At 57.1% G+C, this 56267-nt stretch carries 57 protein-coding genes and 3 pseudogenes (1 of these 60 running past the window's edge); 24 read left to right on the plus strand and 36 right to left on the minus strand.

The genetic code is table 11. The features are described 5' to 3' along the window. Positions 1-65 precede the first annotated feature (65 nt). Positions 66-218, minus strand: a pseudogene (locus GPK94_RS11975) (Maff2 family protein); the annotation flags it as partial. Positions 219-436: 218 nt separating this feature from the next. After that, positions 437-682: pseudogene (locus GPK94_RS11980) on the minus strand (hypothetical protein); the annotation flags it as partial. 959 nt (positions 683-1641) lie between these two features. On the opposite strand from GPK94_RS11980, the gene GPK94_RS11985 reads away from it, so the two are divergent. Beyond that, on the plus strand, positions 1642-2664 hold the full coding sequence (locus GPK94_RS11985) for a hypothetical protein (protein ID WP_055221986.1): 1023 nt from the start codon (positions 1642-1644) through the stop codon (positions 2662-2664). Positions 2665-2862: 198 nt separating this feature from the next. Here GPK94_RS11985 and GPK94_RS11990 read toward each other — a convergent pair whose 3' ends face one another. From GPK94_RS11990 to GPK94_RS12020, 7 genes are all read right to left on the minus strand, one after another. Then, positions 2863-4503, minus strand: a complete 1641-nt coding sequence (locus GPK94_RS11990) for a recombinase family protein (protein ID WP_055221983.1) — start codon at positions 4501-4503, stop codon at positions 2863-2865. Between the two features lie 72 nt (positions 4504-4575). Continuing rightward, positions 4576-4743, minus strand: a complete 168-nt coding sequence (locus GPK94_RS11995) for a hypothetical protein (RefSeq protein ID WP_171027916.1) — start codon at positions 4741-4743, stop codon at positions 4576-4578. 267 nt (positions 4744-5010) lie between these two features. Further along, on the minus strand, positions 5011-6369 hold the full coding sequence (locus GPK94_RS12000) for a virulence-associated E family protein (RefSeq protein WP_055221981.1): 1359 nt from the start codon (positions 6367-6369) through the stop codon (positions 5011-5013). Next, positions 6329-7033 carry a CHC2 zinc finger domain-containing protein gene (locus GPK94_RS12005; protein ID WP_055266766.1) on the minus strand — a complete coding sequence of 235 codons (705 nt, stop codon included), beginning with the start codon at positions 7031-7033 and terminating at the stop codon, positions 6329-6331. The genes GPK94_RS12000 and GPK94_RS12005 overlap by 41 nt, the downstream gene beginning before the upstream one ends. Then, positions 7030-8274, minus strand: coding sequence for a serine/arginine repetitive matrix protein 2 (locus GPK94_RS12010; protein ID WP_117760454.1), 1245 nt, complete (start codon positions 8272-8274; stop codon positions 7030-7032). The genes GPK94_RS12005 and GPK94_RS12010 overlap by 4 nt, the downstream gene beginning before the upstream one ends. 474 nt (positions 8275-8748) lie before the next feature. Next, the gene (locus GPK94_RS12015) at positions 8749-9054 is read right to left on the minus strand and encodes a hypothetical protein (RefSeq protein ID WP_055222220.1); all 306 of its coding nucleotides are present in this window, start codon (positions 9052-9054) and stop codon (positions 8749-8751) included. Continuing rightward, positions 9038-9331, minus strand: coding sequence for a hypothetical protein (locus GPK94_RS12020; RefSeq protein ID WP_055222221.1), 294 nt, complete (start codon positions 9329-9331; stop codon positions 9038-9040). Before GPK94_RS12020 ends, GPK94_RS12015 begins: the two co-directional genes overlap by 17 nt. Before the next feature lie 361 nt (positions 9332-9692). Between GPK94_RS12020 and GPK94_RS12025 the strand changes: the two genes are divergently transcribed. Then, positions 9693-10541, plus strand: coding sequence for a helix-turn-helix transcriptional regulator (locus tag GPK94_RS12025; protein WP_055266762.1), 849 nt, complete (start codon positions 9693-9695; stop codon positions 10539-10541). Between the two features lie 80 nt (positions 10542-10621). Here the strand turns inward: GPK94_RS12025 and GPK94_RS16135 are convergent, their stop codons facing one another. The 14 genes and pseudogenes from GPK94_RS16135 to rplM all read right to left on the minus strand — a co-directional run bounded on the left by GPK94_RS16135 (position 10622) and on the right by rplM (position 19004). Beyond that, positions 10622-10924, minus strand: a complete 303-nt coding sequence (locus GPK94_RS16135; RefSeq protein WP_055219875.1) for a hypothetical protein — start codon at positions 10922-10924, stop codon at positions 10622-10624. Positions 10925-10936: 12 nt separating this feature from the next. Continuing rightward, positions 10937-11119 (minus strand): hypothetical protein, encoded by a 183-nt coding sequence (locus GPK94_RS12035; RefSeq protein WP_055219873.1) that lies wholly within the window; start codon positions 11117-11119, stop codon positions 10937-10939. Positions 11120-11133: 14 nt separating this feature from the next. Beyond that, positions 11134-11511 (minus strand): TnpV protein, encoded by a 378-nt coding sequence (locus GPK94_RS12040; RefSeq protein WP_055219871.1) that lies wholly within the window; start codon positions 11509-11511, stop codon positions 11134-11136. A gap of 97 nt (positions 11512-11608) precedes the next feature. Next, positions 11609-13204, minus strand: a pseudogene (locus GPK94_RS12045) (type IV secretory system conjugative DNA transfer family protein); the annotation flags it as partial. Next, positions 13201-13701 carry a PcfB family protein gene (locus tag GPK94_RS12050; protein ID WP_015527910.1) on the minus strand — a complete coding sequence of 167 codons (501 nt, stop codon included), beginning with the start codon at positions 13699-13701 and terminating at the stop codon, positions 13201-13203. The pseudogene GPK94_RS12045 and the gene GPK94_RS12050, both read right to left, overlap by 4 nt. A 101-nt stretch (positions 13702-13802) precedes the next feature. Next, a complete protein-coding gene (locus tag GPK94_RS12055) occupies positions 13803-14114 on the minus strand; it encodes a DUF5720 family protein (RefSeq protein ID WP_015527911.1) in 312 nt (103 codons plus the stop codon). Continuing rightward, positions 14107-14469: a hypothetical protein gene (locus GPK94_RS12060; protein WP_015527912.1), complete on the minus strand. Its 363-nt coding sequence runs from the start codon at positions 14467-14469 to the stop codon at positions 14107-14109. Before GPK94_RS12060 ends, GPK94_RS12055 begins: the two co-directional genes overlap by 8 nt. Positions 14470-14517: 48 nt before the next feature. Then, positions 14518-15396, minus strand: a complete 879-nt coding sequence (locus GPK94_RS12065) for a DUF6017 domain-containing protein (RefSeq protein ID WP_064786260.1) — start codon at positions 15394-15396, stop codon at positions 14518-14520. Between the two features lie 69 nt (positions 15397-15465). After that, entirely contained in the window at positions 15466-15651 is a 186-nt protein-coding gene (locus tag GPK94_RS16140) for a hypothetical protein (RefSeq protein ID WP_055224629.1), read from the minus strand. A gap of 32 nt (positions 15652-15683) precedes the next feature. Further along, on the minus strand, positions 15684-15962 hold the full coding sequence (locus tag GPK94_RS12070) for a DUF5720 family protein (protein ID WP_215655928.1): 279 nt from the start codon (positions 15960-15962) through the stop codon (positions 15684-15686). Positions 15963-15974: 12 nt separating this feature from the next. Then, complete coding sequence (locus GPK94_RS12075; protein ID WP_097770161.1) at positions 15975-16904, minus strand: ParB/RepB/Spo0J family partition protein; 930 nt, start codon at positions 16902-16904, stop codon at positions 15975-15977. Then, positions 16861-17682: a ParA family protein gene (locus tag GPK94_RS12080; RefSeq protein ID WP_097770162.1), complete on the minus strand. Its 822-nt coding sequence runs from the start codon at positions 17680-17682 to the stop codon at positions 16861-16863. The genes GPK94_RS12075 and GPK94_RS12080 overlap by 44 nt, the downstream gene beginning before the upstream one ends. Positions 17683-18150: 468 nt before the next feature. Then, positions 18151-18555 (minus strand): 30S ribosomal protein S9, encoded by a 405-nt coding sequence (gene rpsI, locus GPK94_RS12085; RefSeq protein WP_101691503.1) that lies wholly within the window; start codon positions 18553-18555, stop codon positions 18151-18153. Positions 18556-18572: 17 nt separating this feature from the next. Next, positions 18573-19004 (minus strand): 50S ribosomal protein L13, encoded by a 432-nt coding sequence (rplM, locus tag GPK94_RS12090; protein ID WP_101691502.1) that lies wholly within the window; start codon positions 19002-19004, stop codon positions 18573-18575. 270 nt (positions 19005-19274) lie between these two features. Between rplM and GPK94_RS12095 the strand changes: the two genes are divergently transcribed. The 4 genes from GPK94_RS12095 to lepB are packed head-to-tail and all read left to right on the plus strand — an operon-like array spanning position 19275 to position 23983. Next, a complete protein-coding gene (locus GPK94_RS12095) occupies positions 19275-20024 on the plus strand; it encodes an ATP-binding protein (protein WP_215655929.1) in 750 nt (249 codons plus the stop codon). 1 nt (position 20025) lies between these two features. Further along, the gene (locus GPK94_RS12100; RefSeq protein WP_215655930.1) at positions 20026-21120 is read left to right on the plus strand and encodes a DNA repair exonuclease; all 1095 of its coding nucleotides are present in this window, start codon (positions 20026-20028) and stop codon (positions 21118-21120) included. Further along, the gene (locus tag GPK94_RS12105; protein WP_215655931.1) at positions 21117-23378 is read left to right on the plus strand and encodes an AAA family ATPase; all 2262 of its coding nucleotides are present in this window, start codon (positions 21117-21119) and stop codon (positions 23376-23378) included. The genes GPK94_RS12100 and GPK94_RS12105 overlap by 4 nt, the downstream gene beginning before the upstream one ends. After that, positions 23375-23983 (plus strand): signal peptidase I, encoded by a 609-nt coding sequence (gene lepB, locus GPK94_RS12110; RefSeq protein WP_252192625.1) that lies wholly within the window; start codon positions 23375-23377, stop codon positions 23981-23983. Before GPK94_RS12105 ends, lepB begins: the two co-directional genes overlap by 4 nt. Before the next feature lie 72 nt (positions 23984-24055). Here the strand turns inward: lepB and GPK94_RS12115 are convergent, their stop codons facing one another. Then, entirely contained in the window at positions 24056-24709 is a 654-nt protein-coding gene (locus tag GPK94_RS12115; RefSeq protein ID WP_101691497.1) for a TetR/AcrR family transcriptional regulator, read from the minus strand. 411 nt (positions 24710-25120) lie between these two features. On the opposite strand from GPK94_RS12115, the gene trxB reads away from it, so the two are divergent. The 9 genes from trxB (at position 25121) to GPK94_RS12160 (ending at position 34742) form a co-directional block, all read left to right on the plus strand. Continuing rightward, positions 25121-26056 (plus strand): thioredoxin-disulfide reductase, encoded by a 936-nt coding sequence (gene trxB, locus GPK94_RS12120; protein ID WP_215655932.1) that lies wholly within the window; start codon positions 25121-25123, stop codon positions 26054-26056. A gap of 50 nt (positions 26057-26106) precedes the next feature. Further along, entirely contained in the window at positions 26107-26424 is a 318-nt protein-coding gene (locus tag GPK94_RS12125) for a thioredoxin domain-containing protein (protein WP_101691495.1), read from the plus strand. 63 nt (positions 26425-26487) lie between these two features. After that, positions 26488-26958 (plus strand): glycine/sarcosine/betaine reductase complex selenoprotein A, encoded by a 471-nt coding sequence (gene grdA / locus GPK94_RS12130; protein ID WP_101691494.1) that lies wholly within the window; start codon positions 26488-26490, stop codon positions 26956-26958. 167 nt (positions 26959-27125) lie between these two features. Beyond that, positions 27126-28664 (plus strand): glycine/sarcosine/betaine reductase complex component C subunit beta, encoded by a 1539-nt coding sequence (grdC, locus tag GPK94_RS12135; RefSeq protein ID WP_195279473.1) that lies wholly within the window; start codon positions 27126-27128, stop codon positions 28662-28664. 13 nt (positions 28665-28677) lie between these two features. Further along, complete coding sequence (grdD, locus tag GPK94_RS12140; RefSeq protein ID WP_101691492.1) at positions 28678-29835, plus strand: glycine/sarcosine/betaine reductase complex component C subunit alpha; 1158 nt, start codon at positions 28678-28680, stop codon at positions 29833-29835. A 212-nt stretch (positions 29836-30047) separates the two neighbouring features. Beyond that, complete coding sequence (locus GPK94_RS12145; protein ID WP_215655933.1) at positions 30048-30383, plus strand: helix-turn-helix transcriptional regulator; 336 nt, start codon at positions 30048-30050, stop codon at positions 30381-30383. A gap of 354 nt (positions 30384-30737) precedes the next feature. Beyond that, positions 30738-31268 (plus strand): hypothetical protein, encoded by a 531-nt coding sequence (locus GPK94_RS12150; RefSeq protein WP_215655934.1) that lies wholly within the window; start codon positions 30738-30740, stop codon positions 31266-31268. Between the two features lie 371 nt (positions 31269-31639). Continuing rightward, on the plus strand, positions 31640-33499 hold the full coding sequence (locus GPK94_RS12155) for a metallophosphoesterase family protein (RefSeq protein ID WP_215655935.1): 1860 nt from the start codon (positions 31640-31642) through the stop codon (positions 33497-33499). 88 nt (positions 33500-33587) lie between these two features. Continuing rightward, the gene (locus tag GPK94_RS12160) at positions 33588-34742 is read left to right on the plus strand and encodes a YibE/F family protein (protein WP_186963980.1); all 1155 of its coding nucleotides are present in this window, start codon (positions 33588-33590) and stop codon (positions 34740-34742) included. Positions 34743-34945: 203 nt separating this feature from the next. On the opposite strand, the gene pyk is transcribed toward GPK94_RS12160, so the two are convergent. From pyk to GPK94_RS12200, 8 genes are all read right to left on the minus strand, one after another. After that, positions 34946-36364 carry a pyruvate kinase gene (pyk, locus tag GPK94_RS12165; protein ID WP_235964306.1) on the minus strand — a complete coding sequence of 473 codons (1419 nt, stop codon included), beginning with the start codon at positions 36362-36364 and terminating at the stop codon, positions 34946-34948. 180 nt (positions 36365-36544) lie between these two features. Then, positions 36545-37759: a DHHW family protein gene (locus GPK94_RS12170; RefSeq protein WP_215655936.1), complete on the minus strand. Its 1215-nt coding sequence runs from the start codon at positions 37757-37759 to the stop codon at positions 36545-36547. A gap of 12 nt (positions 37760-37771) precedes the next feature. After that, entirely contained in the window at positions 37772-39199 is a 1428-nt protein-coding gene (locus GPK94_RS12175; protein ID WP_215655937.1) for an MBOAT family O-acyltransferase, read from the minus strand. Positions 39200-39227: 28 nt separating this feature from the next. Next, complete coding sequence (locus tag GPK94_RS12180; protein WP_215655938.1) at positions 39228-40292, minus strand: acyltransferase family protein; 1065 nt, start codon at positions 40290-40292, stop codon at positions 39228-39230. 3 nt (positions 40293-40295) lie between these two features. Next, positions 40296-40664, minus strand: a complete 369-nt coding sequence (locus GPK94_RS12185) for a VOC family protein (RefSeq protein WP_101691485.1) — start codon at positions 40662-40664, stop codon at positions 40296-40298. 100 nt (positions 40665-40764) lie between these two features. Then, the gene (gene sdaAA / locus GPK94_RS12190) at positions 40765-41634 is read right to left on the minus strand and encodes an L-serine ammonia-lyase, iron-sulfur-dependent, subunit alpha (RefSeq protein ID WP_215655939.1); all 870 of its coding nucleotides are present in this window, start codon (positions 41632-41634) and stop codon (positions 40765-40767) included. Between the two features lie 2 nt (positions 41635-41636). Next, positions 41637-42308 (minus strand): L-serine ammonia-lyase, iron-sulfur-dependent subunit beta, encoded by a 672-nt coding sequence (gene sdaAB, locus GPK94_RS12195; RefSeq protein WP_101691483.1) that lies wholly within the window; start codon positions 42306-42308, stop codon positions 41637-41639. A gap of 62 nt (positions 42309-42370) precedes the next feature. Continuing rightward, the gene (locus GPK94_RS12200) at positions 42371-43666 is read right to left on the minus strand and encodes a chloride channel protein (protein WP_215655940.1); all 1296 of its coding nucleotides are present in this window, start codon (positions 43664-43666) and stop codon (positions 42371-42373) included. A gap of 382 nt (positions 43667-44048) precedes the next feature. On the opposite strand from GPK94_RS12200, the gene GPK94_RS12205 reads away from it, so the two are divergent. Further along, positions 44049-45311 (plus strand): hemolysin family protein, encoded by a 1263-nt coding sequence (locus GPK94_RS12205; protein WP_180956718.1) that lies wholly within the window; start codon positions 44049-44051, stop codon positions 45309-45311. Positions 45312-45371: 60 nt separating this feature from the next. Here GPK94_RS12205 and GPK94_RS12210 read toward each other — a convergent pair whose 3' ends face one another. The 3 genes from GPK94_RS12210 to GPK94_RS12220 all read right to left on the minus strand — a co-directional run bounded on the left by GPK94_RS12210 (position 45372) and on the right by GPK94_RS12220 (position 47558). Further along, positions 45372-46730: a PFL family protein gene (locus GPK94_RS12210; protein WP_193538283.1), complete on the minus strand. Its 1359-nt coding sequence runs from the start codon at positions 46728-46730 to the stop codon at positions 45372-45374. A 16-nt stretch (positions 46731-46746) separates the two neighbouring features. Next, on the minus strand, positions 46747-47016 hold the full coding sequence (locus GPK94_RS12215) for an ACT domain-containing protein (RefSeq protein WP_101691479.1): 270 nt from the start codon (positions 47014-47016) through the stop codon (positions 46747-46749). Between the two features lie 299 nt (positions 47017-47315). Further along, positions 47316-47558: an HPr family phosphocarrier protein gene (locus GPK94_RS12220; RefSeq protein WP_101691478.1), complete on the minus strand. Its 243-nt coding sequence runs from the start codon at positions 47556-47558 to the stop codon at positions 47316-47318. A gap of 201 nt (positions 47559-47759) precedes the next feature. Here GPK94_RS12220 and mtaB point away from each other — a divergent pair, with 201 nt between their 5' ends. Continuing rightward, positions 47760-49070, plus strand: a complete 1311-nt coding sequence (gene mtaB / locus GPK94_RS12225) for a tRNA (N(6)-L-threonylcarbamoyladenosine(37)-C(2))-methylthiotransferase MtaB (protein WP_215655941.1) — start codon at positions 47760-47762, stop codon at positions 49068-49070. Then, positions 49071-50495, plus strand: coding sequence for a S41 family peptidase (locus GPK94_RS12230; RefSeq protein ID WP_215655942.1), 1425 nt, complete (start codon positions 49071-49073; stop codon positions 50493-50495). A 47-nt stretch (positions 50496-50542) separates the two neighbouring features. Here the strand turns inward: GPK94_RS12230 and GPK94_RS12235 are convergent, their stop codons facing one another. Continuing rightward, the gene (locus tag GPK94_RS12235) at positions 50543-51088 is read right to left on the minus strand and encodes an aromatic acid exporter family protein (protein WP_101691475.1); all 546 of its coding nucleotides are present in this window, start codon (positions 51086-51088) and stop codon (positions 50543-50545) included. A 195-nt stretch (positions 51089-51283) separates the two neighbouring features. Between GPK94_RS12235 and thyA the strand changes: the two genes are divergently transcribed. The 6 genes from thyA to GPK94_RS12265 all read left to right on the plus strand — a co-directional run. Beyond that, a complete protein-coding gene (gene thyA / locus GPK94_RS12240; RefSeq protein ID WP_215655943.1) occupies positions 51284-52114 on the plus strand; it encodes a thymidylate synthase in 831 nt (276 codons plus the stop codon). Positions 52115-52144: 30 nt separating this feature from the next. Next, positions 52145-52621: a dihydrofolate reductase gene (locus GPK94_RS12245; RefSeq protein ID WP_193538287.1), complete on the plus strand. Its 477-nt coding sequence runs from the start codon at positions 52145-52147 to the stop codon at positions 52619-52621. A gap of 2 nt (positions 52622-52623) precedes the next feature. Beyond that, a complete protein-coding gene (locus GPK94_RS12250) occupies positions 52624-53190 on the plus strand; it encodes an NUDIX hydrolase (protein WP_193538288.1) in 567 nt (188 codons plus the stop codon). A 106-nt stretch (positions 53191-53296) separates the two neighbouring features. Beyond that, positions 53297-54631, plus strand: coding sequence for a glucose-6-phosphate isomerase (locus tag GPK94_RS12255; protein WP_215655944.1), 1335 nt, complete (start codon positions 53297-53299; stop codon positions 54629-54631). 172 nt (positions 54632-54803) lie between these two features. Next, positions 54804-55217 (plus strand): hypothetical protein, encoded by a 414-nt coding sequence (locus GPK94_RS12260; RefSeq protein WP_101691470.1) that lies wholly within the window; start codon positions 54804-54806, stop codon positions 55215-55217. Positions 55218-55408: 191 nt separating this feature from the next. After that, positions 55409-56267: the 5' portion of a PepSY domain-containing protein gene (locus GPK94_RS12265; protein WP_215655945.1), read on the plus strand. The gene runs 134 nt beyond the window's last position; only the first 859 of its 993 coding nucleotides appear in the window; the start codon lies at positions 55409-55411; its stop codon lies beyond the right edge, outside the window.

A 56267-nucleotide genomic window follows, 5' to 3' on the forward strand; every position in this document is an offset into this window, starting at 1 on the left:
ATTCTTGTAGCCTGCCGCTGATACCGTCTGGATTGGTTTTTCCTTTCTTTTTGTTCCCTTTAATTAGCCATGAACTGCTTCATGCCCTGGCTCTTTGCGCCGGGGTTGTCGTTGCCGTAACCTTCCAGCAGGTTGATAACGCCCCAGATACCGAGACCGGCACCGAGCGCGATAACGAGGGTCTGAAGAACGGTGATTGCCTGTTCAAAAAATGCCATATAGTTTGTTAGCCGGAATCTGATTAAAAAATAGGTTTGTCATGTTTCATAGGCATACAAAAGCCGGAACAATCTGCCGCCCGGTTTCCGGGGGCATGATTCCGGCTGTCCTCCTTTTTCATTATTTTTCTTGCGATTGTCCGCTTTGTACGCCAATGGCCCATAGAGGGCAGGTGCGGCGAATAGATAAGATCACTCCCTTCTAAAGCGGAACGAAATTAAGCGCCCTTTGTGTCTACTTCATATACATCGCAGACCTCATTGAGCTTGAGTTTCAGCCTTGCAGACAAGAATGCTTCAATGTCAAAAGCGTTCTTATCATCCGCGTCGGCAGTGTACTTGAAATTGGGGTGCTTGGTGATGTCGTACTTATCCGAAAGGAAAGGACGCACACCGCGTAACTGCAAGATGCACTTGCCGCCATCCATAACTGCCAGCTCGTCCTGGCTCATCAGCTCTTTGCCACATTGTCAAGTGATGAATTCAAGAAAACGGCAGCCGCAAAGAAAAATCTTTGTGGCTGCCGTTCTAATTGGCGGCTTGAAGCAAAAAAATCCCCGGTTGTACCAGGGAAATAAAAACTTTAGTATAGCCTAAAAGAGAAAGCTAGCGCCTTGAGGCGCGGCCAAGTAGAGTGGGCTTAAAGCCTGCGTCCCGAGCCACCCGTTTTACGGGTGGCAGCGACTCCTTGTCTGTTTATCTTATACTTGTCAATTTATATTATCCAATAATGTGAATTATAATATGACAGTACGGATGCATATTATAGAAACATAACTTTGAAAGAATCAAGCATAACCTGTGGAGTGACTCTTCAACGGATAAACTATTTTCACTTCATACAGTTCCGACATATGGAATAAGGAACACCAATCGCCCTCAATACAACTTTCTTTCTATTAGTTAAAAATGCACATAATCAAAAAAGAAAATCGACTTATTTTAGACAAATTCATTGACAAGTTCTGCTTTAGGTGATAAAATAAAAGTGAAAAGTCGAAATTTATATTGTTGGGAGGTAAGACCGATGATTTGTTTTAAGGTTAAGTTGCCTAACTTAATAATGGAGCATTTTTACCGACGCTGCCAGCTTTGGAGGCTTAGAATTAAAATTGTTTCTATTTGCGCATAAGTTAGGCATGATTATTTGTCTACTTATGCGCTTTTTTATTTGAATTTTCAGTATTAGCAGAAAGGAAGTGTTATACATAGATAACATATGGCTTATCCTTTTGCTTCTATTAAGTTTTTTTATGATTTTTAAGCCGGAACTTTTATGGAAAATTGAACACTTCTTTTCTGTAAAAGGCGGTGAACCTACAGATTTATATCTTGGTTTGATGCGGGTTGCTGGAGTATTCTTTTTTATTGCATCCATCATTTGCATTATTGTTTTGGTTTTATAAGAGAAGGGGGGCTTTTAATGAAAAAGCTAACACGTAAGATTGTTGCACTTACTCTTTCCTTGGTTATGTGCATAAGTTTTTCTAACACTACTTTTGCTTATGCCGACAACGAGAATATCAGTTCTTCTGCTGAAGCAAGCAAAGTGAATTGGTGGAAGATTGGCTGGATTATCCTTTCAGATTATGTGGAAAAGCTTATCGATCTCGATGGACAGAGTGAAAAGGATAGTAGTTGGGCCTATCTTGTTTCACCTAGCATAGAATATAACACGGGTGATATGGGGCCTGAGGTTTATTTTCGTCCAGAAGTAGATAACAGCGTTGGTTCTATCCGTATGCATGGACATAGGATTATCTTTGTCGATATTTTTACACAGATTGCACTCATCTTGTCAGATGCCTCTGGTGATACGGTAAGTCAAGCAACTACTGGTACAAATCAGTATATGTTTTATACAAAGAAAGCAGGAGACAGTTCTGGTACATGGAAAGCACAGTTTGTTTCAACTGAGACATACAAATGGCAGTTGTATTATGCCCATTATTACAATGCCAATGCTCGTTCAAGTGTTCCTATGACGGAAGATGGATTTTACTTTGGGGATAATAACAGAGTTTATCAATTCTCTGTTGCAGAATCTTACAGACTTAATTCTCTTCCTCCAGAGGTTGTTGATATGACACAACTTAATGCTCAATTTATTAATCCTGCTGATGGAAAAACTGTAGATTATCTCAAAGACTTTAATGCTGGAGATCAAGTTCATTTCTCTGATATAATTATTGACATTAGTTATGATGCGACTGAGGATGCGACTACATTTTATTTTACCGAGGATACTTATGAGGAAAACATAGGATGGAAATTTGCAGGAAATCTTCTTGACCAATATTCCGCTGGTGATGTTCTGAATCTAACTTTTGATGTGTTGAATGTCGGAAACTATCAGGGCATTACTTTTGAAAGCCTCGACTACTTTGAAGCAGCTTACGCGCATAATAACGGTGCCGCTTATCCCAATATTCAAGATTACCAATAATTTGATTTTGACATAAGGACTTATAGAAGAGGGCGTGTTGCGGATAATTTTCTGCAACGCGCCCTTTTTAGTATGCTTTAGCAAAATAAAGTTATCCCTTTTACTCTGGCCAAAGGAATAACTTTATTGCCTGATAGCATTAAAAGAAAATTGTTGTATCACTTTTGATATAAATTAAAAGTATTTAGCGTCTAAATTCTACCTTGACATTTCCCCAACAAAATTGTAAATAATCTTAACCTCCTGTGTCCTCTGACCATCAATCTTCTTGATTTCTCCAATCAGAATCCGGCTAATGAGCCGGTTCAGCACCGCCTCGTCCAGTTCCTCGATGGCGGCATAGCGCCGGATTTCCTTGATAAAAGTGCGGACTTCGCTTTCTTGCGCATCGGCACGACCTTGCATCATTGCCAGGTCATGCAGGCGTTTCTGGTTGGATTCCTGCTCCTGTTCCAGCGCCGCCGTCAGCTTCACAAACCGCTGCTCGGTCAGGATGCCTTTGGCCTTATCGGTGTACAGGCTCAGGAACATCCCGTCAATTTCCTGATTTCGGGCTTCCAGCCGCAGGCGTTCCTTTTCTGTCTGGGAGGCGTCCACCAGATACCGGTGCTCCATCCGGCGGCTGAGCCGCTGGTAGAACGCATCGGCATCCTTCATAGCCTGCGCCGCCAGTTCCTGAATGTCTTTCAGCACCAGATTGTATAAATCCCTGGCCTCGATCTTGTGGCTGGAACAGACCTTGCAGCCCATGCGGTTGTAGGTCTGGCAGATATAGTACGCCTTGTCAATCGGCTCCCGCATTTCGCCGGTGAAGCGGTTCTTCCCGGTTCGGCCCACTTTCTCATACCGCACCTGCATGGACTTCCCGCAGGTGGCGCAGTAGACCAGACCGTGGAACAGATTATAAAAGGGGCAGGAATTCCCCTGAATGGTCGGCCTGCGGTCAATGAGTTCCTGCACCTGTTCCCATTCCTCCGGCGTCACAATGGCCTCATGGCAGCCCTCGATCACTTCCCACTGGTCACGGGGAATAATGTCATAGGTGTTGGAGCGGATGCCTTTCTGATGCGTCCGAAAGACCAAATGTGCGCCCTTATAGAATGGATTTCTCAGGATGTGACTGATTCTGGCTCCGCCCCAGAAATAATAGTTGGCGTCAAACTCCGTGTTGGCTTTGACATGGGTGATTGGGATTTTTTCTTCCATCAGACGTTTGGAAATCCTCATGCAGCCCAGCCCGTCAAGGGCATAGTCATAGATTTTGCGGATGATTGGCGCTGTCTCAGGGTCAATGATGAGATGCCCCTTGTCCTCCGGGTCACGCATCAGGCCGAAGGGCGGCGTCCCTCCGCAGAACTTCCCCTGCCGGGAGCGGGTGGTGATGCCTGCCAGCACCTTTTTAGAAATATCCCGGCTGTACATATCGTTCAGGATATTCTTAAAGGGCGTAATGTCCATCTCCTGACGGGTCAGGCTGTCCACGCCGTCCGTGATGGCGATATAGCGTACATTGTGTTTGGGGAAAAAGATTTCGATATAGCTGCCAGCTTCAATATAGTTCCTACCAAGCCTGGATAGGTCTTTGGTGATGACGCAGCCGATCTTCCCCGCCTCAATGTCAGCGATCATGCGCTGGAAGGCAGGGCGGTTGAAATTGCGGCCCGTATAGCCGTCATCCACATAATATTCATACTGGAACATTCCATGCTTTTCAGCAAAGTCCCGAAGCATGATTTTCTGGTTGCTGATGCTCATACTCTCGTTGTCGCCGCCGTCATCCAGAGAGATGCGGCAGTAGAGAGCGGTGATTTTCTCATAGACTTGTTTTTTCCTGCTCATAGCGTTCTCCTTCTATGAACAGGGACACGATACCATTATAGTACCATGTCCCTGCCCCTGAATCAACCGTTTTTACGCAGCGTTTTCGGCCATTTCCCGCTGCTGACGCCATTCCTCGAAGTGTTCGCAGGTCTGACGCTCAATCAGCTGCTCAAAGGCTTCCCGCATGGACTTCTCCCCGGAGAACTCCCGCACCACCACAAAACGGACTTTATTTTTCTGCTGTTTGCTTTTTTCCATAGGCTACCTCCATAGAGTAGCAGGCCAGACGGCAGCACTGGCAACGAAGTCCGGCAACGAACCTCTGAAAACCTGTAAACTACCGTCTGACCTGCAAATCTTACTTTATCAATTTTCTTGAAAAATCTCGTTGTTTTCGTTGCCGGAGATAGAGATAGATATTAGAAAATACCTTATTTACAGGCTTTTTCCGTATCCAGACCGGAGAATCCCCGGCAACAAACCCGGCAACCAAGTGGCAACCATCCCGGCAACAGACCGCTAATTTTATGCGATCCACTCCTTCGGCAGTTCCAGCTGGCAGCATTCTTCCTCGGTCAGCTCCACAAATCCATCTTCGTTGCCGGGCAGTTCGTTGCCGGAAACGTCCCGTTCCCAGCCCCTCTGCCTGCCATATCCGGTGAACATCCGGGGATTGGAGAATGGTTTCCAGCCCGTCACCACCGTGTTCATGATCTCGTTGATATTGTGCAGCTGCCACCGCTTCGGCTCATCGTAGGTGTGGCCCAGCGCCTCCTTGAACAGCTGTTTGGAGCAGACCATGCTGCCGGTGTAGTGTTCCAGAAAGCCCTGTATCTGTCCGGCCTCGGTGTCCTCCGGCATGAAATCCTTCTGCACCTCCACCAGCTGGCGCTGGATGGACTTGCTGAACTTCATAGAGTAGTGGCCGCTGCGGTAAATCGTCATGGCCTCCGCCCAGACCTGTAAAAGATAGGCTCTGGAGGCGTCCTCGTCCTCCAAAATGTGAACCTCTGCATTCTCCGGGTAAATCATGATCGGCAAAAAGCGCCGATTTCCGGCCCGGTCAAGGGGCAGGAAGTCCAGTGTGTTGGACGAACCGCCGAACACACACTGCCGCAGCCGGTCTTTGGGCTGGGCCTCGTAGGGCGTCCGGTAGGTTTCCTTCTGGCGGCTGATAAAGGAGCGGATTTCTTCAATGCTTTTGGCGCTGCTGGTAGCCAGCATCTCCGACATTTCGATAATCCAGTGTCCTTGCAGCTTCAGATACACCCTGTCATCGTCCAGTTTTTTCAGGTCGTCACTGAACCACTCGTCCCGGATCGCCAGCAAGCGGAAGAAGCTGGACTTGCCAGCCCCCTGACCGCCCACCAGACAGAGCATTTCCTCATATTTGGAGCCGGGGCGGAATACCCGCCGGATAGCCCCCAGCAAAAAGTGTTTCAGCATTTCCTCCACATAGTCGCTCTCGTCCGCACCTAAGAAATGATGGAGACAGGAGCGGATGCGGGGCGTCCCGTCCCAGACAAGGCCGTTTAGCACGTCCTGTATGGGATGGTAGCAGTTCTCATTCGCCACGATGGAGAGCGCCGCCGTCATCTTTTTCTCACTGGTCAGGCCATAGGTCTGCTCAAAATAGAGAAGCAGATATTTCACGTCCGTATCCGTCAGGGCACTGGTATTCCTGCGCCAGCCTAAATCCTGTACAATGTCCACCCGGTCAGTCAAAAGGTTCAGGCGGATCGCCCCACGCAGGAGAGGGTCATGGCAGAACACCGTCCGGCAGTTGCCGATGGTGTTGGCGGGCTGGCCCTTCTCGGTGACGGACAGGCTTTCCCGCACCTCATCAACGCTCCGCTCCGGCGCTAAGGCTTCGGCTGCGCTCATGGCGGCCTGCCGGGTGGCTAGCGGTAAACTCTGATATTCGCTGCTCAATCTTCCTCACCTCTTTTCCATACTCAGCGACCACGGAAGCACGTTCCTCCATGCTGCCGGACAAGAGAATATCCAGCAGATATTCCGTGTACGGTTTCTTTTGCAGGGCCTCCACGAACAGCGGATTCCACGCTTCATCCGGCGTCTGCGGGGCGTATTCCTTCTCCCAGCGTTCCAGCAGATGCAGGTAATTGCACAGCACCCGGAAACATTTCTGCTCCGCCTGCCGGTAACGCAGTTCCTCGCTGATTTTTCGCTTGACCGGCCTCCTGCGGGGCGGGTCATGGCCTTTGGCGTCATAGTGGACAGAGAAATCCTCCGCCAGCTTCAGCGCCGCCTCCTTACTGCTCAGACTAAACAGACGGGCGGTAAAATCAATCACATCCCCATCTGCCTGACAGCCAAAGCAGTGGAACCGATGGTCAATCTTCATACTGGGATGTTTGTCATCATGGAAGGGACAGCAGGCCATGCCATTCCTGCCAACCTGCACCCCGTAATATTCCGCAGCCTGCCTTGTGGTGACAGACTCCTTCACCGCTTCAAATATATTCGATTTTCTCACCTCCAGGCAGAGAAAAAAGCACCCGTTTCCGCAGAAAATCAGGTGCCTCATAACTCCATATCGTGTTTCTTTTTCGGAGCAATCCGCCCCTCACGTTCCCAGCGTTCCCGGTTATCTCGGTCAGCGTTCAGCCTGCCTTTCGCCAGCTTCTCCCGGATGGATTCTCTGGCCTTCTCCTTAATCTGCTCCTTACCGGCCTTCTTGACCTCCGGCTGCATGAGAGTTTTCTGGATTTTTGCCAGGGCGTTCTGCATGACCCGTTTGATTTTGGTAATCACTCCATCCAGACGGGCGGCAGCGTAGTCACGCTCCTTCTTCGGGGCCTTGCGCTCCGGCGAAAGCACCCATTTTTTCGATTCTTCCACCAGACGAATATCTTCCTTGTGTGTCTCCTGCCGGACGGTATCGGTCACCACCTCCACCGCCTTGTCATAGGCCGCATCGGAAACATCATCTAACAGCGTCTCCACGTCCTCGATTTTGAGCGTCAGTTCTTCCAGCTTCTGCTCCTGCGCCGCAAGCTGCTCCTTCTGCTTCATCAGGATATAATCCTGTTTTTCCAGATAGTCCCGCCCGCCGTAGGACGGCTCCTGATCCAGATGCAGCCCATGCCGTCTGGCGATGTCAAACAGGATCGTCCGGCAGACCGCATCAAAGGTCTGCTTGCGGTTGTTGTTCCGGCCTTTGGGCTTCTCCGGGTTGGGGAGAGGGATGCCAAGTTCTTCCAGCGCCTTTTCCTGCTGGGGGCACAGTTCCCCATAGCGGTTCTCACAGTCAAAGACGTGCCGCTCATGGATGTGGGGCGTCCCCTCGTCCAGATGGAGCGCCCAGTCCAGGATGTGGATATGGGAACCGAAGCGGCGCTCAAATTCCTGATAAAACTCATTGACGATGGAAAAGAGCGTATCCGGCGAGACGGATTCTCCCATCGTGCCGATCTGGTAGATACTTTCCTCCGGGCAGGTCTTGTTGTTTTTCAGCAAGTCCTCCACAGTGCGGTTGCGCTCGGTGTGCCGGGTTTTCTCATTCCGGGCGTTCTGAGCTTCCACATAGCCGCCGTAATGCTCGTAGTAATACATCCGCTCGATTTCCTCAAAGCTGAAATCCGGCTGCTCCGGGTTCTCCCGGAACTCATGGGTGGTAAAGCCCCGGTAGCAGTCCCAGTAGACATTTTGCCTTGCCCGTTCTGCGTCAATGTGTTCGCTGTTCTCCACATCGAACCGGCGGTCATTGTGGCGGGGATTATAGGTGCCATGCTTGCCGGAGCGTCCATTGTGTCGTGTCAGTTTCAAACAGATTTCCTCCTTCCTGCGAAGATGTTCTGGGGCCGGGGAAGGGGCGGCGAAGCCGCAAATCCTGCGAATTTTGCGTCAGGTAATACCCAATACAAGTTGACGCAGGCATCAACTTTCCCTGGGCAAGGCGTTTCACCCTTGACCCGATGGGGCGGCTGCCCTCAACCTGCCAAGGCACTTCGTCCTTGACCCGATAATGGCTGCCGCCCTTAACCTGCCAATGGGCGTTGCCCCTTGACCCCAGCAGTGCGCTGCCGCCCCTGCACCCCGCCACAAAGGGCTGGCCGCCCTCTGTACTTCCGCACCGGCGAAGCTGGCTTCCACCGCAGGAACGGTGTTTGCCAGTTTCACCGGCTCCGTATCCACACATTTGCGCCCATAGGCGGGGAGTGGATACGGAATACGCCTGCGGGGATTGCCGGTCAAAACATCGGGTGCAGACCCGTCATTTTTCCCGTAAACACCCCGATTTTAGGCGATTTTTTCTTCCGTTACCACCACCTGAAAGCCATGCTCCTTTGCGTACTCCCTTGCGGCGGCTTTCCGTTCTTCGCTGTACGGAGGCACCAGCCGGATCGACAGCCGGGACTTGTCCAGCACATAGGTCACGCTGCCCTCCGGCGTGCTGCGCTCCAACCGGCACAACAGTGGGTACTTCCGGCTGAAATCAGCCAGCCTGCGCTTCAAGCTGGCGTTGAAGGTGTAGACGCTGGCAAGGTTCTCCGCCTCGTTCCAGTTGATGATGGTTTCTTTCTCATACTTAGACAGCTTCTTCATACAGATCCTCCTCATAATCGGTGTAAGATTTCAGCACACGCAGGTTGCGCTTGAGACGGCGGTACTCGTCCATCTCCATGCGCAGATGGTGATAAAAATCCTCGTACCAGCTTTCGTTCATCTCCGTCTCCACCTTCCGGGCCAGCCCCAGCATCCGGCGTTTGGCCTCCGGGTCAACCGTCAGAGCCGTCAGCCATTTCAGCCGTGTCACCGTATTGTGGTGGCTGAGACAGCCGTAAGCGTAGAGAATCTTCTTTTCTTTCATACTCAGTGTCATAATGATTTCCTCCATTTCTTTGCTGCGGAGCCATGCGCCCCGCATGATAAACTTGTTTCCTGTCCGCCGGTCTGCCTGCAAGCCGCTCCTGCCCGGAATTTCTCCCGGCGTATCGGCCTCTTTGGTGTGCTCGATTTCTGTCCTGGCGTCACTTCCCCGGAGGCCATACCCCTTGCAGCCGGTCATTCGATTTTCAAGGTTCTGTGCCTGTCTGCAAGAACCAGTTTACCGAAAAAAGAGGCCCTTTCCCGTATATCCAAAACGTCGGAAAAACGCTCGAAATCCGCATATTTCCACGCTTATGGAATCGTGCTATAATGGGTGTAATCACTGAAAAAGATAACGAGAGAGGGGGCTTTGGATGTACGCAAAGCTGACAATCCCGGAGCGGCTCAAAGACCTGCGGGTGGTGGACAAGCACCTGACGCTGGAACAACTGGCGGAGCAGACCGGCCTGTCTAAATCCGCGCTGGGAAAATACGAAACCGATGACTACAAGGACATCAGCCCGTTTGCGATTGCAACGCTGGCGGACTTTTACGGCGTGTCCACCGACTATCTGATGGGGCTGACGGAAAATAAAAATCACCCAAACACAGAACTTCAATCTCTGCATCTGAGTGATGATATGGTGGAACTTTTGAGCAGCGGCAAAATCAACAACCGGCTTCTCTGCGAACTGGCTGCCCACCCGAATTTCCGGCGGCTGATGATAGATATGGAAATCTGCATCGACCAGATCGCCAATATGCGGGTGGAGCAGATGAATCTGGTGTTGGAGGCCACCCGGCAGACCGTCATGAGCAAGTATGCGCCCGGAGAAGATGACCTCTATATGCGGACGCTGGAACTGGGGCAGGTGCAGGAAAGCGATTTTTACAGCCATGTCATGCACGATGATCTGGACAGCATCGTCCGGGACATCCGGGAAGCACACCGCAAGGACAAGACCACCGCCGACCCGCAGCCCACGCTGGATGACGTCAAGGAAAAGTTTGAACAGGCGCTCGAACAGGGCAGCCAAGAGGAAGTGGTAATCCACGAATTTTGCGACAGAATGCAGATACCCTTCGAGAAGATTTCCTCAGAGGACTTCTCTGCATTTTTGCGGATACTGAGCCTGTCCAAAATGCTCAAAAATCCCAACAACATGAGAGGAAAGGCCAAGCCGCAGCCGTACTATGCGCCCAAGCGGAAGAAACGCAGATAACAGGAAAGCCGCCCAATCTGTACCGTTGGACGGCTTTCGACCCGTTTGTGGGCGGAATAAAATATGTGGTTATACATCCGTTAGCTGACCGTTTTCATCAGCTTTTTCATAAACTTCCAGAGACGGATGCCATCTTTGAGGCCCAGCCGGTAAAAGAAGCACTCGCTTTCTGCACCAGAATCGAAAATAGAATCACAGTAGTGTCTTACAGCGTCCTTCTGTTCCTCAGACAATGCGCTGATTGCTTTTTCATACTCGTTTTCCAAGCGAAGGCAGTCCTCTTTTTTCTCCGTGCCGGTTTCTGCCTCCCGCCACTTAGCAAACTGGCTCTGCATCCGCTCCTGAATCATCAAATCAACCAATTTTTCTATATCTGTACCCATAAGCGCCCCTCCTTATGCTGGGCGGATATAATTCCGGTATGTTTCCAGGACGGAATCTGACACACCGCTTTTATATACTTTGCGGATGTCGGAGATTTCCTCTTGCTTCAGCAGTTTCAGCCATTTCAGCAGCTCAGCCCTGCCGTTGGCAAAGTTACAATAACGCCCATCGGCGTATTCGATACGGTATCTCATAGACAGGCACCTCCTTAAACAAAAATCATCTCAGAGAGGATGATTTCCTCTGCTCGGCTGCGAATGCTGTTCATGCCCCCGACCCACGCAAGCTGGTCACGGGCTTTCAGTTCCTCGGTGACACCCTCCGCCTCCTGCATCTGCGAGACGATACACGCCAGCCGGTCAGCGGCCTGTTCGTTCAGGTCAGCAAGATATGTCCAGAGTTTTCCCGACAGAAGCAGGGCATTGTACTGGCCGGGCCGGTGTTCTTGCAGAAACGCTTTGTGCATCCGGCCCCACCGCCCAATGGGGCGGCTTTCCTCCGGTAGCTCCAGATCGGGGATGTAGTAGTCTCCCACCAGCGTGTAGCTGATTCCGTTTTGATGGATTTTCTTTGGTAAATGCTCCATGTTCGACCTCCTGTATTCAGTTATTTCAGAATCCAGTTGATCGTGTCCCTGTTCATGATAAATTCAAGGCAACTGAACTCTTCACGAACAAGTATGGCATATCTTTTCCCAATTTCTGATAGTTGAGCGAGTGGGAGGTCTCCCGTCCCCGGCTCTCTCCGGTGTTGTAAGTGTCTATGGTCTCCTTTCCCAGAACAGCCGCCAGCTCTTTCAGCGTTGTTGGCTCTTTGCCCCCCAGGAAGATGGAAGTATCCATATTGCCGATGATGGTATCGGCATTATCTTTGTAAATTGCCTTGAGCTGGCTCTGTGCCTGCAACACCAGACAGGCAGAGATTTCACGGCTTCGGATGGTGGCCACCAGCTTTTCCAGCTTCGGAATCTGCCCGATGTTAGCACACTCATCAATCAAACAGCGCACATGAACCGGAAGCCTGCCGCCATACACATCGTCCGCTTTTTCGCAGAGTAGATTGAAAAGCTGGGTATAACACATGGAGATCAGGAAGTTAAAGCTATCGTCCGTATCACTCATGATGAGGAACAGGGCAGTTTTCCTGTCTCCCAGAGTGTCCAGCTCCAGCTCATCATAAGCCGTGACCTCACGCAACTCTGCAATGTCGAACACGGCAAGGCGAGCGCCGCAGGAAATCAAAATCGATTTGGCTGTTTTTCCGGCGGCCAGCTTATATTTCTTATACTGGCGCACCGCAAAGTGATTTGGCTTCTCGGCTTCCAGTGCATCAAACATCAGGTCCACGGGGTTTTTGAACTCCTCGTCATCCTCCCGGACCTCCATGGCGTTGATGAACTCAATGAGGGTGGAGAAGTTTTGTTCCTCCACCGGAGCCTCATAATGGATATAGCCAATAAGCGCGCAGTACAACAAGGTTTCTGCTTTTACCCAGAAATCGTCTCCGGCCTTGCCTTCGCCTTTGGTATTAGCGATCAGCGTTGTTACCAGCTTCAAGATGTCCTTTTCGCTATGGATATAGGCGAAAGGGTTATAGTGCATGGACTTCTTGAAGTTGATGGTATTTAGGACCTTGATTCGGTACGGCTCATTAATGACCTTGCCGTGCTTATCCTTCATAGGCTTTCCGTCTTTCCCCAGCTTGGGTGCGCCCCGCTGGAGCATTTTTCCGCACTCCACAAGAATTGTTCCTTTCGGGTCCGTCACAACATAGGAACTGTGCATCTGCATCAGGTTGGGTTTCAGCCAGAATCGGGTCTTACCGGAACCGGAGCCGCCGATGACCAGCACATTTTTGTTTCTGGCAGTCTTGGGGTCTTTCGGGCGGCTGTTCATGGTCAGGCTCTCGGTTTTCGTCAGAATCACATTGTTCTGGAATACCGGGTCCACATAAGGGGCAATGTCCTCGTGGGTTCCCCATCGGGCAGAACCATACTCCATGCCGTGGCGGTATTTCTTTGCATTTTTGCTTTTCAGATACACCGCCAGCCGCAGACCAGCGCCACAGCACAGGCCCACCAGTAAATCCAGCGGGTGCAGGCTGGGCCACCAGCTTGCCAGCGCCACCGGCAAGACAGAAATCAGGGAGAGCGCCTTTTGGGAAGCGTCCGCGCCCTGCACCATGCGCCATGCCTCCCCGAAGTTGGTGGCAAACAAGCCCATCAGGAGATACGGCAGGTTCAAAATCAGGAGCTTTTTGATGTCAAGCTGCTTTTTCATCGTTCCAGCTCCTTTCGCTTGGTGCGGTCCACCACGGCATTTTTGACCAGCTCTTTGAACTGGTTCAGCTTTGCCAGCACAGACGGACGCTCTGTTTTCTCTGCTTTTTTGACCTTTTTGCCGGTGTACTCGGTAAAGGCTGCTGTCAGCGCATCCGCATCACGACCTTTGAAAAAGATCAGGTACTTGGGTGGGGAGCTGCTGCGGTCCTTCTTCACCGCATAGTCCACGCCGTATTTCCGGGCGATCTTCTCAAACTCCTTGATGGAGGGGTCGGTGATCTCGATGTTGGAAACGCCCTGATTCTGGCCGATCAGCTGCTTCACCGTCTGCTTGCCGTGGGGAATCACGGGGGTATCCCGGCTTTTCTGCTTTTGCAGCTTCTTTTCCTTGCGGTGGGCAAGGTACTTGGTGATGGCGGCTTTCATCAACCGCCCGGTAAACTTTGTTCCGCTGACTACCAGCGTCAAAGTCCTGTTTTCCACTTCCTCCTGCATAGGTCATCGCCTCCTTTCCACGGATTTTGCAGGGGTGGCACTTGATACTAAGGCGGGACCACCAACCGCCGCAGCAGGTATTTCAGCATGGCAGGCTCCTTTCAGCGCAGCTGGTCGGAGCGGTCATAGTACAGATGGCCCTGGCGCACTTTGGCATGGCTGAGAATCTTGATGTGGCCCTTTTCCTGGTTCTCCAGGCTTTTCTGGTATCCGGCCTCCGTCAGAAATAGGCGGGTCCGTTCACCTTTCCAGCCCACCGGGGAATCGTCGGTCAGCACATCGAAGATAATCATGTGCCGGGTGTCATCGGCAAACCGCTCCAAATCCATGTACTCATGGCCGTGGTAGTTCTGCGCCCCGGCTTTGAGGCGCATTTCCTCCATCAGCTGGCCCACGGTCTTACGCTCAGGCATGGCGTGCGCCTCCTTTCCCGCGTCCCTGGCCCTTCACGGTCAGGATACCGTCCAGGGTGGTGGCGGTGATCCGCAGGCGCTCGGCGGTGGCAATGTCATTCTTCACGGTCTCGTCGATGCCGTGGCCGCAGACCACCAGCACATGGGACCGGCGCAGGTAGTCCCGCGCCATATCCAGCCCGTCCTTGTGTTCCTGGGGAATCTCGTCCTTGAGGAAGGTAGGCAGGAACAGCACCGGGCAGATGGGCGAATACCCGGCGTCGTACACCTGACGACAGTAGGCCGCAGCGCTCTCGGCGTTCTCATACTGGCTGTTGCTCCAGGGAGCCGTAATGTAGGCAAGAGGTCGTTTCATGGCAAAATCCTTTCTCCCGGTGTTTTCGGGTAGCAGAAAAGCGGCTGTTTACCAGCCGCCTGCGTACATATCGTGGTTGACTTGTGCGGTGTAGTGGTTGCTGATCGTGGTCGGCGCATTAAACAGCACCGCAAGCAGATACTGCTTCATGTTGCGGATTTCGGTGGTATTGTTCCGCAGGCATTCCATGACAAACTCGATGTGGGAGCAATCCAGCTTCAAAAAACGGGAGCGGACCACCTCATGGGGGAAGTCGCTGCCAGCGATCCGGGTGGTTTTCCGCTTGGCGCAGACGGTCTCCACCATCAGCTCCACAATCTCGTCCAGGTCCTCCCGGTAGGTGGTAAACTCCCGGCACAGGTGGTCATACTCGATGTTCTCCAGAATCAAATCCCGATAACTTTCCATCTCTGAGACAGACATCGCATCCCTTCCTTTCCGTTCCGGCAGCTGTGCTGCCGCTGGCTCCCGGAAGGGAATAGAATCGGTACTTGATCCATAAGTAATTGTTTTTTCTGTATTTGATTTCTCTATATTTAATTCTGTGGGCTTTTCCGTATCCGGTTTTACCATATCCGGGTTTTCCGTATCTGGTGAAGCCGTATCCGGCTGGGGCGTATCCGGGTTCTTCGGCTGTGGTTGCTCGTAGATAACATACTCGGTATCGCTGATCCGACCCTGCCGGTCTCGCAGCTGATGGCGGACAATGTACCCGGCAGTTTCCAGCTCCCGCAGCGCGCCGCCGATAGCGTCCACGCCCTCTTTGCAGATGGCGGCAAGCCCTCTGGTGGTATAGTTCCAGTCCTCCGGTAAGGACAGCATCATGGAAAGCAGCCCCTTGGCTTTCAGGGACAGTTTCCCGTTGCGTAAATGGTGATTGCTCATCACGGTATAATCTCTGGTTCGTTCAATGCGAAATACGGCCATTGACCTCACTCCTTCCAAATTTCTCAGGGTATGAAAAAAGCCACAATCCTGTAAAAAGAATTGTGGCAGTTAGCTGTTTTGTTCACTTTTTCTGCGCCGGTAGGGGCGCTTGGGAATGGGCGGTCTGTCCAACAGGTCATTTCCCTGAGAGAATGGCAGAGTTTGCAGAACACGGTCAATCTCTATAAATTCCATACCATGCTGGGAATGGCAATCCTCCCGGATTGCTTCCCGGATTTCCTTTACAGTACACATTTCAATCCTTTCCTTTCGCAGTAATGATTTGTTTATGAGTGGCGGCGGTGTTTTCCCGGTTTGAAATCGAGGATATGTCCCTCAATCACACGAGCGTAACGCTTGATCTTGATCTCCCGACGCTGCTGGCTTTGCAGGGCGGCCTGATACCCGTCCTCAGTCAAAAACAGTCGTATTTCCTCTCCGGGGCTACCGTAAGCTGTGCTGGGACGCAGGACGGAAAACTCAATCATCCAGCGGGTGTTATCCTGAAAACGCTCCACGGCAAGAATCTTGTGTCCTTTCAGCTCGCGGGCTGAAATATCCCTCATAGGCGGCTCCTTTCATCGTTCCTGATCTCTCTGGCGTTTTTTCTGCCACTGTTCCAGCAGCTTGATAATAGTTTCCTGCATCCGCTGGGGCGTATAGCTTTTAGGGAAATACTTCCGCAAGGTGTCAGAGGTAAATGTCACTCGGTCCAGATCGCTTTTCTTTTCCTCACCCATGATGACACGCATCATATCGAGGGTCAGATGCCCCTCCTGACTGTATTTCTTGAGCCGCTGGGCTTGAGAAAGAGAAGGGGTAGCCTGTTCGCTGTCCATCGCGTCCAGCAGGTCTACCTGTTCTTCCTTTTTGAGAAAGGACAGCTCATAGGCAGGGTTCAGGGCAATCTTCTTTTCATCCACCATATCCATCAATTCAGGAATTAACTCTGTCAGACGGATATAGCGCTGAATTTGATTTCGACTTTGCCCCACCTGTTCAGCAAGCAACTGGTCTGATCGCTTTTGTGTCCCAACTTGGGACACATTTTCTTTACTCGGTCTGCCAGCCTGTCTTTTCATGGCATCCAGCTTCATCTTGTAGGCAAAGGCTCTTTCACTTGGGAGCAAGCTTTCTCGCTGCAAGTTGCTGTCAACCATAATGATCGTGGCGGCATCATCATCCAAATCCCGAACAATGACCGGCATGGTCTCCTTGCCTGCCAGCTCACTGGCTCTGTGCCGCCTGTGTCCGGCTACCAGCTCATAACCGCCCTCTGGGTCCGGTCGAGCAATCGCCGGAACCAGAACGCCATACTGCTTGATACTGTCAGCGGTCTCCATCATGGCTTCGTCATCCTTGACTTTGAATGGGTGGTTCCTAAAGGGATGCAGCTCAGACAGCGGAATCTCCTGAATCTTTTCCAGCTTTGCATCCTGACGGCCTTCTTCGGTGGAGAACAGATCATCTACCGAGGCCAGCTCTATTTTTTTCGCGCTGCTTTTCAAGTTTCAACACCTCCTTCGTCAGATTTCGATACCCCTCTGCCACTTTGCCGCCAGGGTCGTGGGCGAAAATACTTTTTCCCTCTGCACTGATTTCCTTTGCCCGGACAGAGTGCGGAATCTCTGTGCCGAATACTTTGATCTTGCTGCCATAGGTCTCCCGCAGGAGCGCGGAGATCTCTTTGGCAAAGTTGGTTCGGCTGTCCACCATCGTCAGCAGGATACCGTCTATCTGGAGCTTGGGGTTGATCTGCCGCTTTACCTTGTTTACCGTGGAGAGCAGCTGTTCCAGCCCTTTGGCGGGCAGATACTCCGCCTGAACGGGAATGATGATCCTGTTCGCAGCGGCCAGCGCATTGACTGTGAGCATGCCCAGGGAGGGCTGGCAGTCGATGAGGATATGGGAGTATTGCCCCTTCAGCGTGTCCAGATATTGCCGCAAGATAGTCTCACGGCTCATGGCGTTTACCAGGGATACCTCCATACCGGATAACTGGATGTCCGCAGGCATCAGGTCTACACCCTCTGGGTGGTGCAGGATACCCTCGCCGGGACGAAGCGGCTCATCCATCAGGATACGCCCCATAGCGTCTGACAACGTAAAGGGCAGCTTGTCCGGCTGGGGATGGCCCAGGCTGATTGTCAGGCTCCCTTGCGGGTCCCCGTCGATCAGCAGGACTTTCTTTCCGGCCTGCGCCAGCCCGATTCCCAAGTTGGCACAGGTCGTTGTCTTGCCAACGCCGCCTTTCTGGTTGGCAATGGCAATGATTTGCGTGTTCATTAACTTCACCTCATTTCTAATTGTTGCTGTTGCTTCTGGAAATAGAAAAAGCCGCCACTCCAAAATAAAAAGTGAAGTGACGGCTCTTTCTATCGCCGGAATACGAGTTCCTGAAATGAAAAAAGCACCCAGTCATTTATGATCTGTGTGCTACATCAAATTCATATTCAATTATTCAAATTAGCTCAAACTATGCCAAACTGCCACAGCCAAAAAACGAGGGGAAGGAGGGCTGAAAAGCACCCCCAAAATCGGCTCTCGGTTAACCACTTTGGGAACCACTTACCCCTCTTTTCGCCCTCTTTTTGGCCAGTTAACCACTTGCGGACCACTAAAAATTGGGTGAAAACGGCTCTCGTTTGGTCAAATGAGGTCAAACCATATCAGCCCGTTTAGATATAGCAAAAGCCCGGAAAACCTTGATTTTCCGGGCTTTTTGAACCATTTTGATATAGTCTGAGCAGTCGATTATCGCTTGCTGAACTGCGGAGCGCGACGAGCTGCTTTGAGACCGTACTTCTTGCGCTCCTTCATGCGAGGATCGCGGGTGAGGAAACCGGCGCTCTTCAGAGCAGCGCGGAACTCGGGGTTCATCTCCAGCAGAGCGCGGGAGACGCCGTGACGGATGGCGCCGGCCTGGCCGGTCACGCCGCCGCCGGTGACGGTAGCAACGATGTCCACCTTGCCCAGGGTGTCGGTGGTAGCCAGAGGCTGACGGACCAGGAGCTTCAGGGTCTCCAGGCCGAAGTACTCGTCGATGTCACGGCCGTTGATGGTGATGGAGCCGGTGCCGTTGGGGAACAGGTGCACACGGGCCACGGAGGACTTACGGCGGCCGGTGCCGTACAGGTAAGGCTTCTTGCTCTTATACATTCTCGTTTACCTCCTGCTTAGTTGAAAGCCCAGGGCTCGGGCTTCTGAGCGGTCTGCTGGTGCTCCGCGCCGCGGTAGATGTGCAGGCGGGTCAGGCTGTCCTTGGTCACGATGTTGCGGGGCATCATGCCGCGGATGGCCAGCTTCATGGCCAGCTCAGGCTTGTCCTGCATCAGCAGGCGGTACTTGGTCTCCTTGAGGCCGCCGGGATAACCGGAGTGAGTGCGGTAGTACTTCTGCTCCAGCTTCTTGCCGGTCAGGATGGCCTTCTCGGCGTTGATGATGACCACGAAATCACCGCAGTCGGCGTGGGGGGTGTACTCGGGCTTGTGCTTGCCGCGCAGCAGGGTGGCAGCGGCGGCAGCGGTCTTACCCAGGGGCTTACCGGCCGCGTCGAGGATATACCACTTGCGGACGATGTTTCCCTTGTTGGCCATAAAAGTGGACATGGTGAAACCTCCAATTTGCTTTCAAGTTCTATGATGAAATTTGGCTTTACAGAACACATGCCCCGCGTGTAGAATAGAACCTACGAACGGAGCGTATTGCATTATATTACAGTGTTTGGCCGGTGTCAAGGCGTTTTTTGGTAGTTTTTATTTAAAAAGTAAAAAGCTCTTTTTTTCTCTTGAAAGCTCTCGAAATCTCTTGATTGCTCACTTTCGATTTTTCTTTTAATGCGCGCGAAAAGTTCTGCATTTTCATCCGGGAGGGACATTATGAACAAAATCCTATCCTATGTCCGCCGCTGTGTGGAGGATTATGACATGATACAGCCGGGGGACAAGGTCGCGGTGGGTGTGTCGGGGGGAAAGGACTCCCTGGTGCTCCTGGCCGCCCTGGCCCGGCTGCGGGAATTCTACCCCAAGCCCTTTACCGTGGAGGCCATTACGCTGGACATGGGGACTGGCATGGACTTTGCGCCGGTGGCGGAATACTGCAAGCGGATCGATGTGCCCTATACCTGCATTCCGACGGAGATCGCCCATGTCATCTTTGATGTGCGGAAAGAAAAAAATCCCTGCTCCATGTGCGCCAAGATGCGCCGGGGGGCCCTTCACACCGCCCTGCTGGAGCGGGACATCCATAAGATCGCGCTGGGACACCACTTCGACGATGCGGTGGAGACCTTCTTCCTCTCTCTGTTCTATGAGGGGCGGCTGTCCTGCTTCCAGCCGGTGACCTGGCTGGACCGGACGGAGATCTCCCAGATCCGCCCCCTGCTCTACTGCGGGGAGGGGCATATCCGCCATGTGGCCCAGCGGGAGGGGCTCCCGGTGGTGCACAATCCCTGTCCCGCCAACGGATTCACCAAGCGGCAGGAGGTCAAGGAACTGGTGAAGGAGCTGGGGGAGCGCTATCCCAATCTGAAGAGCCGGGTATTCGGGGCTATGCAGCGGCTGCCCCTGCCCGAGTGGGGCCCGGTGGAGCACCGGAGAATGCCGCCGCTGGAGGAGGACGAGGACTGACATGCTGAAAGTGATCCACGGGGCGGATTTCCACCTGGACGCCCCTTTCCACGCGCTGCCGCCGGAGAAGGCGGCGGGCCGCCGGGCGGAGCAGCGGGAGCTGCTCTTCCGCCTGGCCGATCTGGCCAACCGGGAGGGGGCCGATCTGGTCCTCCTGTCGGGGGATCTCTTTGACGGGGCGGAGATCTACGGGGAGACCCTGGAGGCCCTGGAGAAGGCCCTGGGCTCCATCCGGGGACAGGTATTCATTGCCCCCGGCAACCACGATTTCTGGTCGGCCCGCTCCCCCTACGCGGCGCTGGAATGGCCAGAGAATGTCCATATCTTCACCGAGCCGCACCTGGAGACCGTGGAGCTCCCGGAACTGGGATGTACGGTCTACGGTGCGGCCTTTACCGGGGCGCACCGGAGCGACCGGGTGCTGGAGGGATTCCATGCGCCGGAGGACGGGAAGATCCACCTGCTGGTCCTCCATGCCGACGGCACGCCCAACAGTACCTACGGCCCCATTACTGAGGAAGATCTGGCCGGGAGCGGGCTGGACTATGCCGCGCTGGGGCACATCCATGCCCGGATCGGTCCCCGCCGCGCCGGAGCCACCGTCTGGGCCTATCCCGGCTGTCCGGAGGGACGGGGCTTTGACGAGCTGGGGGACAAGGGTGTCCTCTGCGGCAGCGTGGAGCAGGGGAATGTACAGATGGATTTTGTGCCGCTGTGTTCCCGGCGCTATTTGATCCGGGAGGTGGATGTGACCGCCCGGATGCCGGAGGAGGCCCTGCGGGAGGCCCTTCCGGAGGGGGAGAGCCCGGACTTCTGCCGCATCCTCCTCACCGGAGAGCGGGGCATGGAGGGGCTGGACCTGGAGAAGCTGGAGGCCCTGGCCCGCCCCCACTATTACAGTGTTTCCGTCCGGGATAAGACCCGGATGCGCCAGGACCTGTGGGCCCGGGCAGAGGAGGATACCCTGACCGGGCTCTTCCTGCGCGCCATGCGCCGCCGGCTGGAGGAGGCCCATGACGAGGAGGCCCGGGCCGCTGTGGAGCGGGCAGCCCGCTTTGGCCTGGCCGCACTGGAGAATCGGGAGGAGCCGCAATGAAGATCAAACGAATGACAGCCACCTTTGGGCGGCTTCAGAACGAGACCCTGGAGCTGGGAGAGGGGCTCAACCTGATCCAGGCCCCCAACGAAGCGGGGAAATCCACCTGGTCGGCCTTTATCCGGGCCATGCTCTACGGTATCCCCACCAAGGAGCGGGACCGGCAGGGCTTTATCGCCGAGAAAAACCGCTATCAGCCCTGGAATGGCTCGGCCATGGAGGGGCGCATGGAGATCGAGTGGAACGGGCGTCTCATCACTCTTCTGCGCAGCCAGAACCGCACGGTGCCCTTCGGCAAATTTGAGGCGGTGGACACCCGGACGGGGGAGCCCATTCCCGAGCTGACGGCGGAAAATGTGGGAGAGACCCTCATCGGGGCGCCGCGGGAGGTCTTTGAGCGCTCGGCCTTTGTGGGACAGGGAGCCACTGCGGTGGACGGCTCTCCGGCGCTGGAAAAGCGCATCTCTGCGCTGGTCTCCTCGGGAGAAGAGGATGTGTCGGGGGCCCAGGTGGAGCGGAAGCTCAAGGACTGGCTCAACCGGCGCAAGCACAACAAGACCGGCTGGATCCCCGAGCTGGAGCAGACCATCACAGAGTTGAACGAGGCCGCCGGGCGGCAGTCCAAGGCCCATCGCACCGCGGAGGAAGCCCTGCTGAGTCTGGACGGTCTCCGGCGGGAGCGGGACACCCTGGCGGTGGAGCTGGCCTATCACAAGGCGGCGGCGGAGCAAAAGAAACGTACTGCCTGGGAGCAGGCCCAGTCAGAGCTCTCTCAGGCCCGTGCCGAGGAGGAGAAGTACCGCGCGGAATTGCGCAGGGACGGAATGACCCCCGACCGGGAGGTCCTGCGCCGGACCCAGGAGGAGCTCAACCTGCTGCGCAATGTGGAGCAGAGGCTCAAGCAGGCCGAGCGGGACTACGAGGCGGCCATCCAGGCCGCCAATCGGGCCCGGCAGGAGGCCTCCGACCCCCTCTTTGCGGGGATGTCGCCCGAGGAGGCATGGGACAAGGCCAATCTGGACGCCGACGAGGTGGATCTGGAGGAGCCGACCTCCGGGGGAACCCTGGCGGCGGGACTTCTGCTGCTGGCCGGAGCCCTTGCAACGGCTGCCGCAGGGGTATTGCTGACCCCCTTTGCTTTCCTGGGCACGGCGCTGCTGCTCGTGGGGGGGATTATTCTGCTGGTCCAGAATGTCCGGCTCAAGCGGCAGGCTGCCACTATTCAGGAGGAGCGGGAAGAGATCCTCACCTGGTACGGCGTGGAGGATTCGGAGGAAATCCTGGCCCTGGCGCGGAAATACCGGGCCGGGTGGGAGAGCGCCCATGAGGCGGAGCGGGAGCGGCAGAATGCCGAGCAGACGCTCATTGATCTGAAAAATGAGCGGGAGCGCCTGCGGGCCCAGGTCCTGCCGCTGGTGCAGGGATTTGCGCCTGGGGCGAAGGATGCCTTTACCCTCTCGGCGGCCATCTCCAAGGCCCTCTTCCTCCAGGAGAAGCTGGAACAGGCGGCCATCCGGCGGGAAGGTGCGGAAAAATTGGTCCAGCGCCTGCCCGCTCCCCAGGAGGTCCCGGAAGCGGTCCCCGATGTGGAGCCCCGATATGACGGCACCTATACCGCCGTGCGGTTGAGCGCGGTGGAGGGCGAGATCGGGCGGCTCAACAGCGTGCTGGCTATGGCCCAGGGAGAGCTCAAGACCCTGGGCGATCCTGCCCAGACCCAGGCGGATCTGGAGCGGGCCCAGGAGAAGCTGGCCCTGCGCCGGCAGGAGTATGAGGCCATCACTCTGGCCCTGGAGGGACTGGAGGAGGCCAACCGCTCCATGCAGGCGCGCTTTGCCCCCGCCCTCAACGAGCGCGCCGGGGAGCTGATGGAACGCCTGACCGGCGGCCGCTATGACCGGGTGACCCTCACCCGGGAATTTGAGGCCATGGCGGAGGAGCGGGATGGGATGCTGCCCCGGCGGGTGCTCTCCCTCTCCCGGGGAACGGCCGATCAGCTTTACCTGGCGGTACGCCTGGCGGTGTGTGAGCTGGCACTGCCCGATGCCAATGCCGCGCCCCTGGTACTGGACGACGCGCTGGCCAACTTTGATGACGGCCGGATGAAGCTGGCTCTGGATGTGCTCCGTTCTCTGGGCAGAGAGCGGCAGATCCTTCTCTTTACCTGCCACAGCCGGGAGGGAAATTATCTCTCCGATGCCTACGACGTCCAGCATATTCCCTTGTCTTCGCGGGGCGAAGGGAGTAATTTGGTATGAACGGCGCAGAAGGAGGGGAGGCCATGATGAACCAGGCTGGCCAGGAGGAGGGGCTGACCAATGGTCAGGCACTTCGGCTGGACCTGTATTTCTGGCTCCAGGCGCTGGTCATGGCGCTCATTGCCCTGATTCTGGTCTTTACCTTTGTGGGCCGGGTCGTGGGCGTGGACGGCAGCTCCATGGAGCCCACCCTCCGGGACGGAGATATGGTCCTGCTCCAGAGTATCGGCTATCAGCCCCGGCAGCACGATGTGGTGGTGCTGACAAAGCCCTTTGGGAAGGTCAACGGTCCCATTGTCAAACGAGTCATTGCGGTGGGCGGACAGCATGTAGCCATCGACTACGATGCCGGTACGGTCACGGTGGACGGGGAGATCCTGGAGGAGCCCTATCTCAATGAGGCGATGGAGCGCCCACCCGAGGGATCCCTGCGCACCATCACAGAGGTCACGGTCCCCGAGGGGAGTATTTTTGTGATGGGGGACAACCGCAATCACTCCGATGACAGCCGCAATGAGCTGCTGGGTGTGGTAGATGAGCGGTATGTTCTGGGGCAGGTCATCGCGGTGGTGCTGCCCCTGTCCGACTTTGGTCTATTGGAATAGAAATCAAAAAGATGCGCCCGTCGGCCTTGGCCGGCGGGCGCATCTTGGCGCATACGGACAGAATCAGCGGCATCAGCGGCGGAGGATCACATGGATGTAGCTGAGCTGCCGCTCGATCAGGGTCTGGTTATCCAGGGCGTCACCCATCTGGATCTTCTGGGTGAGCAGCTCCTTGAAGCAGTAGAGAATGATCTCATTCATGGACTCCCGCTCCTCCAGCGAGAGGGAGGCCCCCTCCAGAACGGGCTGGAGCATCTGCCAGTTACGCTCTACCAGAGAGCCGCAGGTGAGCATCTCCAGCACGCTGTCATCCAGTTCGCCCAACTCCTCCGGGAAGACCTCGTAGTAGGCGTGGATGATTTCGGTGAGCTCTCCGCTGTACTTTCCATAAAAGAGGTTATAATAGGCGTGGGGATGGCGGAATGCCGAGGCGCAGAAGAAGCGCCACATGAACAGAAAACGCTGGAAGGCATCCTGCTCGTCGGCCAGATAGCGGGCCAGGTTCCGGTTGTAATCCTCAAAATATTTCATTGAGGCGTAGACCGTCAGATGGTCCAGGTCCTTGAAGTAGTTGTAGAGCGTGGCGCTGTTGTAGCCCGCCCGCTTGGCTACCCGGCGCAGGGTGAGGGATTCCATACCCTCATTTTCCATTAACTCGCTGGCCGCATTGATAAAACAGGCGAAAATTTGGTTGCGCTGTTCGGCCCGGTAAGGGGGTCTTGCCATGATAATGCCTCCTTAAAGTCCACCAGTGGCGCACAAAATTGCGCATGGTATCGTTCTGCCTCGATGGGATAGAAAATGAACTTATAAGTATGATTCCGGAGAGCGGAGCACTTTCCAATTCATTATACCGCGCCAATCAAATATAATCAAGATGATTATTCATTTATTTTTTTAATAACCGCGATTTAAAAGGGGTTTTTGCCATTGGGGGCAAAAAAATAGCTCTTGACTTTCTTGAAAAAGCATTATAAAATCACGCTGAAAGAATTGATCGTTTCAATAAAATGCGTGATGGGGAAAGAAACATTTTTAGGCATTTTACTTAAGTAGAGTGATGCCTTCTTGTGCGCCGTCCACACACGTTTATGTCCCGCAGGATCCAAAATGGAAGTTTGTAGGAGGCATCATACCATGGATAAGATTTATGACGTGATCGTTCTGGGTGCCGGCCCCGCCGGCCTGGCTGCCGGCCTGTATTCTGGCCGCAACCGCCTGAGCACTCTCATTATTGAGAAGGGCAAGGATGGCGGTCAGATCGCCATCACCGATGAGATTGAGAACTATCCCGGCCAGATGGTCGAGGGTGAGAGCGGCCCCAGCCTGATCGCCCGTATGACCGAGCAGGCCAAGAAGTTTGGTGCTGAGCGCGCCAACGATACCATTCTCAGCGTGGAGCTGGAGGGCGATGTGAAGGTCCTCAAGAGCGCCAAGAATGAGTACCGTGCCAAGACTGTTATCGTGGCCACCGGCGCGTTCCCCAAGCCCATCGGCTGTGAGAACGAGGCCAAGTTTATCGGTAAGGGCATTTCCTTCTGCGCCACCTGTGACGCCAATTTCTTCGAGGATTTTGAGGTCTATGTGGTGGGCGGCGGCGACTCCGCCGTGGAAGAGGCCATGTACCTGACCAAGTTTGCCCGCAAGGTCACCATCATCCACCGCCGCGACGAGCTGCGCGCCGCCAAGAGCATCCAGGAGAAGGCGTTCAAGAACGAGAAGCTCCACTTCATGTGGGACAGCGTGGTGCAGTCCGTGGGCGGCGACGAGCTGCTGAGCGAGATGGTCGTGAAGAACGTCAAGACCGGCGAGCTTACGAAGGTGGAGGCCGATCCCGAGGACGGTCTGTTTGGCCTGTTTGGCTTCATCGGCTACAACCCCAACTCCAAGCTGTTTGACGGCATCCTGGAGATGGAGAACGGCTACATCAAGACCGACGACAACATGCACACCAACATCCCCGGCGTCTTTGCCGCCGGCGACATCCGCGTCAAGAGCCTGCGCCAGGTGGTCACCGCCGCCGCGGACGGCGCTATCGCCGCCATGCAGGCTGAGAAGTTCATCAACGAGTAAATGAACGGCGCGGCAGCCGCCGCACCGAACAATGAAAGGGGTATATTACCATGCTGGAACTGACTAAGGAAACCTTCGAGGAAGAAGTGCTGAAGGCCGAGGGCAAGGTCCTCGTTGACTTTTACGGCGACGGCTGCGTGCCCTGCCAGGCTCTGATGCCCCACGTGCATGAGCTGGCCGAGCAGTATGGCGACAAGATCAAGTTCTGCGCCCTGAACACCACCAAGGCCCGCCGTCTGGCCATTGCCCAGAAGGTGCTGGGTCTGCCCGTGATCGCCATCTACGAGAACGGTGCTCAGATCGCTTCCTGCGTGAAGGAAGAGGCTACTCCCGAGGCTGTCAAGGCCATGGTCGAGGCCAACATCTAATTTTCTTGTGTAGTATGGGCATCCGCCCTTGCTATAAATCTACAAAGGAAGGAGAGAAACACCATGGGAATGCTGGAAGGCAAGAAGGCCATCATCATTGGTGACCGCGACGGTATCCCCGGTCCTGCCATCGCCGAGTGCGTGAAGACCGCCGGTGCTGAGGTCGTGTTCAGCTCCACCGAGTGCTTTGTGTGAACCAGCGCTGGTGCAATGGATCTGGAGAATCAGAAGCGGGTTAAGGACTTCTCCGAGGAATTCGGCCCCGAGAACGTTATCGTTATTCTGGGCGCTTCCGAGGCGGAGGCCTCCGGTCTGGCGGCTGAGACCGTCACCGCAGGCGACCCCACTTTCGCCGGTCCGTTGACTGGAGTCTCGTTGGGACTCAAGGTTTATCATGTGTGCGAGCCCGAGATCAAAGATGAAGTTGATCCCGCCGTATACGATGAGCAGGTCAGCATGATGGAAATGGTTCTGGACGTGGATGAGATCATCAATGAGATGAAGTCCATCCGTGATCAGTACTGCAAGTACTAATTGCGCTGTGAACACAAAAGTGGTGGTAGGACGCGGCGCGCCCTGTCACCACTTTTGTCGTTATTCCGGCAGTTTCCGGGTATCTCTCGTCCCGAAACGCAAACGACGTATCCCCGCGCGAAACGATGCGCATTATTACAGCCATAGATGGAAAGGCGGTTATTCACATGAACAGTGTTGTCAAGGGAACCGGCTATATCCTGGTTCATACTCCCGACATGGTGATCCACAACGGCACCACCCAGACCACCGAGCGCGTGGTCAATCCTGAGAGCGAGTACCTCAAGGAGCTGCCCAGCCACCTGCGCAGCTTCCAGGATGTGCTGGCCTACTGGCCCAACCAGACCTATATCGGCAATGTGACCCCCGCTCAGCTGGCTGAGCAGGGCACCTCCTGGGTGGACATGAAGTGCCCCGTTACCGATCGCCACGGCAAGTACGGCGAGATCATGCCCCAGGCCGAGTTCCTGCTGCTGATGCAGATCTGTGACTGCTTTGACGTGGTCAAGCTGGAGAAGGCTTTTGTGGCCGAGCACAAGGCTGCCATCGCCGAGCATCCTCTCTTTGACGAGGAGATGGTGGGCCGCCTGAACGAGGGCGTGGAGATCAGCGAGATCGAGCACCTGGTGAACGAGGAGCACGCTGAGGGCCTGTACCACAACAACAAGCTGGTGGGCTGTGTTAAGCGCGCCCACGACATCGACGTGAACCTGTCCGCCCATGTCATGCACGAGAACCTGGTGTCCAAGGCCTCCAGCGTGCTGGCTCTGCTGCATGCCGTGAAGAACGCCGGCATCGACAAGTCCGAGGTCGAGTACGTCATCGACTGCTGTGAGGAGGCCTGCGGCGACATGAACCAGCGCGGCGGCGGCAACTTTGCCAAGGCGGCTGCTGAGATCGCCGGCCTGCCCAACGCCACCGGTTCCGATACCCGCGGCTTCTGCGCCGGTCCTGCTCACGCCATTGTGGAGGCCGCCTCTCTGGTCAAGGCCGGCACCTACAAGACCGTTATCGTCACCGCTGGCGGCTGCACCGCTAAGCTGGGCATGAACGGTAAGGACCACGTCAAGAAGGGCCTGCCCATCCTGGAGGACATGCTGGGCGGCTTCGCCGTGGTCATCTCCCAGAACGACGGCGTGAACCCCGAGATCGACCTGTCCATCCTGGGCCGCCACACCGTGGGCACCGGTTCCGCTCCTCAGGCCGTCATCGGCTCTCTGGTGGCCGATCCTCTGGCCCGCGCCGGTCTGAAGATCACCGACATCGACAAGTACTCCCCCGAGATGCAGAACCCCGACATCACCAAGCCCGCTGGCGCCGGTGATGTGCCTCTGGCCAACTACAAGATGATCGCCGCTCTGGCGGTCAAGAACGGCGACCTGGACAAGAAGGCCATGCCCGAGTTCCTGACCAAGCACGGTCTGGTGGGCTGGGCTCCCACCCAGGGCCACATCCCCTCCGGCGTGCCCTTCATCGGCCCCGCCCGCGACGAGATGCTCGCCGGCGAGCTGAACACCGCCATGATCATCGGCAAGGGCTCCCTGTTCCTGGGCCGCATGACCAACCTCTTCGACGGTGTGTCCTTCGTCATCCGCAAGAACAGCGGTGAAGTGGAAGAGGGCGGCGTATCCACCGAGAAGGTGAAGAAGCTCATCGCCGAGTCCTTCCGTCAGTTCGCCGCCACTCTGGCTGTGGACGACGAGTAAGGAGGGAGACGCAATGGCTGACAAGACGAAAAAGCTGATTGCCGACACCTTCCTGGCCATCGCCGAGGGCCTGGAGACCGGCACGTTCGGCGCTAAGCCCAAGATCGCCGTCACCGCCATGGGCAGTGAGCACGGCGAAGAGACCGTGATGGAGGGCGCCGTCAAGGCCGCCCGCGCCGGCGCCGATGTGTATTTCATCGGAACCATCACCCATCCTGAGGTCACCACCGTTCCCGTGGCCGACGAGGACGAGGCCCACAAGAAGATGGAAGAGCTGCTGGAGACCGGCGCCGTGGACGGCGCGGTGACCATGCACTATCCCTTCCCCATCGGTGTGTCCACCGTGGGCCGGGCCGTCACCCCCGGCAAGGGCCATGAGATGTTCATCGCCAACACCACCGGCACCTCCTCCACCGACCGGATCGAGGGCATGATCAAGAATGCCATCTACGGCATCATCGCTGCCAAGGCCTGCGGCGTGGCTGACCCCACCGTGGGTATCCTGAACGTGGACGGCGCCCGTCAGACCGAGGGTGCCCTCAAGACCCTGAAGGAAAACGGCTACCCCATCACCTTTGCCGAGTCTGCCCGTGCCGACGGCGGCTGCGTGATGCGCGGCAACGACGTGCTCATGGGTTCCGCTGACGTGATGGTCACCGACTCCCTCACCGGCAACATCCTCTCCAAGATGCTCTCCTCCGCCTGCACCGGCGGCAGCTACGAGGCCGTGGGCTACGGCTACGGCCCCGGCATCGGCAAGGGCTATGACCGTCTGGTCATGATCATCTCCCGTGCCTCCGGCGCTCCCGTGATTGCCGGCGCCATCAACTACGCCGCCCAGCTGGTGCGGGGCAAGGTGTTCGAGGTGGCTGCCGCCGAGTTCGCCGCCGCCGAGAAGGCCGGCCTGGAGAAGCTCCTGGCTGAGCGCAAGGCCGCTGCCAACAAGTCCGCCGCTCCCGCGGAGGACGTTGTGGCTCCTCCCAAGGAGATCGTCACCGCCCAGATCCCCGGCATCGAGGTCATGGACCTGGAGGATGCTGTGAAGGCTCTGTGGAAGGAGAAGATCTACGCCGAGGACGGCATGGGCTGCACTGGTCCCATCGTCCGCGTGTCCGAGGCCAACAAGGACCGCGCGGTGGAGATCCTCAAGGCCGCTGGCTTCGTGTCCTAATCGGATATCGATACCCTGTAAACATGGGGCCCCCCTCCCGATCCCGGGAGGGGGGCCTTTTGTCGTTGACAGAGTATGGAAATGCCTCTAGAATAAAGCGAAAGACACAAAAAGGTGAAAAAACCGAAGGTGCAACCACAGATTGCGCCGGTGCAACGGGGTTGCGGTTTCCATTGAGTGTACAGTGAGAGAAAATAGAATGGGGGAGAAAGATGCAATTATATGAGAAGCTGGCATGGCTGCGCCGGGAAAAGGGGATCTCTCAGCTGACTGCGGCGGAGGCATTGAAGGTATCCCGCCAGGCCATCTCCCGGTGGGAGGTGGGGACGGCGGTCCCCACAACGGATAACCTGAAATATCTGAGCGAGCTGTACGATATCCCGGTGGATGTCCTGCTGGACGACAGCCAGGACATTCATGCCTGGCGGGAGAACCAGCAGAATCGGATCACAAAGAGCATGGGTCACAGGGTAAGCCGGCAGAGAAGAAGCGAATTGCGGCGATCCTGGCCCTGGTGCTGGCCATCGGAATTGGAGTGGGTATCATGATCGGGGCGATTATTTTTTCAAAGGAGGAGACAAAGGATTTTATAGAGATCGATGACATGGAGCAGGAGAAATTACCAGAGACAAACGATATAATGAAATTTTCTTTTAGTTGGTGATTTCATATGTCGTATGGAAAAAAGATATCATGGCCACACGAGATAGGGACGTGCCTGTTGACAGGCTATCTGGGGTTCCTTTTCAGTGTGATATGAGATATAGGGGAAGCAATGGGTCTCCCTATTCTGTGACTGGCCACCTCCAATTCCCCGCTGGTTTCGGGGGAAAGTTCGTATTTTATCAAGGCGTCAGGATTTGTAAATGATTAAAACGACAGATGAGAAAGGAGCACATGATATGAAACACACAAAAAAGATCCTCGCGGTCCTCAGTGCGGCGGCCATCGCGGCCTCTATATCCGCTCCTGCGTTTGCCGCAAACACCCCGAGGGAGGCGATCGAGGAAATTCCTCCCGTCATTGAAACGCTCCAGATCGGGGATGATATCTATCTGCTCAACGTTGAGCTGCTGCGGGATAACATTAGTTGTATTATGATGGAAACTGAGACGAGAGCTGGGGAAAGGACCACGACTCACGGTGATCCATACCAAACCTCCCAAAAAATATTTAACTACCGATACTCTGATGGAAATGGCAATCAGATCAGCACAGCTTATGTAACGACATACGGAGTATTCTCCCAAGTCGGAGGTACCTCTGAGATGACCGATGTATCGGTGACGTTCTCCGGAAGTCAGGAGAACAGTTTTGATGCCACTGTAAACCTCCATGAAAATACGGCCATGATACGAATCTATTATGAAGACGCGCTATTGGCTACATACCACTATAAAATTGCGACGAATGGTACGATCGGTTATGCCTGACACAGTACACACATATGGAAATAAAATTTAGAGAATATAAAGTGGTATGCAGATCATAGACCTGTAGGATGCCGTAAAGGCTCTGTGGAAAGAGAAATCTACGCGGAGGACGGCATTGGGCTGCACCGGCCCCATCGTGCGTATGTCCTGAATTTAATTGCATAGTTTATCCATACATTGAGGGATTCCAACCGACCACTAGGTGTAAATGCTTAGTGGTCGGTTTTTGTTTCTAAGAAATGAAAAAACTGTGTAAAATACGTGAAAAGATTCTGAAACTATTCTTGAAAAGGTGAAAATGGGGTGCTATACTGCCAATTGCAGTTGCAAAATAAGCTGTATATTTGAGAAAAGAAGGAAGTAATCTGGACATGAACATGAGCAAAAAGGTCCTGGCCGGCGTCCTGACCGGCTCTCTTCTGATGGGGGCGGCCCCTCTGGCCCTGGCCTCTCCCTACAATGACTCCAGCGTGACCGGCGGCAGCGAGGCCTGGAACGCATGGGTCGCCCAGTGGGACGCCGTCGCCACCGATTACACCAAGGTCTCTCTGACCCCCGGCGCCGATGAGACCGAGCTGAACTTCGCCTGGTACAGCAAGGTGGAGGACGGCAAAGCCGCCACTCCCGTGGTCCACTTTGGCACCGACAAGGAGAATCTGAAGACCTTTACCGGTACGGCGGATGCGGTGGACACCGCGCTCACCGACGGCGTGGCCTACCAGTACAACCATGTCACCGTCACCGGGCTTCAGGCCAACAGCACCTATTACTACACCGTGGAGCGCAATGGCGTCCAGTCCGACGTGGTTACCTATCAGACCCAGGACTTCTCCACCTTGAAGATTCTCTATGTGGGCGATCCCCAGGTGGGCGCCTCCAAGGGTCAGACCCAGGGAGATGTGACGCTCACTGCCGACTCCGGTGCGGGTAATTTGGCGGCCCGCAATGACAGCTTTGCCTGGGACCGTACCCTGGATATTGCCACTGCCCAGAACCCTGACCTCAACTTCATCATCTCCGCCGGCGACCAGGTCAACAAGACCGGTAAGGCCAAGGAGGAGGAATATGCTGGCTACCTGAGCGCCAGCGCTCTGGCCAGCCTGCCTGTGGCGACCACCATCGGCAACCATGATTCCCTGAACGCCGACTATATGTACCATTTCAATAACCCCAACACCACGGAGTATGGTAAGACGCAGGCCGGCGGCGACTACTACTATTCTTATGGTGCGGGTCTGTTCATCGTCCTCAACACCAATAACTACAACGTGGCCGAGCACGAGAAGGCCATCCAGGAGGCGATCGCCTCTAACCCTGATGCCAAGTGGCGCATCGTGACCATCCACCAGGACATCTATGGCTCCGGCCTGGATCACTCCGACACGGATGGCATGATCCTGCGCACCCAGCTGACCCCCATCTTCGATGAGTACGACATCGACGTGGTGCTCCAGGGCCATGACCATACCTACAGCCGTACCAAGATGCTCTACGGTGACGGTCAGACCCACGGCACTTACGAGTTCCGTCTGAACGACGAGGGCACCGACTACGATTGGGACAACGCCTACAACACCCAGACTGACGAGAAGATCCCCCTGTACCCCGAGGAGGGTGACACCACCGGTACCGCCGCTCACGATGCCTTCCAGGCCGACAACGGCTGCTATACCATTGAGAGCACCAGCGGCAACACCGTGACGAACCCCAAGGGAATTCTCTACATGACCGCGAACTCGGCCTCTGGCTCGAAGTTCTATGAGCTCATTGCCTCCCAGCAGGACTATGTGGCCGAGCGCAGCCAGAACTGGCTGCCCAGCTATTCCGTCATTTCCCTGAGTGAGGACACCTTCACCATCGATACTTACCAGATCACCGACGACGGCAAGACGGAGAAGATCGACGATACCTTCACCATCCGCAAGACTGCGGACGGTGTATCCGCCGCCACTCTGGATGTGGAGGGAGAGACCTACTACCGCCTGCGCGACGTGGCTGCCTCCGTTTCCGGCACCGACAACCAGTTTGATGTACAGTGGGACAACGGCGTGGTCGTCAATACCGGTAAGGCCTACACCGGCGCTGTGCCCACCGGGACCCCCGCTTCCGGCGCTGCTTCTGCGCTGAATATTACGGTGGACGGCAAGGCCGTCTCCACCAACGCCGTGCTGGCCGAGGGCAACTACTACGTGTCTGCGTCCTTCCTGGCGACTCTGGGTGTAAACCTGTAAAAAACGCCAAGCCCTGAACCAACCGACAGACAGCGGCCTCCGCGCCTGGTGCGCGGAGGCCGCTGTGCTACAAGAACGGAGTTTTGCCATGAAACAGAGAACCTTTTCCCACTTCCTGCTCCGCTGGGGCGTGCCACTTCTCCTTTTGGCAGTCTTTGTGGCTTTTGTTGTATCGATCAACCGGGTAGACAAAGTGCCGCTGGTCTCCCGGGAGGGCCAGACCTTTGAGAAGGGTGTGGTCACCCAGATTCTCCAGGATAATCTCATGCCTGACGGCAGCCGGGTGGGCGAACAGCGTGTGATGGTGCGCATGACGACCGGCGTCCGGGCTGGACAGGAGCTGGAGACAACCAGTTCTTCCGGCTATCTCTTCGGCGCGGGCTGCACCGTAGGTATGAAAGTGGTGGTCCTGCAGAGTGTGGCAGGGGAGTCCACCATTACCAGCGTGTACAGCCAGGATCGCGAGGGGGTCCTGTACCTCTTTGCCGCCCTCTATCTGGTGGTGCTGGTGCTGGTTGGCGGGAAACAGGGCCTTAAGGGCGCTCTGGGGCTGATTTTCACCTTTTTGTGTATCCTCTTTTTCTACTTGCCCCTGGTATACAGAGGATATTCCCCCTTCTGGGTGTCGGTGGGGCTGTGCGTGGTGACCACTGTGGTGACCATGTATCTGATCGGAGGACCCACCAAAAAAACACTGGTCGCCACCGGTGGTACGGTAGCCGGGGTGGTCATCGCAGGGGTGGCGGCCACATGCTTCAGCTGGGCCAGCGGCATCAGCGGCTGGAACGTGTCCGACATTGAGAGTCTCCTTACCCTCTGGAATGTGAACGGCATTCAAGTGGGAGGGCTTCTCTTCTCGGGGCTTCTCATTTCCAGTTTGGGGGCGGTAATGGATGTGGCTATGTCTATTGCCAGTGCAATTTCCGAGATCCATCAACAAAATCCGTCCCTGTCCAAACGGGCACTTTTTAAGGCTGGGATGCATGTGGGGCGGGATATGATGGGCACGGACTCCAACACGTTGATTTTGGCCTTTGCGGGCGGCAGCGTATCGATGCTGCTGCTGGACTATGCCTATGATCTGCCCTATCAGCAAATCATAAATTCCAACAACATTGGAATCGCTATCATGCAGGGCCTTTCTGGCAGCTTTGGCATCGTACTGAGCGTACCAGTGACGGTGTGCCTGGCAGTGCTCCTCTATACCTGGAAAGAAGAAAAGAGCGGAACGGAGCAGCCGTAAAGCAGATCTGGTTATATCCCCCTCCCATGTTGGGTGGGGGATATATTTTGGCAGTAGAAAAGGCGGTAACATTAAAAAAATCCCTTAAGAAGGACCCGGGAAAGAATGCAATCGCCTGGGTCCCCTTAAGGGATTTTATTTATATTCAGGTTATAATACGGGCCTGATCCAACCTCTGCCGAACCGGCAGAGGTGATGGATGTTTAGACGGTCTGAGCCTTGATCAGGTTGGTGGAGCCGCTCTTGCCGATGGGCACGCCGGCGGTGATGACCACGGTGTCGCCCTTCTGCACGGCGTCCTCCTTCACGGCCACTTCCACGGCCATGGAGAAGAGGCGGTCGGTGGAATCCACGTCGCCGGTCAGGTAGGAGTGCACGCCCCAGGAGATGGCCAGCTGGCGGCGGGTGCGCTCATTGGGGCACATGGCCAGGATGGGGCAGGCCGGACGGTAGCGGGAGATCACCCGGGCGGTATGGCCGGACTGGGTGGGGGTCAGGATGGCAGTGGCATCCAGATCCATGGCGGTCAGGCAGCAGGAGTGGGTGATGGCGTCGTTGATGCCCTGAATGCCGGTGAGCACGTGGCGCTGACGGAAGCGGTTCCAGTAGTTGATGGAGCCCTCGGCAGCGGTGACGGTATCGATCATGGTCTGGAGGGCTTCCACGGGGTATTTACCGGAGGCGGTCTCACCGGAGAGCATCACGCAGGAGGTGCCGTCAAACACGGCGTTGGCCACGTCGGAGACCTCGGCACGGGTGGGACGGGGATTGCGGATCATGGAATCCAGCATCTGGGTGGCAGTGATGACGGGCTTGCCCTGACGGATGGTGGCCTTGATCATCTTCTTCTGGAGGATGGGCACCTCGTGGGCGGGAATCTCCACGCCCAGGTCGCCGCGGGCCACCATGATGCCGTCGGAGGCCGCAATGATCTCCTCCAGGTTGTCTACGCCCTCCCGGTTCTCGATCTTGGAAATGATGCGCACGTGCTCGCCGCCGTACTCCTTCAGGCAGGCACGGATGTCCTCCACGTCGCTGGCCTTCCGCACAAAGGAGGCGGCCACAAAGTCAAAGTCGTTCTCAGCGGCGAACTTCAGGTCGGACTTGTCCTTCTCGGTGAGAGAGGGGAGCAGGATGCTCACATTGGGGATGTTGATGCTCTTGTTGTTGGACAGCGGGCCGCCGTTTTCCACGGTGCAGACGATGTCGTGGCCCTCCACCTTCTCTACCAGCAGCTCGATGAGGCCGTCGTCCACCAGAATGCGGCAGCCGGGGCCCACTTCGTTGTGCAGGTTGGTGTAGGTGACGGAGACACGCTCGGCATTGCCCACGATCTCGTCGGTGGTAAGGGTAAAGGTCTGGCCGCGCTCCAGCTGCACGGGATACTGCTCAAAGCTCTTGATGCGGATCTCGGGGCCCTTGGTGTCCAGAATGGTGGCCACGGGGACGCACATCTCGTCCCGGACATGCTTGAGCATATTCAGCTGGGCCAGGTGGCTCTCGTGGGTGCCGTGTGAGAAGTTGAACCGGGCGGCATTCATGCCGGTCTCGATCAGCTTGCGGATCATCTCCGCGTTGGAAACGGCGGGGCCGAGGGTGCAGATCACTTTGGTCTTTCTCAAAGCAGTTACCTCCAAACCATGTAAATGGCAGTTCAATTCCAAAAAAACAGTCTATCCATTCTTACTTATCTTGATTATACCTTAGAATACGCGCGCGTGAGAAGCGTCAAAAATCACAAGAAACGGGGGGCGGACGCAGAATACTCCCCACGGCGTGACAAAAGAGAGGGAAAATGTTCCTTAAGTTTCTCCTTGCTGAAATGTGAAGAGATCTTGGTTGCTGATAGAGCTCACGCAGTAGAGGGTCAGGACCAGATCTGGGTCGATTTCACGCAGCGTATCCAGCAGATCCCCGTCAAAATAGCGCAGATCAATGGTGGTCAGCTCCGAACAGGAGAGGGCCAGGAAGGGGGCCAGGGCGCAGGAGAAGGACTCCCGCAGCAAAACGATCTTTTTTCCGTCCGGGTTGAGGTGGTTGGTCATAGTGGCGATACCGTAATCCCCGCCGGAGTAGAGGGTGTAGGGATTGCCGCCGAACCAGTCCCGCTCCGCCACGCGCTCGGGGAACAGGAGGGACTGGGAGAAAGTGCCCGTCCGTTCCTGGGCGAAGGAGGGAGAGGCATAGGTAAAGTTTGTCTCAAAGCGCGGGATATATTCCGTAATATCGTCGGTGCCCGCGTAAAGTGTGCCGGTTCGCTTTCCCTGGCTGCCTAAAAAGTAATCCTCATAGACCTTAGTTTCATAATTGGCGGGGTCGGTGTACTCGCTCGGGGTATGGATGCCGTAATCCTGAGCGAGAACGCCGGTCAGCTCCTGCCAGGCCAGGAAGGCGCCCTCGGGCTTCCAGTGGTGATCGGTGCGGAAGAAGAGGGAGGCATAGTCCTCCTGCTGTGCAAAGAGCGGGCGCAGGTCCCAGGTATCCGTGCCATGTGCCTGGAGACCGGCGAGCAGGCGGTCGGCGTTGTCGTTGGCGTAATCGTAGATACCGGGGGGCAGGAGCGCCTCCTCCTGTCCGTCCTGGATCTTCTGAGGGGCGGCCACATAGAGCAGAGGGATGTCCCACTGTGCCAGGGCATCGTGGAGGTCATTGACAGCCTGGATTTGGGGAGAGACATCCAGCGGCTGAGCATCCGGATAGGAGAAATTCAGCGTTCCGTTGGAGAGCCGGACCACCCGGGCCGCCTGGTTCACATCCTCCAGCATCCGCCGTCCGGACAGACGCTGAAAGCCGCCGTAGAGCTGGATAAAGCCGTGGCTTTGGTCCAGGTCCTCGTTGAGGGCGGACTCGGCCTGTTCCACAAAGTCCAGCACATAGCCCGGGTCCCGGCGGAGCTTGCCCAATTCCTCGCGCAGGGTGCTCTGGCCAGAGAGAAAGAGAAAGGCAATGTAGCACAGTCCCGTGGCCAGCAGGAGGAAGAAGAGGACGGCAGTGATGGTCTCTTTCCGGTGTTTCATAGCGCGTCCTCCTTAGAAGTTGGAATAGATAAAGGGATTATAGGTTCCCTTGACAATGAAGCTGGCCGAGATCACCAGCAGCAGAAGCAGGGCCGCAGAGCAGCACAGATCCCGTGCCAGTGCGGCGCGGCCCTTCCAGTGGGCGGTCCGCGCCCCCAGCCAGGGGAGCACCGGGGCACAGCCCAGGACGGCCGCCAGAAGAATGGGGAGGTTGTCCGTGAGGAAGAGGGAGGCGTAGCCGTCCCACATACCGGCCGCGGGCGTAAACATGGCGTGGAGATAGGGCAGGGCCACGCTCAGCTGTTCTGCCCGGAAAAAGACCCAACCCAGATTGACCAGGAAGAAAGTAAAGAGCCACTGGGTCCACTTGGGCCAGCCGCGGCCCAGGCCGCAGAACTTCTCCAGAAATTGGAGGGCAAAATAGTACAGACCCCACAGCAGGAAGGTCCACGCGGCCCCGTGCCAGATCCCGGTGAGGAGCCACACCACAAAGAGATTGCGGATGTGCTTCCAACGCCGGTCCACCCGGCTTCCGCCCAGAGGGAAGTAGACATAATCCCGGAACCAGGTGGACAGGGAGATGTGCCACCGATGCCAGAACTCGGTGACCGAGCGGGAGATGTAGGGGTAGTTGAAGTTTTCGAGGAAATGGAAGCCGAACATACGCCCCATGCCAATGGCCATATCAGAGTAGCCCGAGAAATCGTAGTAGATTTGGAGGGTGTAGCAGAGGGAGCCCAGCCAGGCCATCCCGGTGGAGAGGGCGTGGGGGGAGAGGCCGTAGGCAAAGTCGGCTACCACCGCCAATTGGTTTGCCAGGATGACCTTCTTGCCCAGGCCCACCAGGAAGCGGCACACCCCGGCGGAGCAGTCCTCCCAGGTCTCCCGGCGGCCGTCGATCTCCTCCGCCACCGTCTCGTACTTGACGATGGGACCGGCGATGAGCTGGGGGAAGAAGGAGATGTACAGGGCCACTTTCAGCGGATTGCGCTGGACCTGGCCCCGATCCCGGTTCACATCCAGCACATAGCTCATGGCCTGGAAGGTGAAAAAGGAGATGCCGAGGGGGAGCTCGATCACCGGGACGGTGAGGGAGAGACCCAGCCGTCCCAGCTCGCCCAGCACAAAGGTGAGGTATTTGAAAACAAACATCAGCCCCAGGTTGGAGGCCACCGAGAGGACCACCGGTACACGGGTGGACTTTCCACGGCTCTTTTGGGCGTGGACCCACAGGCCGAAGGCGTAGTTGACCAGGATGGAGGCCATCATCACCAGGACGAACCAGGGCTCACCCCAGGCGTAGAAGAGAAGGGAGCCCACCAGCAGCAGCAGATTCTGGGCAGGGCGGCTCCACCGGCCCAGCAGGCGGCAGGGACCGTAGTAGCCCAGCAGCATCAGAGGCAGGAAGAGGAAGAGGAAGATGGAACTGGAAAACAGCACGCTTCAGGACTCCTTTTCAGCGAAAATCTCAGGTGATGAACCGCCCCACTGCCGGGATCTTGGACAGGAGCCAGGCCAACACAGCGGCACAGAGGAACACCAGCAGGGACAGCGCGGGCACGGCGGCCACCGGAGCAAAGGAGAGGGTGGAGATGCCGAAGTGGCGCAGCAGCATGATAAACAGATCGTGGCACAGGTAGATGCCAAAGGTAATGGCGGAGAGCCCTGCCATCTGCTGGCGGCGGGAGCGCTCGTCGCTCATGCCCAGGAGATAGCGGAAGAGCACAAAGACCGCCACGGCCATGGCGCACACCGTGGGAGAGAAATAGCTGTACAGGGTAAAATCCGAACTTCCACTCCGGAGGGAGAGCCACTCGGTGCCCCATACGGTGGCCGCGCCGCCCAGCAGCCCCAACAGATAGAGCAGCAGTTCCGTAATACGGCCCAGGGTGTAGGTTTTCAGATAGTAGCCCAGCACATAGTAGCCCGTGTAGCCCAGTACCAATTCCAGCTGCAGCTTGTCCATCCAGGTGGAGAGGGTCGCGCTGGGACGGATGCGCAGCAGGGTGGGCAGGAGCATGGCAAAGACAAAGACCAGCAGGAAGAAGAAGTGGAAGTCCGAGCGGGAGGCCCCCCGCACGAAGGCGCGCAGGAAGGGGGTGACCAGGTAGAGCCCCACGATCATGGGGAGGAACCAGAGATGATAGTGCAGCTTGCCCCATACCAGCTCCCGCAGGATTTGCATGAGCGCGGAGAGGGTGAGAGGCGTCCCGTTCAGGAACAGGGCAAAGAGCCCATATACCACGCTCCACACCACCAGTGCCACCACGATGCGCAGGATCTGCCGGAAGAAGAGGGAGCGGTAGGAGAGAGACTTCTTGGGGTCCAGCAAAAACATTCCGGAGAGCATGACAAAAACCGGGACACACCAGCGGGTCAGGCCGTCGTAGACGTTAAAGACCCGCCAGGCGCCGGAGGCCACCGGCACCTCGGAGATCCACCCGCCGGAGAGATGGAGGATCACCACCGCCAGGGTGGCGGCCACACGCAGCAGGTCGGCGTAGACCAGCCGACCGCCCTCGCCCCGGGCCATGGCTCAGCTCCGCTGGGGGACGATCTCGATCCAGTACCCATCCGGGTCCTCGATGAAATATACCCCCATATCGCGGTTTTCAAAGCAGATGCAGCCCATATCCCGATGGCGCTGGTACATGCCGTCGAAATCGTCGGTGGTAAAGGCCAGATGGAACTCACACTCGCCCAGGTCGTAGGGCTCGGTCCGGCCCTTGACCTCGGTCAGCTCCAGGGTGAAGGAAGAGGAGCCGTCGCCCAGAAAGAGCAGACGGAAGGAACCGTCGGGCCCCTCTTTGGTACGGACGGGACGGAGATCCAGCGCCTTCTCATAGAAGTCCAGAGAGCGGCCCAGATCGAGCACATTGAAGTTGAAGTGGTTGAACTGAAGCATGGGAAACACCTCTTTGCAAAAGTGAAACTGCCCGCTCCCGATGGGGAAAACGGGCAGTTTATCATATCATATGGGACGCTTCCGCGCAAGGGAAGGGGGGTTATGCCCGGTCCCGGCTGCGCATGAATTCGGCCACCCGGCGTCCCGTGGGGGTGGCGGCCAGGCCGCCCTCGCCGGTCTCCCGCAGGGAGGAGGGGAGGCTGGCACCCACGGCGCCCATGGCGTCGATGACCTCATCGCAGGGGATCTGGCTGACCAGACCGGAGAGGGCCATCTCCGCGCAGGAGAGGGCATTGACCGCGCCCATCACATTGCGCTTGACACAGGGGACCTCCACCAGACCGGCCACGGGATCACAGGCCAGTCCCAGGGTGTTGGCCAGTGCCATGGCACAGGCGTGGGCCATCTGCTCGGGAGAACCGCCCATCAGATAGACGATGGCGGCGGCGGCCATGCCGGAGGCGGAGCCCACCTCGGCCTGACACCCGCCCTCCGCGCCGGAGATGGAGGCGCGGCTGGCGATAACCTGTCCAAAGCCGGCGGCCACATACAGCGCCTCGATAAACCGGTCGTCGGGTAGGTCATAGCGCCGCTTCACGGGCAGAAGGACGGCCGGGAGCACGCCGCAGGAGCCGGCGGTGGGGGCGGCCACGATGCGGCGCATACAGGCGTTGCACTCCCCCATCTTGAGGGCGGTGGCGATGATATCGCGCAGGAAGGGGCTGCACAGGCCCGGGCCATCCCCGTCCAGCCGGGCGCCCTCGCCGCCCACCAGTCCGCTGGCGGAGCGGCGCTCGGGGTCATAGTCCTGCTCGGCGGCCTGCATGGCCTTCCAAAGGGAGGCCATCTTTGCCTTGGAGGACCAGGCCTTGACACTGCGGTCGGCCACATCGTCCTCCAGAATGACCTGCCAGAGGGGTTTTTCCTCCTTCATGGCGATCAGAAGCATGGAATCCACGGAAGTAAACATACTTATTCTCCTCCTCCGCCCACATCCAGGTAGGTCACGCTCTTAATGCCGGGGTAGGCACGGATGCGCTCCACGGTGGCGGGTGTGATGGGTTCATCGCTCTCGATGGTAATAATGGCGTCGCTCCCCCGGGCATTGCGGTAGAGCTGCATGGAGGCAATATTGACGTTGTAGGCCGAGAGGGTATTGCTCACGGCGGCCACCTCGCCTACGCGGTCCTCATTGCGGATAATGAGGGTGTTTTTTTCGCCGGAAAAGACGGTGCGGATGCCGTCCACAGAGGAGACCTGAATGCGCCCGCCCCCCAGAGAGGCGGCCACCACCGCGATGCGGTGCAGATCCTGGTCCATGGCACGGATCTGTACAGAATTGGGGTGGGCGTCCTTGAGCACCCCGTGCCGGAAATGGAAGGAAAGACCCGCCTCTTCCGCCAGCTCAAAGCTCTGGGGGATGCGGGGATCGTCGGGCTCCATCCCCAGCAGGCCGGCGATCAGGGCGCGGTCGGTACCGTGGCCGCTGCCGGTGGCGGCAAAGGAGCCGTGAAGGGTCAGCTCCGCGCCGATGGGCGCGCTGCCCAGCAGCTTGCGGGCGATCAGGCCGATCCGCACGGCGCCCGCTGTGTGAGAACTGGAGGGCCCCACCATGATGGGTCCCATGATGTCAAAGATCGTCATACCGTCAAAGTGCCTCCTTAGTTTTGGGACGGAGCGTGCCGCCCGACTTCATGCGGGCTGGGTCAGTCCGCTTTTTTATTGATAAATTCCGGCCGGAACTTACTATACACGATTTTTTGTTCCTTATACAGGCCGTAATAACCGGAGAGAGTGTAGGAGATCGCGATGCAAACGGCAAAGAGCCCCATGCTCTGGCCGGTGAACATGGCGCTGCTCCCCTCGCCGAAGAGCTCCAGGGCCATGAGCAGAGAGGTGATGGGGCAGTTGGTCACGCCGCAGAACACACAGACCATACCCAGTCCCGCGCCAAAGGAGGGGGAGAGGCCCAGCAGCGGCGCCACCGTACAGCCGAAGGTGGCGCCGGTGAAGAAGACCGGTACGATTTCTCCGCCCTTAAAGCCGGCCCCCAGGGTCAGCGCGGTGAAGAGCATTTTCAGCAGAAAGGCCTCCGGGCGGGCGTGGCCCTCCACAGCGGCATGGATGATGCTCTCGCCCGCGCCGTTATAGTCAAAGGTGAAGGGGTTCCACAGCCAGACCAGCAGCGTGAGGGCAATGACCAGAAAGCCGCCCACCGCCGCCCGCAAAAAGGAATTTGGGAAAAAACGCTGGTAGAAGTGGGGAACCGTATGCATGATGCGGCAAAAGAGAATGGAGAGCAGGGCAAAAAGTACGCCCAGGACGATTACCTGAAGAAGTGCCACCGGACTCAGGTCGGGGATGCCGGTCAGGGGGAAAGCGGTGGCCGGAACGTGGAAGAGCTTGGCCACCCACAGGCCCATAATGGAAGAAACCGCACAGGGGACGATGGCCGCGTAATAGAGCACCCCCACGCTGACCACCTCCATGGCAAACATGGCCGCTGTGATGGGGGTGCCGAACAGGGCGGAGAAAGCCGCGGCCATGCCGCACATGGTGATGATACGGCTGTCCTTGTCATCCAGCTTCATCCACTGGCCCACCTTGGAGGAGATGGAGCCGCCGATCTGGAGGATGGCGCCCTCCCGGCCGGAGGAGCCGCCCACCAGATGGGTGAGGATGGTGGAGAAAAAGACCAGCGGCGCGGTACGCAGACGAAGGGGGACATTTTCCCGTACCGCCACCAGCACAAAGTTGGTGCCCTGGTCCTTTTCCAAGCCGCACAGGCGGTAGAGGGCCACAATACAGACGCCCCCCAGCGGCAGCAATCCGATCAGCCAGAGGTGGGTGGTGCGGGCAGACGTCGCCCAGAAAAAGGCATGGTAGAAAGCGGCGCTCACACAACCTACGATCAGTCCGATCAGGCCGGAAAAGATCAGCCATTTCAGCACACTTGCCGGTTCCGCCACCAGAGCGGAGAGCCGGTTCTTCCAGTCTTCCATGAAACAGACTCCTTTCCTGCGCGGGTGCAGGGAGGCTTCAAATTTGCCGGAATGTGATGTTATACCGCACAGTCTGTCAGTTGCCCTCATTATAACATAGGAGCGGGAGGAAGAAAAAGTTTTTTGCGGTTTTTCGTGGAAATATTCCTCTATTGTGCTATAATGGTACCGATTGAATAGACTGCAGCATAGGTTGACCACGTGTGAAAGGGCCTATGATTCGATAAAGAGATGTCCTTTCCGAAAGGGGGAGGACCGCAGTCTGTGCAGAGCGCAGCATTTCCGATTCGAGGGAAAATGCTGCGCCGGTCTGATTTGAGAGAAAGAGGAGGAATCATCCTTGCAGCCGCCTATATGGATCAGTTTGTTGCTGGGAACTCTTTTGGCGGAAATACCCTTATCGGCCTGTTCCGCCGCACTGGATGAAGTCAGCTCAGAGAGCCTTCGCCGTCAGGCGGAGGAGGGAGAGCCGCGGGCGGTCCGGGTGCTGCGGTGCCTGACCCACCCCACCGTTTTTCTGCGGGGCGTGGCGCTGTGGCGGATGCTGTGTATGGGAACGGCAGGGGCCGCGGCCTGGAATCTGAGCGCAATCTTCTGTACGGGAGAGACCATGTGGGCGGCACAGGCCAAACGGGCAGCCGTTTTGCTGGTGGTGCTGCTGGGCTTTTATGTACTGACCTGGCTGACGCCGAGACGGGTCGCGCTGCACGATCCGCTGGGGGTATTGCGCACGCTCTGCCCCTGTCTGCTGCCCTTTGTGACGGCGGTGCGTCCCATTACCGGAGGGCTGGCCTGGGTAGTGCGGCAGATCCTGCGCCGCTTCGGCATTGACCCGGCGGCGGAGGGCGGAGCCATCTCGGAGGAGAATATCCGCCTCCTGATGGACATTGGAGAGGAACGGGGAGCCATTGACTCCACCGAAAAGGAAATGATCGAAAACGTCTTCGATTTCAACGACCTCACCGCGGAGGACGTGATGATCCACCGCACCGAGATCGTGAGCCTCTGGGTGGAGGACACGGACGAGGAGATCCTGCATACCATCGAGGAGAGCGGACTCTCCCGCTTCCCGGTCTATGACGAGGACCTGGACGATGTGATCGGCATTCTGTACAGCCGGGACTATTTCCTCAACAGCCGGAAGGAGCACCCCCTCCCCCTGCGGGAACTGCTGCGCAAGGCCTATTTTGTGCCCGGTTCTGTGGCGGCAGGCAATCTCTTCCGGGATATGCAGAGCAAGAAGATCCACATGGCCATGGTGGTGGATGAATACGGCGGCACCTCCGGCCTCATCACCATGGAAGATCTCCTGGAGGAGATCGTGGGCAAGATCTATGACGAATTCGACCCCCAGGACGAGCAGGAGATCATCCGCTTGGAGGAAAATCTGTGGCGGGTGGCCGGTTCGGCCGAGCTGGATGACCTGGCGGAGGCACTGGATGTGGAATTTCCGCCGGATGAGGAGGCGGAGACGCTGGGCGGCTTGGTCTTTGCCCAGCTGTCGGTCATTCCGGAGGACGGCAGCTGCCCCGTGGTGGATACCGTGGGACTGCACATTCAGGTGGAACGGCTCTCGGAGCGCCGGGTGGAGTGGGCATTGGTCTCCAAACTGCCCCCGGAGGATACGGAGGAAGAGGAAAAATAGGATTGCAAAAAAGAGAGCCCCGGATGTTTTCCACATCCGGGGCCTTTTTTGTGCAAAACTTTAGTTCTTCAGGCTCTGCATGGGGGCGGGGATACGGCCGCCGCGCGCCACAAAGGCATGGCTGGAGAAGGGGTGCACCGGCATGACCGGAGCGGAGCCCAGCAGTCCGCCGAACTCCACCATGTCGCCCACCTTCTTGCCGGGGGCAGGGATGATGCGCACCGCAGTGGTCTTGGAGTTAACCATGCCGATGGCGGCCTCGTCGGCAATGATGGCGGAAATGGTGTCGGAGCTGGTGTCGCCGGGTACGGCGATCATGTCCAGACCCACCGAGCAGACGCAGGTCATGGCCTCCAGCTTATCGAGGGTGAGCGCGCCGCTCTGGGCGGCCGCGATCATGCCCTCGTCCTCGGATACGGGGATGAAGGCGCCGGACAGGCCGCCCACGTGGGAGGAGGCCATGACGCCGCCCTTCTTCACCGCGTCGTTGAGGAGGGCCAGAGCGGCAGTGGTGCCGTGAGTGCCGCAGGCTTCCAGGCCCATCTCCTCCAGAATACGGGCCACGCTGTCGCCGATGGCGGGGGTGGGAGCCAGAGAGAGGTCCACAATACCGAAGGGGACACCCAGACGGCGGCTGGCCTCCTGGGCCACCAGCTGGCCCATGCGGGTGATGCGGAAGGCGGTCTTTTTGATGGTCTCGGCCACCTCATCAAAGGGCATACCCTTGACCGACTGAAGGGCGTGATGGACCACGCCGGGGCCGGAGACGCCCACGTTGATGACACAGTCGCCCTCGCCCACGCCGTGGAAAGCGCCGGCCATAAAGGGGTTATCCTCCACCGCGTTACAGAAGACCACCAGCTTGGCGCAGCCAAAACCGGCCTGGTCGGCGGTGAGCTCGGCGCACTCCTTGATGATCCGGCCCATGACGCCCACGGCGTTCATGTTGATGCCGGCCTTGGTGGAGCCCACGTTGACCGAGGAGCAGACATACTGCGTGCGGGCCAGAGCCTCGGGGATGGAGGCGATGAGCTTCCGGTCGGCGGGGGTAGCGCCCTTCTGAACCAGGGCGGAGAAGCCGCCGATGAAGTTGACGCCGGTGGCCTTGGCCGCGTCGTCCATGGCCACCGCGAAGGGAACATAGTCCTTGGCCTCGGAGGCCCCGGCCACCAGGGCCATGGGCGTGACCGAGATGCGCTTGTTTACAATGGGGATGCCATACTCCCGCTCGATGTCCTCGCCGGTGGAGACCAGGCGGTCAGCATAACGGGTAATTTTATCATAGATCTTCCGGCAGGCGATCTTGGGATCGGAGTCGGCGCAGTCCAGAAGGGAGATTCCCATGGTAATGGTGCGCACATCCAGGTGCTGCTGGTCGATCATGTGGATGGTATCCAGGATTTCGTTGGTATTGATCATGTGCCCGGCTCCCTTCTTAAATGCGGTGCATGGCGTTGAAGATGTCCTCGCGCTGGATGTGGATGGACAGGTTGTGCTCCTTGCCCTGGCCCTCCATCAGAGCAACCAGCTCCGCAAAGGGAAGGTCGATCTGGGCGCAGTCCACCAGCATGACCATGGTGAAGTACTCCCGCATGATGGTCTGGCTGATATCCAGAACGCTGACCTTGTGCTCCGCCAGGAGAGCGGTGACAAAAGACAGGATGCCCACGTCATCTTTTCCCAAAACAGTTACAATTGCGCGCATAATTTGTTTCCTCCTCAATATCTCACGCGGTCTGCGCTTTACTCTATGTCGGATCATAAGCCCATGTGAACTACGCTCTCTTTCCGGCTTCTCCAAGTAAGGAAAACAGGGAAAGGGGTTGACGGAAAAGTGTTCGGCTGTGGCGGTCACTTTCCGAAAAAAGGCTTACAGCGGGATTATTATAGCATAGCATAATTTTGCTTGTAAACTGCATTTTCTACGAAAAACATGAAAAAATAAAGAAAAAATGGTGCGCACGGGAGAAATCCATGCGCACCGCTCATGTGTCTTTCTATGGATTACATTTCGGAAATGACCAGGGAGCCCAGCTCTCTGCGGAAATCGGCGCACTGGGCGTCGCTGCCATGAAACTCCACCGTGGCGGGCTGGTCCCGGTCGATGGAAAACAGGCCCATAATGGACTTGGCATTGACCACATAGCGGCCGGAACAGACATCGATCTCACACTCATGCTGATTGGCCAGATTACAGAAACGCTTTACGTCGTCCAGTGAGGGCAGGTTGATCTGAAAACGACTCACTTGTCTCATCTCCCCAATAAAATTACGGCGGCGCGGATGCAGACTCCCGCGCCTTTTTTCTTTACGCTGGGGCATCCATGCCGTATAATAAAAAGATACGGGAATACCCGCGTGTGCTGTCGAGCTGATATTAGGATATTATACGTACTTTACGCCCAAATGACAAGATAAAATATGAAAAGATAAAGCGAAGGAGATACCATGAAGATCGCCATTTATACCTTGGGCTGCAAGGTCAATCAATATGAGACCCAGGCGATGGAGGCTGAGCTCTCCGGCAGAGGGCATACTCTGGTCCCGTTTGAGGGACATGCGGACGCCTATATCATCAATACCTGTACCGTCACGGCGGTGAGCGACAAAAAGTCCCGCCAGATCATCCGCCGGGCCCGGAAGGAAAATCCGGATGCCGTGATCGGGGTCTGCGGCTGTTATGCCCAGACCAATCCCGAGGCGGTCCGTGCGCTGGAGGTGGACCTGATCTCGGGTACCGCCGGACGCATGGCTTTTCTGGACGATCTGGAGGAGCTGCTGGAGGACCGCCGGGCCGCCCGGATGGCGGGGGAAGAGCCCCGGGTGACGGTGGACAATGCCCTGCGCCGGCGCGCCTTTGAGGTCCTGCCCGCCGGCGGGCTGGAGGGGCGCACCCGCGCCATGCTGAAGGTGGAGGACGGCTGCGTCAACTTCTGCACCTACTGTATCATTCCCTATGCCCGTGGCCCCATCCGTTCCCTCTCCATCCCGGAGGCGGAGGAGCAGTGCCGCCGCCTGGGGGCGGAGGGATATCGTGAGGTGGTTCTCACCGGCATTGAGATCTCCTCCTGGGGTGCCGAGTGGAAGGACGGTCCCACCCTCATTGATCTGGTGGAGGCGGTCTGCCGTGCGCTGCCCGAGGGCACACGGGTGCGCCTGGGCAGTCTGGAGCCCCGCACCATTACGGAAGAATTCTGCCGCCGGGCCTCTGCCCTGCCCAATCTGTGTCCCCATTTCCACCTGTCCATGCAGAGCGGCTGCGACAGTGTGCTCCGGCGGATGAACCGGAAATATGATACCGCACGGTATTATGAGAGCGTACAATTACTCCGGGAATACTTTGACCGCCCCGGCATCACCACTGATCTCATTGTGGGCTTCCCCGGGGAGACCGAGGAGGAGTTTGCGCAGACGCTGGCCTTTGTGGAGAAGTGCGCCTTTTCCGCCATGCACATCTTCCCCTACTCCCGCCGCTCCGGGACGCCGGCGGCCGCCATGCCCGACCAGGTACCCAATGTGGTCAAGGAGGAGCGGGCCCACCGGGCCGGGGAGCTGGCCCGCCGTTTGGAGGCGGCCTATCTGGAGCAGTGGGTGGGGAAGACTCTCCCTGTGCTCTTTGAGGAGGAGCGGGACGGCCTCTGGCGGGGTCACGCCCCCAACTATGTAGAGGTCCTTGCCCCGGGAGAAGGACTCCATAATGTAGAAAAAGAGGTTAAAATTACGGAATGGAGTGAAAATCATCTGATTGGAGTGGTATAAATGAAACGGCGCACCCTCTCTCTCAGCCTGTCCCTTCTGCTGCTGGCCGGATGTGCTCCTGCCCCGGAGCCATCCCCGACCGCTGCGCCCACGGCCAGCCAAAGTCCGGAGCCGGTCTCCTTTGATACGTTTTTAGCCGGGGTGAATGAGGCACGGCGCTCCGCCCAGGAGAGCGGGGAACCCATGGACATCTCGGCCTGGACATCGGACTTCCTGGAACAGAATAACACCTTTACCGAGACCGAGATGGAACGGCTGCTTACCCCCCACAATCTGGAGAAGCCCCTCACACTGGAGACGGCCCGGGAGGACATCGAGACCTTTTTCACCCTCCTGCGCACCACATACGGCGCATATGACTATTTCGGCGGGGACGAGGTGTTCGGCCCGTTGGAGGAGCAGGCCATCGCGGCGCTGGAGAGCGGGAAAGAAGAGGGGGACATCCTGTATTCCAAGGAGATCCGGGACATCCTCTATGACGCGGTGAGTCCGGTCATCCGGGACGGACACTTTACGATTGGTAGAAAGCACCTCATCGAAGAGGTCCGGCAGGAGCCCTACTATGTCCCGGATCAGTACATTGCCGACCCGGAGGCGGAGGGACTGGACCCGGCCTATGTGAAGCCCACGATTGGTCCGGACGGCGCCATCACCTACGGTTTCTTTGCACTGAGCCATGGTGGGGGCGATCTGCCCGAGACCCTGGGCGGGTATACCCTGGACTGGCAGCCCTGCGGCATGGCCGATCTGGAGGAACCGGAGCCTTTTGTGTTTGCTGAGCGGGCGTATGAGGGCCTGCCCATGCTGGTGTCTCGGAAGATGAGCCCTTATGAAATGCTGCCAGAGAGCGAAACGGAGCTGGAGCGGTTTGCGTCCTGCGGCGGGGAGTATGCCGACGCGCCGGTGCTGCTCTTTGATGTGCGGCGGAATCCCGGCGGAAGCGACCGGTGGATCATGGACTGGTTTGAGGGGTGGACCGGCCAGCCGTGCGCTCCCGGCCGGGTTTGGGGGCACCGGTACAGCCAGCTCTCCTGTAAGGCGCTCTCCTATCCGGAAGAGCAGATGGGGACTTGGCGCATCGTTCGGGATGAGGGGACCTGGGTACCCCGGGAGGGGGTCACCTTCCTGCTCACGGATAAGGGAACGGCCTCTTCCGGTGAGACGGTGGTGGAATTTCTGCGCTCCGTGGAGAATGTACTGGTGGTAGGGGTCCCATCGTCAGGATGCTCGTTGGTATCAAGCAACTGGCATTTCTATCTCCCCAATACCGGGATCGAGGTGTATTTCGGCACCGGGCTGAGCTTCTGTGAAGCGATGGAGAACCGGGACGGCGTGGGGTTTCTGCCCGACCTGTGGGTGAACCCCACGGAGGCCCCGGCGGCGGTAGCCCGCCTGTGCGCCTATTACGGCTTGAACCCACAATAAAACAGATCCCGCGGAGCTGATCAGCTCCGCGGGATCATTTTATCCATTCAATACCGTTCCGGCCAGCCCAGCGCCCGGCAGCACACATTGATCCAATTGACCAGACGCTCCCGGGGGAGCAGATAGTTGATGAGCAGGGACATGGCCACACCTGCGCCGGTGTCCACCATGCGGTTGAGGGCGTAGCTCACATAGGTGTCCACCGGGGTGTTGAAGAGTACGATGCACAGCACCACGCCGCCGGGCTGAACAGCCCCCACCCAGAAGACCTGTGCCAGAATAATCAGGATCACGACGCCCACAAAGAGGAGAGGTACCAGCAGGAGGCGGTTGCTTCCATCCGGGACAAAGATAATGTAGATCCGAAAGAGTCCCATTCCCAGAAAGCCGCCGATGATGGTGCCGAAGAGGCGGTTGCCGCCGTGCAGCTTGGAATGGTCCATGTTGGCGCCCATACCGAAGATGGCGCCGATGCAGGCAAAGGTGGGGTTCCGGTTGATGAAATAGTAGATCAGGGCACAAAGCGAGGCAGAGAGGGCGGTCTTGAGATTGCGCAGACCCACGTGGGGAAGTGGGACGGGGGGCTTGTTCATGACAGACACTCCTGTGGAGAACACGGTGGTTCTCATATTTTGTTGACAAGACAAGAATACCATAGAACGGAATAGGATTCCATATTGCAGGAGAAAACTATGCAGTTTTTTGCATAAAGTTGTATAGACAAGAGAGCTAGTAGGATGTCGTGGACTGTGCTATAATAGCGGGAAATGAGAGTGAGGAGGAACACTATGAGCCGAGCCGACGAACTGTTTATCCAAAATTGCAAAGAGATTCTGGCCCACGGAGTCTGGGACACCGATCAGAATGTCCGGCCCCGCTGGGAGGACGGAACGCCTGCCCATACCATCAAAGCATTCGGGATCGTCAACCGCTATGATCTGCGGGAGGAATTTCCCGTCCAGACCATCCGGAAGATGGCCTTCCGCAATGCGCTGGATGAGCTGCTCTGGATCTGGCAGAAGAAATCCAATCAGATTCAGGACCTGAACAGCCACATCTGGGATGCCTGGGCCGATGAGAGCGGTTCGATCGGAAAAGCCTACGGCTATCAGCTGGGCGTAAAGCACCGCTATCCTGAGGGGGAGTTTGACCAGGTGGACCGGGTGCTCTATGACCTGAAGCACAACCCGGCCTCCCGGCGCATTCTGACCAACCTTTATAACCATGCGGACCTGCATGAGATGCACCTGTATCCCTGCGCCTGGTCCATGACCTTCAATGTGAGCGGGCGCACCCTCAACGCTATTTTGAACCAGCGCAGCCAGGACATGCTCACCGCCAACGGCTGGAATGTGATGCAGTATGCCGCCCTAGTCCACATGCTGGCCCAGGTGTCCGGCCTGGAGGCCGGGGAGCTCATCCATGTCATCGCGGACGCCCACATCTACGACCGCCATGTGCCCATTGTGGAGGAGCTGCTGGAACGAAAGCCCTATGACGCCCCCAAGCTGTGGATCGACCTGGCAGTGGAGGATTTTTATGCCTTCACACCGGAGAGCCTGCGCCTGGAGGGATATCAGGCCCATCCGCTGGCCGGGAAGATCCCGGTGGCGGTATAACCAATCCGAAAGAAGAAAGCGGGGAGAGCCATGTACGCCATCGTAGCAGTGGATGAAAACTGGGGGATCGGCCGGGACGGGGACCAGCTGGTCTACCTCTCGGAGGACCTGAAACGCTTTAAGGCCCTGACCATGGGTCATGCGGTGATCCTGGGCCGCAAGACCCTGGCCACCTTTCCGGGAGGGAGGCCCCTGCCCAAGCGGCGGAATCTGATCCTCTCCCGAAACAAGGCATTTTGCTGTGAGGGGGCGGAGGTCTTTTCCAGTCTGGAGGACCTGTGCGCCGCCGCGCCGGAGGATGCCTTTGTGATCGGCGGAGGGAGCGTGTACCAAGCCCTACTGGAGAAATGCGACACCGTCTATGTGACAAAGATCCAGGCGGCTTTTCCTGCGGATACCTTTTTTCCGAACCTGGACCGCCTGCCGGAGTGGTATGTGTCCGAAGAGGGGGAGATGCTGGAGCAGGACGGCATCCGCTACCACTATGTGACCTACCGGAGGCGATAAGCATGTATCTGGACGACATCCGGGCCTACCGTCCGGAAAATGCCCAGGAGGAGGCCGACCAGCGCATGATGCTGGAGTATGCCAGGCTCTTCCCAGGGCGGCTTCTGACCCGGGAAAATGAGGTGGCCCATATCACCAGCTCCGGCTTTGTGGTCAATGCCGACGGCTCCAAGGTCCTGATGGCCCACCACAATATCTATCGGGTCTGGGCCTGGACCGGCGGCCATGCCGACGGGGAGGAGGATCTGCTCTCCGTGGCCCTGCGGGAGGCCCGGGAGGAGACCGGCGTAACCCATGTACTCCCCCTCTCCTCTGACATCATGTCGCTGGACATCCTGCCGGTGTGGGGGCATGTGAAGCGGGGGCGGTATGTGCCGGCCCATCAGCACCTCAACGTGACCTATCTGCTGGTGGCCGACGAGGGGGATGCCCTCACCGTCCGGGAGGGAGAAAACACCCGGGTGGGCTGGCTTCCGGCGGACGACCTGCTCTCCTATACCAATGAGTGGCAGATGGACGGGGTGTATACCAAGCTCCTCCGCCGGGCCCAGGCCCTGTTGGCGCGGTAAGGCGCGGAAAAATGGATTGCCTTTTTCCACAAAATAGGCTAGGAATAGACCGGGTGGTGGTGTATAATATGGACAGCACCCATGTCTGCAAAGGAGGCAATCTGATATGATTCAACTTGATGTGTCCAACGCCACCGGTTTTCTTCCGGAGGACTGGCTGACATCCCGTACCGAGCGGCTGGAGCAGGCCCGCGGCTGGCTGGAGAACGGCAGCGGAGCCGGCGGCTCGTTTACCGGATGGGTCCACCTGCCCCGGGATTATGATAAAGAGGAGTTTACCCGCATCCGCCGTGCGGCGAAAAAAATCCAGTCCGACTCCCAGGCCCTGGTGGTCGTGGGAATCGGCGGCTCCTATCTGGGCGCCCGCGCGGTGATCGAACTGCTCAGATCCCCCAACTATAACCTGAAGAAAAAAGACACGCCCGACATCTTCTTTGCCGGAAACGGGCTGTCTACCGACGCGCTGCTGGAGATTATTGACCTGGTCAAAGACCGGGATTTTTCTGTCAATGTGATCTCCAAGTCGGGCACGACCACCGAGCCCGCCGTGGCCTTCCGGATCTTTAAGAATCTGCTGGAGGAGAAGTACGGGAAGGAAGAGGCCCGCCGGCGCATCTATGCCACCACCGACGCCCACAAGGGAGCCCTCAAGGGACTGGCTGACTCGAAGGGGTATGAGACCTTTGTGGTACCCGACGCGGTAGGCGGACGCTACTCGGTCCTCACGGCTGTGGGCCTTCTGCCCATCGCGGTGGCCGGGATCGATCTGGAGAAGCTGATGGAGGGCGCGGCCCAGGCGATGGAGGCCCTCTCCGTGCCGGGGATGGACAACCCTGCCTGGCAGTATGCCGCCGCCCGCCACGCTCTGTACACCCTGGGCAAGCGCACCGAGATTTTGGTTGGCTATGAGCCCGCCTTCCGCTTCTTTGCCGAGTGGTGGAAGCAGCTCTACGGCGAGAGCGAGGGCAAGGACGGCAAGGGACTCCTCCCCGCCAGCGTGGAGTTCACCGCCGACCTCCACTCCATGGGACAGTATATCCAGCAGGGCGAGCGGCTGATGTTTGAGAGCGTGGTCCGGTTTGCCGAGTCGCTGGGGAGCTTCACGATCCCCCATGATCCGGACAATGTGGACGGCCTGAACTTCCTCTCGGGCAAGCCCCTGTCCTTTGTGGCGGAACAGGCCATGCGGGGAACCCTCCTGGCCCATGTGGACGGCGGCGTGCCCAACCTGGTCATCCAGGCCGCCCGCCGGGATGAGCACACCGTGGGCGAGCTGATCTACTTCTTTGAGTATTCCTGCGGACTGTCCGGCTATCTGCTGGAGGTCAATCCCTTTGACCAGCCGGGCGTGGAGGCATATAAGAAGAATATGTACGCTCTCCTGGGGAAACCGGGTTATGAGGCCCAAAAGGCAGAGCTGGAGGCACGGCTGGGCCATTAAGCGTGTTCTTAGAGTGAAAAGGGACTGTTGTGGTGATAAGTACCCAAAGCAGGCGGAACCTTTCTTTGAAATTTAAGCAAACTTCTGTAAATCAGTTGCAATCTAAGCTTTGATATGGTAACATGATACAAAGACCGGGGGAGTCCCGGTGGACAAATAAGGAGTGATAATTATGGTGAGAGTGATCATGGGTGTCAAGGGCACCGGTAAGACCAAGCAGATGATCGACCTCATTAATTCTGCCGTTCACAGCGAGCACGGCAATGTGGTATGCATTGAGCGCGGCGGTAAACTGACATATGACATCCATTCCAAGATTCGTCTGGTGGAGTCCAGCAACTACGACATGGGTACCTTCGAGTTTATGAAGGGCTTCATCAGCGGCCTGTATGCCGGTAACTATGACATTACCCATGTGTTCATCGACAGCCTGACCAAGATCGTCAATGCCGATGTCACCGATCATACTCTGGAGGAGTTCCTGGATTGGCTCAATTCCTTCTCCGAGAAGAACAACATCAAGTTCACCGTGACCATCAGCGCTGACCGCGAGCTGGCCAGCGAGGGTGTACAGAAGTACTTCTAATTTGGATGATATGGACGGCGGGACCGCATGTGCGGTCCCGCCGTTTTGCATCTTTTCGGGGCTCGCAAAAAAAGATAAAAAAATTTTTTCAGAGTGTGCGATAAAAACAGGGAGCTGTGCGTTATATGGGTGAAGAGACCAAAAGAGATCCACATACAAACTTGATTTTTATTAGAAGGGAAGGATCAGTTATGATGAAGCAGAATCGCTGGAAGAAGAGTGTCGCCGCTCTGACGATGGCAGGTGTTTTGGCTCTGGGTATGGCGGCGGGGGCCGCGGTGGTCCGGCAGAAGATCACGGCGGAGCTCCGGCCCGACATCACGGTAAAGGTCAACGGAAAGGTGCAGGATCTGGACAAGGACGCTATCAGCTACAATGGCAGCACCTATCTGCCGGTGCGTGCCATCGGTGAGGCGGTCGGCATGGATGTGAACTGGGACAGCAGCACCCAGACGGTTTCTCTGGATGGGGCCAGCAACTGGGACGATGTGGACGCCTACATCACCCTGGCAAACGCCAAGACCATCGCCCTGGAGGATGCGGGACTGAGCGCCAGTAAGGTCACCTTCACCAAGGCGGAGAGCGGATGGGATGACGGACGCCCGGTCTACGATGTGGAGTTTACCTATAACGGGAAGAGCTATGACTATGAGATCTGCGCCTGGACCGGCAATATCATCTCCCGCGACGGCCAGTACTGGAACGATAATTGGGATGATAACTGGGGCAACGGGAACGGCAACGGCAACTATATCGGCATGGCCCGGGCCAAGACCATCGCTCTGGAGGATGCGGGGCTGAGCGCCAGCAAGGTCACCTTTACCAAGACTCAGGGGGACTGGGATGATGGCCGGAAGGTCTATGACATCGAATTTGTCTCCGGCAGCACCAAGTATGAGTATGAGATCGCCGCAGCCACCGGCACGGTCCTGAAGCGGGAGCATGAGAGCTGGAGCGGCGGAACCAGCAGCAGCACGGCCATTGGCGTGGAGAAGGCCAAGACCATTGCGCTGAACGACGCGGGACTGAGCGCCAGCCAGGTCACCTTTA

This window comes from Pseudoflavonifractor sp. MCC625 (assembly GCF_018784545.1).
Taxonomy (GTDB): domain Bacteria; phylum Bacillota; class Clostridia; order Oscillospirales; family Oscillospiraceae; genus Pseudoflavonifractor_A; species Pseudoflavonifractor_A gallinarum.

Bases quoted from the DNA above. Each gene is read 5' to 3' on its own strand.
- GPK94_RS11985 (WP_055221986.1), top strand. From the start codon at position 1,642: ATGAAAAAGCTAACACGTAAGATTGTTGCACTTACTCTTTCCTTGGTT.
- GPK94_RS11990 (WP_055221983.1), bottom strand. From the start codon at position 4,503: ATGAGCAGGAAAAAACAAGTCTATGAGAAAATCACCGCTCTCTACTGC.
- GPK94_RS11995 (WP_171027916.1), bottom strand. From the start codon at position 4,743: ATGGAAAAAAGCAAACAGCAGAAAAATAAAGTCCGTTTTGTGGTGGTG.
- GPK94_RS12000 (WP_055221981.1), bottom strand. From the start codon at position 6,369: ATGAGCGCAGCCGAAGCCTTAGCGCCGGAGCGGAGCGTTGATGAGGTG.
- GPK94_RS12005 (WP_055266766.1), bottom strand. From the start codon at position 7,033: ATGAGGCACCTGATTTTCTGCGGAAACGGGTGCTTTTTTCTCTGCCTG.
- GPK94_RS12015 (WP_055222220.1), bottom strand. From the start codon at position 9,054: ATGAAGAAGCTGTCTAAGTATGAGAAAGAAACCATCATCAACTGGAAC.
- GPK94_RS12020 (WP_055222221.1), bottom strand. From the start codon at position 9,331: ATGACACTGAGTATGAAAGAAAAGAAGATTCTCTACGCTTACGGCTGT.
- GPK94_RS12025 (WP_055266762.1), top strand. From the start codon at position 9,693: ATGTACGCAAAGCTGACAATCCCGGAGCGGCTCAAAGACCTGCGGGTG.
- GPK94_RS16135 (WP_055219875.1), bottom strand. From the start codon at position 10,924: ATGGGTACAGATATAGAAAAATTGGTTGATTTGATGATTCAGGAGCGG.
- GPK94_RS12035 (WP_055219873.1), bottom strand. From the start codon at position 11,119: ATGAGATACCGTATCGAATACGCCGATGGGCGTTATTGTAACTTTGCC.
- GPK94_RS12040 (WP_055219871.1), bottom strand. From the start codon at position 11,511: ATGGAGCATTTACCAAAGAAAATCCATCAAAACGGAATCAGCTACACG.
- GPK94_RS12050 (WP_015527910.1), bottom strand. From the start codon at position 13,701: ATGCAGGAGGAAGTGGAAAACAGGACTTTGACGCTGGTAGTCAGCGGA.
- GPK94_RS12055 (WP_015527911.1), bottom strand. From the start codon at position 14,114: ATGCCTGAGCGTAAGACCGTGGGCCAGCTGATGGAGGAAATGCGCCTC.
- GPK94_RS12060 (WP_015527912.1), bottom strand. From the start codon at position 14,469: ATGAAACGACCTCTTGCCTACATTACGGCTCCCTGGAGCAACAGCCAG.
- GPK94_RS12065 (WP_064786260.1), bottom strand. From the start codon at position 15,396: ATGGCCGTATTTCGCATTGAACGAACCAGAGATTATACCGTGATGAGC.
- GPK94_RS16140 (WP_055224629.1), bottom strand. From the start codon at position 15,651: ATGTGTACTGTAAAGGAAATCCGGGAAGCAATCCGGGAGGATTGCCAT.
- GPK94_RS12070 (WP_215655928.1), bottom strand. From the start codon at position 15,962: ATGAGGGATATTTCAGCCCGCGAGCTGAAAGGACACAAGATTCTTGCC.
- GPK94_RS12080 (WP_097770162.1), bottom strand. From the start codon at position 17,682: ATGAACACGCAAATCATTGCCATTGCCAACCAGAAAGGCGGCGTTGGC.
- rpsI (WP_101691503.1), bottom strand. From the start codon at position 18,555: ATGTATAAGAGCAAGAAGCCTTACCTGTACGGCACCGGCCGCCGTAAG.
- rplM (WP_101691502.1), bottom strand. From the start codon at position 19,004: ATGTCCACTTTTATGGCCAACAAGGGAAACATCGTCCGCAAGTGGTAT.
- GPK94_RS12095 (WP_215655929.1), top strand. From the start codon at position 19,275: ATGAACAAAATCCTATCCTATGTCCGCCGCTGTGTGGAGGATTATGAC.
- GPK94_RS12100 (WP_215655930.1), top strand. From the start codon at position 20,026: ATGCTGAAAGTGATCCACGGGGCGGATTTCCACCTGGACGCCCCTTTC.
- GPK94_RS12105 (WP_215655931.1), top strand. From the start codon at position 21,117: ATGAAGATCAAACGAATGACAGCCACCTTTGGGCGGCTTCAGAACGAG.
- lepB (WP_252192625.1), top strand. From the start codon at position 23,375: ATGAACGGCGCAGAAGGAGGGGAGGCCATGATGAACCAGGCTGGCCAG.
- GPK94_RS12115 (WP_101691497.1), bottom strand. From the start codon at position 24,709: ATGGCAAGACCCCCTTACCGGGCCGAACAGCGCAACCAAATTTTCGCC.
- trxB (WP_215655932.1), top strand. From the start codon at position 25,121: ATGGATAAGATTTATGACGTGATCGTTCTGGGTGCCGGCCCCGCCGGC.
- GPK94_RS12125 (WP_101691495.1), top strand. From the start codon at position 26,107: ATGCTGGAACTGACTAAGGAAACCTTCGAGGAAGAAGTGCTGAAGGCC.
- grdC (WP_195279473.1), top strand. From the start codon at position 27,126: ATGAACAGTGTTGTCAAGGGAACCGGCTATATCCTGGTTCATACTCCC.
- grdD (WP_101691492.1), top strand. From the start codon at position 28,678: ATGGCTGACAAGACGAAAAAGCTGATTGCCGACACCTTCCTGGCCATC.
- GPK94_RS12145 (WP_215655933.1), top strand. From the start codon at position 30,048: ATGCAATTATATGAGAAGCTGGCATGGCTGCGCCGGGAAAAGGGGATC.
- GPK94_RS12150 (WP_215655934.1), top strand. From the start codon at position 30,738: ATGAAACACACAAAAAAGATCCTCGCGGTCCTCAGTGCGGCGGCCATC.
- GPK94_RS12155 (WP_215655935.1), top strand. From the start codon at position 31,640: ATGAACATGAGCAAAAAGGTCCTGGCCGGCGTCCTGACCGGCTCTCTT.
- GPK94_RS12160 (WP_186963980.1), top strand. From the start codon at position 33,588: ATGAAACAGAGAACCTTTTCCCACTTCCTGCTCCGCTGGGGCGTGCCA.
- GPK94_RS12170 (WP_215655936.1), bottom strand. From the start codon at position 37,759: ATGAAACACCGGAAAGAGACCATCACTGCCGTCCTCTTCTTCCTCCTG.
- GPK94_RS12180 (WP_215655938.1), bottom strand. From the start codon at position 40,292: ATGGCCCGGGGCGAGGGCGGTCGGCTGGTCTACGCCGACCTGCTGCGT.
- GPK94_RS12185 (WP_101691485.1), bottom strand. From the start codon at position 40,664: ATGCTTCAGTTCAACCACTTCAACTTCAATGTGCTCGATCTGGGCCGC.
- sdaAA (WP_215655939.1), bottom strand. From the start codon at position 41,634: ATGTTTACTTCCGTGGATTCCATGCTTCTGATCGCCATGAAGGAGGAA.
- sdaAB (WP_101691483.1), bottom strand. From the start codon at position 42,308: ATGACGATCTTTGACATCATGGGACCCATCATGGTGGGGCCCTCCAGT.
- GPK94_RS12200 (WP_215655940.1), bottom strand. From the start codon at position 43,666: ATGGAAGACTGGAAGAACCGGCTCTCCGCTCTGGTGGCGGAACCGGCA.
- GPK94_RS12210 (WP_193538283.1), bottom strand. From the start codon at position 46,730: ATGATCAATACCAACGAAATCCTGGATACCATCCACATGATCGACCAG.
- GPK94_RS12215 (WP_101691479.1), bottom strand. From the start codon at position 47,016: ATGCGCGCAATTGTAACTGTTTTGGGAAAAGATGACGTGGGCATCCTG.
- mtaB (WP_215655941.1), top strand. From the start codon at position 47,760: ATGAAGATCGCCATTTATACCTTGGGCTGCAAGGTCAATCAATATGAG.
- GPK94_RS12230 (WP_215655942.1), top strand. From the start codon at position 49,071: ATGAAACGGCGCACCCTCTCTCTCAGCCTGTCCCTTCTGCTGCTGGCC.
- GPK94_RS12235 (WP_101691475.1), bottom strand. From the start codon at position 51,088: ATGAACAAGCCCCCCGTCCCACTTCCCCACGTGGGTCTGCGCAATCTC.
- thyA (WP_215655943.1), top strand. From the start codon at position 51,284: ATGAGCCGAGCCGACGAACTGTTTATCCAAAATTGCAAAGAGATTCTG.
- GPK94_RS12245 (WP_193538287.1), top strand. From the start codon at position 52,145: ATGTACGCCATCGTAGCAGTGGATGAAAACTGGGGGATCGGCCGGGAC.
- GPK94_RS12250 (WP_193538288.1), top strand. From the start codon at position 52,624: ATGTATCTGGACGACATCCGGGCCTACCGTCCGGAAAATGCCCAGGAG.
- GPK94_RS12255 (WP_215655944.1), top strand. From the start codon at position 53,297: ATGATTCAACTTGATGTGTCCAACGCCACCGGTTTTCTTCCGGAGGAC.
- GPK94_RS12260 (WP_101691470.1), top strand. From the start codon at position 54,804: ATGGTGAGAGTGATCATGGGTGTCAAGGGCACCGGTAAGACCAAGCAG.